The sequence below is a fragment of the Halomonas sp. NCCP-2165 genome (assembly GCF_023708045.1).
Lineage (GTDB): Bacteria > Pseudomonadota > Gammaproteobacteria > Pseudomonadales > Halomonadaceae > Bisbaumannia > Bisbaumannia pacifica.
The window spans coordinates 110,578-165,709 of sequence record NZ_BRCY01000004.1 but is presented as its reverse complement, the minus strand read 5'-3'; the positions used below and the strand labels follow the sequence as shown (position 1 = coordinate 165,709).

Here is a 55,132-nt window from a genome sequence, read left to right as displayed (position 1 = left end):
GCAGGAAGGTGCCGGAGCCGCCGAAGGCCGCGGTGGCATACTCGAGGTGGGGCAGCTCGGCGTTGATCAGAGTCTCGCGGGGAATGTAGAAGAGCGCGCCCAGGCAGTAGAGCAGGAAGACGGCAAAGATCAGGGTCAGGCCGATAAACATGGCACGCGGAATATTGCGCTCAGGGTTGCGGCTCTCCCCCACCAGCGGGCAGACGAACTCCACCCCCACATAGCCCCAGATGGCCAGGGCGATCAGGGTCAGGGCGCCGTCGCCCAGGTTGAACTCGCCGAAGACCTGCCCCGCGGGAATCTCGTGGGGCGCGAAGCCGCCGCTCAGGGCGCTGACGCCGAGCAGGGTCAGGGCCACCACCATCACGAAGGCCAGCACATTCTGCAGCCTGGCGAAGACGTCGATGCCCATCAGGTTGAGCAGCGTGAAGAGGCCGAGCAGCCCGAAGGCGATCCACAGGCCGCCGCCCAGGCCGGGATAGAGCACCCCCAGCAGGTAGTCGACCAGCAACAGCTCCGCGGAGAGGGCGAACATCGCCACCACCACATAGCCGGAGAAGACCGCGAGGATCGCCGGGAAGTGGCCGAGGGCCACCTCGGTGTAGGTGCTCAGGCTGCCGGCCCGGGGAATCATCAGCGACAGCTCCGAGAAGGAGGCGGCATAGCAGAGCGCCAGTACCCAGGCGATGGCCAGGGGCACGATATAGGCGGCGCCGGCGATGCCCACGCCCTGGAGCATGATCACCATCACGCCCTGGGACACCACCAGGCCCACCGCCACGGCGAGCAGCGCCTTCATGCCCAGGGCGGCGCGGGGTTTGTCGGTGGCCGCGCCGGGCGCGGCGGCAAGGGTTGTCTGTGTCTCTTGCATCGGGAATACCCTTATCTTGTAGTCGTTGTCATCGTGGGGCGCGCCGCCGGGGTAACGGCGCGCCCTTGCCTCGCTGCCTTACCGGGTCAGGCCATTAGAGGCGGATCCAGGTGGTCTTCAACTGCGTAAACTTGTCCAGCGCATGCAGGGAGAGGTCGCGACCGAAGCCGGACTGCTTGTAGCCGCCGAAGGGCGTGCTGAAATCGATGGCATCCACGGTATTGACCGAGATGGTGCCGGCGCGCAGGCGCCGCGAGACCCGGTGGGCCCGGGACAGGTTCTCGGTCCATACCGAGGCGGCCAGGCCGTAGATGGAGTCGTTGGCGATGGCCACCGCCTCGTCCTCGTCGGCGAACTCGATCAGCGCCGCCACCGGGCCGAAGATCTCCTCCCGGGCGATGGTCATCTGCGGCGTCACCCCCTCGAAGAGGGTCGGCGAGACGAAGGCCCCCTCGGCATCCGCCGCCGGCGCCTCGCCCAGGGCCAGGCGCGCGCCCTCCTCCACCCCCAGGCGGATAAAGCCGCGCACCCGCTGGGCGTGGTCGTTATCGATCAGCGAGCCGACGTTGGTCTGCGGGTCGAGGGGATCGCCCACCTTGAGCCTGGCGGCCGCCGCGACGAAGTGGGCGACGAAGGCCTCCTTGATCTCGCGCTGCACCAGGATCCGCGAGTTGGCGGAGCACACCTCGCCCTGGTTGAAGTAGATGCCCTGCACCGCGGCGGCAGCGGCGGCCTCCACATCGCAGTCGGCGAAGATCAGGTTAGGGCTCTTGCCGCCGCACTCCAGCCACACCTGCTTCATGTTCGAGCGGGCGGCATAGTCGAGGAAGCGCTTGCCGGTGGCGGTGGAGCCGGTGAAGGTCAGGCAGTCCACGTCCATGTGCAGGCCCAGCGCCTGGCCGGTGATATGGCCATGGCCGGGCAGCACGTTGAAGACGCCGTCGGGCAGGCCCGCCTGCTTGGCCAGCTCCGCCAGGCGCAGCCCGGTCAGCGGCGACTGCTCCGCCGGCTTGAGGATCACGCTGTTGCCGGCGGCCAGGGCCGGGGCCAGCTTCCAGGCGGTGATATCCAGCGGGAAGTTCCAGGGAATCACCGCCGCCACCACGCCGATCGCCTCGCGGGTGATGGTGGCCAGGTTGTCGCCGTCGGTGGGCGCCACCTCGCCATACAGCTTGTCGATGGCCTCGGCGTACCAGGCGAAGCAGCCGGCGGCGCCGGGGATATCGATGCCGTGGGCATCGCTGATCGGCTTGCCGGTGTCCAGGGTCTCGAGCAGCGCCAGCTCGTCCTGGTGCTCCATCATCAGCGCCGCCAGGCGCTGCAACACCGCCTTGCGATGGGCCGGGGCGGCCCGGGACCAGGTCCCCGCCTCGAAGCTCGCCCGGGCCGCGGCCACCGCCGCCTCGACCTCCGCCTCGCCACAGGCGGCGACCTCGGTGATCGCCTCGCCGCTGGCCGGGTTCCAGGTGGTCAGGGTGGCGCCATCCGCCGCGTCCCGGCGCCGGCCATCGATAAAGGCGCCGCCGGGCAGGCTCAGCCGAGTGCGCAGGTCACGCCAGTAGGAAAGATCGTGTGCCGCCATCGGAATCACTCCAGTTGTCGGGGGTTGTACTTGGGGCCTCGTAAGGCGCGAATCACGACTGGTGAGCTCACGATAGCCCCGGGCCCTGCTTTACTAAAATATTATTATGCTAAGCGCTGGCTCAGCTTTTCTTATGCAGAGGTGCCGCCGAGTGGCCGCCGATACCGTCCAGCGGTGAGAGACTCAAGGGGAGGAAGACAAGACACCGGAGCCGCGGCGATGCTTTTCGCCTGGCCGCGACTCGATGGGGTTCGGGATCGGCAAGGCCCCGGGGCCTTATTCGCGCTCGCTGGAGTCGATCAATCGCTCGGGAACCTGGGCAAAGGCGTGGGCGAGCCGCTCCAGAATCGGCGACAGGGAGTCGGCGTCGCAGGCCAGCCGATGCATCGCCTCGGCGGCGGGGCTCAGGCGCAGCCCGCGCAGGCAGGCGATGCCCATGCACAGCGGCGGCGCCTCGTCGCTCAGGGTCAGTGCCTTGAGGCGTCCGCCGTCGAAGGCATCCAGGGTGGTCAGGGGCGTATTGAACAGCGCGAAGCCGAAGCCCTTGGCCACCAGGCCGCGGATCATGTCCATCGACTTGGCGCGGTGGGCTACCGTCGGCGAGAGCCCCTGGTGGGAGAAGATCGACAGGAAGTAGTCGCGGCTCAAGGGCCAGTCGAGGATCACCATGGGGTACTCCACCAGCTCGGCGAGGCACACGCTGTCGCGGTCGGCCAGGGGGTGGTCGACGCTGACCACCGCATAGGGAGGAAAGCGGTAGAGGGGCGTGAAGTCGACGCTCTCCGGAACCTGGAGGTCGTAGGTAAAGGCCAGCTCGTAGTCCCCCTTGCCCAGGCCGGCGACGATATCCGCCTGATTCATCTCGTCGCACTGCAGGCTCACCGCCGGGTAGCGGTCGGCATAGCGGCGCAGCAGCTGGGGCAGGAAGACCGGCGCGAAGGTGGGAAAGGCCACCAGGCGCAGTTCGCCGCCGATCTCCTCGCCCAGGGAGACGGCGAAACGCTCCAGCCCCTCGGCGTCGCGCAACAGTTGCTTGGCGCGCACCAGCAGTTGCTTGCCGGAGGGGGTCAGGGAGAGCCCCTGGGCATGGTGGCGCACGAAGAGCTGCAGGCCGGTGGTCTCCTCGATCTGCTGAATGGCCGCGGAGATGGAGGGCTGGGAGACATGCAGGCGCTTGGCCGCCTGGGTGACGCTGGAGAGGTCGCCGGCGACGACGAAGTAGCGCAGCTGCTTGAGGGTAAAGTGACGCATCGACGGGGTTCCGGGCTCGGGGACTCGAGGCGGCGACGCCGCCTGCCCCGAGCATACCAAGGCTGGCCCGGGGGCGTTAGCGACCTCTCTGATCGCGAGCCACCGCAACGAGAATGGCTAAGGGGCGCTGGGGGCAGGGCGGAGCAAAGCGTCTTTTTCAGGGGTGAGGAAGACCCTTCCGAACGGGTAGGCCATGGAGGGCCTACCCCGGCCCTGAAAGCGAAGCAGGATAGCGTAGCGCCTCAGGAAAAAGTCGAGCGTCCAGGGAAGGATTCACAGCGTCTTTGCGAGGCCTGCCCCCAGGACAGCCCCGAGCCTCGACGTCAGGACAATCTAAACTGACGACACCTCGGCGCAGGCGCGATCCAGGCGGGCCACCGCCTCGGGGTCGGCCAGGGCCTCGGTGAGCCGCGCCAGGAAGGCCTCGCAGCGGCCCAGCTGCTCGCGGGTCACGTACTCGTCGGGCTGGTGGCCCTGGGCCATGCTGCCGGGGCCGCAGACCAGGGTGGGAATCCCCAGCTCGCGCTGGAAGAGTCCCGCCTCGGTGCCGAAGCCGATGCGCTCGCGGCCCGGCTCGGCCAGCAGCGACAGGATCAGTTCCACCAGCTCGCCCTCCTCCGCCATGGCCAGGCCCGGGTAGTCGCCGAGCCAGCGCAGGGAGACGCCGGCCTCCGGATGGCACGCCTTGAGCTCGGCATCCAGGCGATCGATCTGCGCCATCAGCGGCGCCAGCAGCGCCTGCGGGGCCTCGTCCGGCACGTTGCGCACCTCGAAGTCGAGGCGGCACCGGGCCGGGACGATATTCAGCGCCGTGCCGCCGTCGACGGTGCCCAGTTGCAGGGTGGTGTAGGGGATGGCGAAGCGGGTATCGAAGGGCCCGGTCTCGGCCTTGGCGGCGGCGGTGTCGGCGAACCACTGGATCAGCGGCGCCGCCGCCTGGATGGCATTGATGCCCTCCGGGGCCATGCCGGAGTGACAGGCCCTGCCCGTCACCTCGATGCGACCGGCCAGCTTGCCCTTGTGGGCGGTAGCCAGGCGCATGGAGGTGGGCTCGCCGACCACACAGGCGGCGGGACGCACCCGGAAGCGGCGCATCGCCTCGAGCAGGCTGCGCACTCCCAGGCAGCCCACCTCCTCGTCGTGGGAGAAGGCCAGGTGGATGGGCGCGACGAGCTCGGCTCGTGCCATGGCCGGCACCGCCGCCAACACCGCCGCCAGGAAGCCCTTCATGTCCGCGGTGCCACGGCCGTAGAGGCGCGGCCCCTTGGCGGTCAGCCGATAGGGGTCGCTGCGCCAGGCCTGGCCGGTCACCGGCACGGTATCGGTATGCCCGGAGAGCATCACCCCGGGGCGGTCCCCGGGGCCGATGGTGGCGTAGAGGTTGGCCTTCTCGCCGCAGGCCGAGGGGACCAGGGTCGCCTCGATGCCCTGCTCGGCGAGGCGATCCCGCACGAAGTGGATCAGCGCCAGGTTGCTGCGATCGCTGGTGGTATCGAAGGCGATCAGCCGCTCCAGCAGATCGACACAGGCCGTCGAGGCATCGCTCATCGGTCGTCTCCCGGCACCCCATAGCCCGGCGCCTGGTTGGGGTCGATGGCGCGGCAGAGGTAGGCGGCCCGCTCGGGGAGGTAGGCCTGCCACACCATGCGCAGCTCCTGGATGGGGGCGATATGCCAGTCCACCCGCAGGTCCACCGCCGGCCAGTTGGCCTGTTCATAGACCTTGAGCCCCGCCGAGTGCACCGGGCCCATCTCGCCGCCGGCGGCCTGGGCCGCCTCCAGCGCCGCCAGCAGCCGCTCGGCGAGCTCTCCCGGGTGGTCCTCGAAGGTCTCCACCAGGGCATCGATCACCGCGCCATCGGCGAGCATGTTGCCGCCGGCCACGCAGTCGCGACCGCGCCGGGTGGCATGGATCCCCAGGGTCTCGGCGCCGCTATGCACGGCGCTGCGGCCCGCGGCGTCCAGCACTTGAAGCTGCCGCCACTCGGGGAAGCGCTCCTCCTCGACCAGGCGCGCCAGCACCGTCTCGGCGGACAGGCCCTGGGCCAGCAGCTCGGTGCCGCGCTGGCCCAGCGCCGGGTTGGTGACGTTCTGGGTCAAGACCACCCCGCGCCCCGGGGCGATAAAGGGGCAGCGACTGGCCACGCAGATGCTCGACGAACTGATGGCGGTGCCGAACTGGCCGGTCTCGCGGCACAAGCCGGCGATGGAAAAGGTCATTGGGCGCCCTCCTCGTCGTCGGGAATCACGGCGATCACATCGATCTCCATCAGCCACTCCGGCTGGGCCAGCCCCGCCACCACCAGGCCGGTGGAGATGGGATAGACCCCCTTGAGCCACCGCCCCACCTCCCGGTAGACCGGCTCGCGGAAACGCGGGTCGGTGATATAGGTGGTGGTCTTGACGATATGATCGAGGTGGCTGCCGGCCTCCTCGAGTAGCTGCTTGACGTTCTTCATGGCCTGGTTGGCCTGGGCGGCGGGGTCCCCCAGGCCGACCAGGCGACCCTCGAAGTCGGTCCCCACCTGGCCGCGCACATAGACGGTGTTGCCGGCCCGTACCGCCTGACAGAGGTCGTTGTCCAGGCTCTGGTTGGGATAGGTGGCCTGGGTATTGAACATGCGAATTCGGGTATGCGTCGGCATCGACGACTCCTTGCTGCTGAGGCGATAACGGCGGGAGGCGCTTCGCCTCCCGCCACGGGCTTACTCGACGACCAGCGCTCGGCGTGGCGCGCTGCGCCCCGCGTCCCGGGCCTCGGCGTGGTAGGCCAGGTACTTGCGCTGGGTGGCGATGTGATCGGCGATATGCTTGGCGTCGTGCCATACCCCCCAGATAAAGCTGGAGCCGCGCCGCGACAGCCAGGGCAGGCCGACGAAATAGACGCCGGGCTCACGGGAGACGCCACGCTGATGCTGGGGCTTGCCGCTGGCATCGAAGGTATCCACCTTGAGCCAGCGGTAGTCCACCGTGAAGCCGGTGGCCCAGACGATGGTGGTGACCCCGGCCTCGGCCAGGTCGAGCTCGCGCAGCGGCTCGCGCACGCAGGCCGGATCGGCGGGAATATGGCGCGCCTCGGGCTCCTCGGGCAGGTCGAGGCCATTACGGCGGGCATAGTCGTCGGCGGCATCCAGCATCGACAGGTAGTTGGCGTCGCCGGCGGCCAGGTTGTCGGCCAGGTCGGATTCGAAGGTGACCCTGCCGTCGGCGAAGGCCCGGGTGCGCCCGACCAGGGTCATGCCCTGATGGGCCAGCTCGCGGAAGTCGATGGTCTTGCCGCCACCGGCGCCGCTCACGGCGATGGTGACGTGCTCGCTGCCGGGCTTCATCATCTCGGCATCCCACTCGCCGAGCACCCCCAGCCACCAGCAGAAGTCGCGTCCCCGGTAGGCCCGGGGCGGCCGATCATGGGGCCCCACCGAGAGGTAGACTCGCCGGCCGGAGCGGCGCAGCTCCTCGGCGATCTGCACCCCGGAGGAACCGGCCCCCACCACCAGCACCGCCCCTTCCGGCAGCTGCCCGGGGTTGCGATACTCGGCGGAGTGAAGCTGGGTGAGAGACGCGTCCTCGGGGGCGATGGGCGGAATCACCGGCGTCTGGAAGGGGCCGGTGGCGGCCACCACCCGGTTGGCCTCGATCACCCCCTCGGAGGTCTCGATGGTAAAGCCCGGCCGGCCGACGTTGCGCTCCACCGACCTGACCTCGACCCCGGTGCGGATGGGGGCCCGGATCTTCTCGGCATAGGCCTCGAAATAGGCCGCCACCCGTTCCTTGTCGGCGAAGGCATCCGGGTCCAGGCCATCGAACTCGAGCCCCGGGAAGCGGTCGTGCCAGGCCGGGCCATTGGCCACCAGGGAGTCCCAGCGGCGGGTGCGCCAGGCCTCGGCGATGCGGTGACGCTCCAGTACCAGGTGGGGCACCCCCTGGTTGCTCAGGTGTTCGCTCATGGCCACGCCGGCCTGACCGCCGCCCACCACCAGGGTATCGATCGTTTCTACTGTCATGCTGCGTCCTCCGGGTGAAGTCGTTATGACCCCACCTTAGGCGCGCCCCATGATTAGATAAAATATAGTTATTCTGGCTTCTGCATCAAAAAAATAGATGCTAAGGGCGGCGACGCCATCATCGAGAATGGCTATTGGCCATTATTCCCAAAATATATATAAAACAGGATTGTCATTACTTATGAGCTAGTTTAGCCTGCTATCCAACATCCTGAATTTCGTGCGGAGCCCATGACCATGTTCAAGCCCTCCTGGATTCGTCGCGGCATCCTGGCCGCCGCCCTCGGCAGCAGCGTCGTCGCCGCCACCCCGGCCCTGGCCCAGGAGCGCGAGTTGCTCAACTCCTCCTACGACATCGCCCGGGAGCTGTTCTCGGCCATCAACCCGGACTTTATCGCCCACTGGGAGGCCGAGCACGGCGAAGCCGTCGGCGTGCAGCAGTCCCACGGCGGCTCCTCCGCCCAGGCCCGCGCCATCATGCAGGGCCTGCGCGCCGACGTGGTGACCTATAACCAGGTCACCGACGTCCAGGTGCTGGCCGACGCCGGCCTGGTGGCCGAGGAGTGGCAGACTCAGTTGCCCAACAACGCCTCCCCCTACTACTCCACCACCGCCTTCCTGGTGCGCGCCGGCAACCCCAAGGGCATCGAGAGCTGGGACGACCTGGCGCGGGAGGACGTGAGCATCGTCTTCCCCAACCCCAAGACCTCCGGTAACGGCCGCTACACCTACCTGGCCGCCTGGGGCTTCGCCGAGCAGGCCTTCGACGGCGACGAAGCACAGATTCACGACTTTATGCGCACCTTCCTGCGCAACGTGGCGGTCTTCGACACCGGCGGCCGTGGCGCCACCACCAGCTTTATCGAGCGCGGCCTGGGCGATGTGCTGATCAGCTTCGAGTCCGAGGTCAACAATATCCGCGGCGAGTACGGCAGCGACGACTACGAGGTGATCGTGCCGCCGGTGAGCATCCTCGCCGAATTCCCGGTGGCCGTGGTGGAAGAGAACGCCGAGCGCAACGGCACCGAGGACCTGGCCCGGGGCTACCTGGACTACCTCTACAGCGAGGAAGGCCAGCGCACCCTGGCCGGCTTCAACTACCGGGTCCACCACGAGGCGGTGGTGGAAGAGTTCGCCGAACAGTTCCCCGCCACCGAGCTGCTGCGCGTCGAGGAGGTCTTCGGCGGCTGGGAGCAGGCCATGGAGGAGCACTTCGCCGGTGGTGCCCTGCTCGATCAACTGCAGCGTCGCTAAGCCATCATGAGCCTCGCCCTTCCCCGCCTCAGGGGCCGTCGCCGGGTGCTGCCCGGCTTCGGCCTGTCGCTGGGCATCAGCCTGATGTTCGTCTCGCTGGTGCTGTTGCTGCCCATGACCAGCCTGGTGGGCCAGCTCTCCGGCATCGGCCTGGCCGAGTACTGGGCCATCATCAGCGATGGCCGGGTGGTGGCCAGCTACACCGTGACCCTCGGCGCCGCCGCCCTGGCGGCGCTGGTCAACGCCGCCTTCGGCCTGCTGCTGGCCTGGGTGCTGGTGCGCTACGAGTTTCCCGGCAAGCGCCTGCTCGACGCCCTAATGGACCTGCCCTTCGCCCTGCCCACGGCGGTGGCCGGTATCACCCTGGCCACCCTCTATGCCGGCAGCGGCTGGATGGGACGGCTCCTCGAGCCGCTGGGGCTGGACGTGGCCTACACCTGGGTGGGCATCGCCCTGGCCATGGCCTTCACCAGCATCCCCTTCGTGGTGCGCACCGTGCAGCCGGTGCTGGAGGACCTGCCCCAGGAGGTGGACGAGGCGGCCCTGACCCTGGGCGCCAGTGACGCCACCGCCTTTCGCCGGGTAATCCTGCCGCACCTGTGGCCGGCGCTGGTCACCGGCACCGGGCTCGCCTTCGTGCGCTCGCTGGGCGAGTTCGGGGCGATCATCTTTATCGCCGGCAACATGCCCTATGAGACCGAGATCACCGCCCTGATGATCTTCGTCAAGCTCCAGGAGTACGACTACGTGGGCGCCTCGGCCATCGCCTCGGTGATATTGATGGTCTCGCTGGCGCTGCTGCTGGCGATCAACATCTGGCAGGGACACTTTATCAAGCGCCTGCATGGAGGACGCGGCTGATGCAACGGATCGGTGATGCCCCGGCGGTGCGCCGGGGCCTGATTGGCGCCGCCCTGGTCCTCTCGGCGCTCTTCTTGCTGCTGCCCCTGGTGGCGATCTTCGCCCAGGCCTTCGCCCAGGGCGTGGGCGTCTTCTGGGCCAATGTCAGCGACCACTACACCCTGGCCGCCATCGGCCTGACGCTCTTTATCACCGTGCTGACGATTCCCGTCTGCCTGGTGTTCGGGGTGGCCCTGGCTTGGCTGGTGACCCGCTTCAGCTTCCCGGGGCGGCGCCTGCTGCAGACCCTGATCGATATCCCCTTCGCCGTCTCGCCGGTGGTGGCGGGGCTGATCTATCTGCTGCTCTACGGCCGCAACGGCTGGATCGGCGGCTGGCTCGACGCCCAGGATATCCAGCTGATGTTCGCCTGGCCGGGCATCCTGATGGTGACCCTCTTCGTCACCTGCCCCTTCGTGGCCCGGGAGCTGATCCCGCTGATGCAGGCCCAGGGCTCCCGGGAAGAGGAGGCGGCGGTGACCCTGGGCGCCTCCGGCGGAACCATCTTCCGCCGGGTGACGCTGCCCAATATCCGCTGGGCGCTGCTCTACGGGGTGATCCTCACCAATGCCCGGGCGGTGGGCGAGTTCGGCGCCGTCTCGGTGGTCTCCGGGGCCATCCGCGGCCAGACCAACACCCTGCCGCTGCACCTGGAGCAGCTCTACCAGGACTACAACACCGTGGGCGCCTTCGCCAGTGCTGCGCTACTGGCCCTGATCGCCCTGTTCACGCTGGCCGCCAAGGCCGGCCTGGAATGGCGCGCCACGCGCCGGGAGGCTTGATCATGGGCATTCGCCTGAGCCAAATCGCCAAGACCTACGGCCGTCCGGGCACGCCCCGGGCCCTGGAGCCCATCGACCTGGAGATCGCCAGCGGCGAGCTGGTGGGCCTGCTGGGCCCCTCCGGCTCCGGCAAGACCACCCTGCTGCGGATCATCGCCGGCCTCGAGCAGGCCGACCGGGACCCGGCCGGGACCATCCACTTCGGCAGCCGCGAGGTCACCGACGTCCATGTGCGCGACCGGCGCATCGGCTTCGTCTTCCAGCACTATGCGCTGTTCAAGCATATGACGGTGTTCGACAACGTGGCCTTCGGCCTCACCGTCCAGCCGCGCGGCCAACGCCCCTCCAGCGGCGAGATCCGCGCCCGGGTGCATCAGTTGCTTGAGATGGTCCAGCTGGAGCGCTTCGCCCAGCGCTACCCGGCGGAGCTCTCCGGCGGCCAGCAGCAGCGGGTCTCCCTGGCCCGGGCCCTGGCCCTGCGCCCCGAGGTGCTGCTGCTCGACGAGCCCTTCGGCGCCCTGGATGCCAAGGTGCGCCAGGACCTGCGTCGCTGGCTGCGCCACCTGCACGATGAGCTGAACTTCACCAGCGTCTTCGTCACCCACGACCAGGAGGAGGCCCTGGAGCTCTCCGACCGGGTGGTGGTGATGAGCGATGGCCGCATCGAGCAGATCGATACGCCGGCACGGCTCTATCGCGCCCCGGCCAACCGCTTCGTCTTCGAGTTCCTGGGCGACGTCAATCGCCTGGAGGGCGAGGTGCGCGACGGCGTGCTGACCTGCGGCGAGGCCCGCCTGGCGGTCGACCTGCCCGAGGGGCCCCAGGAGCTGCTGCTGCGCCCCCACGAGCTGAGCCTGGCGGCCGCTCCCCAGGCCACGGCGCACCTGCCGATGACGGTCACCGCCGTGGTGCCGGTGGGCGCCGAGGTGCGTGTCGAGCTGGCCGCCGACTGGCTCGCCGAGCCGTGGCTCGCCACCATCGGCCATGGCGATTTCGAGCGCCTCGACATCAAGCGCGGCCAGCGCCTCTATGCCCTGCCCCAGCACTGGCACCGCTTCGGCGCCGAGGGCCGGCCGGCGACCCAGCCCAGCCTGGCCTGAGTCGATATCGTCCGGCCTGAAAGGGCTCGGGGCTCCCGGGAGCAGGCCCACGCGAAAACGCTGTGACCCCCTCCCTGGGCACTCGGCATTCTCGTCCCTGATAATGACGCTTCGCTTAGGGCTTCCCCCGGCGCCCCTTAGCCCAGGTCACCGCCGTGGAAGCTATTCAGCGTGAGGCTTATGCCCCTATACTCGCCTCGGCATCCCGCCGAGGCGTTGTTATTGGAGAGCCCCCCTATGCCAAGCCCTATGCCAAGCCCTATGCCAAGCCCTATGCCAAGCCCTATGCCAAGCCCTATGCCGAATCCCGTGCCCAGCCCCCTGCCCAGACTCCCGCTGCTTGCGCTGCTGCTTGTCGCCCTGCTGCTGGCGGGCTGCAGTAGCCCCCACTACCTGCAGGTGGATCCCCGCCTCAGCGCCGAGCTGCCGCGCAGCGGCCAGGGCCAGGCGGTGGCGGTGCATGTGGTGGACGGTCGCGACAGCGAGGTGCTGGGCACCCGCAGCGGCGCCGAGATGTCCACCGCCACCATTACCGTGCAGGCCCATGCGCTGGTGCCCAAGCTGCAGGCCCAGGCCGAGGAGGCGCTGCGCCGCATGGGCTTTCGCCCCACCCGGGAGGTCGACACCATCCCGCGGCTGACCCTGACCCTGAGGCGCCTGGACTATGCCCGCGGCGACGAGGTGCCGGTACTCGGCGAGGCGGTGCTGGAGGCGGTCTTCCAGGCCGAGGCGGTCAACGCCGGCACCACCTACACCGGTACCTACACCTCGCGGCGTAGCCAGAGCTATGCCCTGCGCCCCAGCCAAGCGGCCAATACCCGGATGGTCAACGAGCTGCTCAGCGACGGCCTCAACCGCAGCTTCCGGGACCCGGAGCTCGGCGCCCTGCTGGCCCGCTGAGCTCGGCCCCAACACCGCCAAACGCCAAGGGGCGCCTATACAGGCGCCCCTTGGCGTTTGGCGGTTCGCTATGCTCCGCCGGCGAGCCCGGTTCTTCAATAAGGCCCTCGGCGCTTCAACGACCAGACACTCTCCCGGAAGCCATTGGGCTCCGGCTCGGCGTCGTCCAGATGCACCAGCTCGAAGTTGGCGCCGAACAGCCGCTCCACCTCCTCGGCCTCGACGCTGAAAGGCGGCCCGGCGTTATCCGGCCGGGTCAGGCTGACTAACAACCCGCGGCTCCCCGGGGCCATCAGCTGGGCGAGGTGGAAGGCATAGCGCTGGCGGGTCGCCTCGGGCAGGGCGATCAGGGCGGCGCGATCATAGAAGGCCCCCACCTCGGCGGCCTGGGGCAGGTGAAAGTGGAAGAAGTCACCACACCACAGCTCCACGCTGCCCTGTCGGGTCACCTCGAAATCGCCCTGGCGATAGCGGGACGCCGGCGCCTCGCCCTCGGCCACGAACTGGGCGATCGCCTGGCTGGCCAGCTCGATCCCCAGCACCGGATGCCCCCGCTCGGCCAGCCAGCGCATATCCAGGCTCTTGCCGCACAGCGGCACCAGCACCTTGGTATCGCCGGGCACGCCGAGCCGCGGCCAGTAGCGCACCAGCGCCGGATGCGCCGCCTCGCGATGAAAGCCGATCCGACCTTCCCGCCAGCGCATCAGCCACTCGTTTTCATAAACGCTATCCATCCTCACCAGACTCCCTTGGACACCGGTAGCACTTAGAACCAGCGATCGCGCTTCTTGCGACGCCGCGGCAGATGGGGAACGATCAGCCCCACCAGCAGGCCGGCCCCGGCCACGCCCCCGCCATACAGGAAGTAGCGCAGCAACAGGTCCTCTTCCTGGGTATCCAGACGCGCCTGCAGCTCGCGCACCCGGCGCTGCGCCTCGGTGACCTGACCATCCAGCTCGTGATTGCGCGACTCCAGCTCGGCGATTCGCGCCTCGCGCACCGCCAGGGTCTCGGTCATGCCGGCCACGCGCTGCTCCCACTGGCCGTTGATGCCGTCGAGCTCCTCGCTCAGCGCCGCCACCCGACGCTCCAGCGCCGGCAGCTGGACCCGGTCGCTGGGCGACGCCTGCAACTCGCTGGTCAGCACCCAGACCCGGTCACCGTCCGCGTCCTCGACCCGGGTGTAATTGCCGCTGCTCTCCAGGGCGCGCACCGGCTCACCGGCGGTGAGGGTGCCGATGATGCGATAGCCGTCGGTGGGCCCGCTGCGCACGAAGGTGCTGAGATCATCGGTGACCCAGTGGGTCGGGTCCTGCACTTCCTGAGCCTGGACGGAGAGGCTCAGCCCTCCCAATACCAGGCCCATGATCAAGGGGTTGAATTGTTTCATAGCTCTGCCGTCTTGATGGGCTCGGGATGACACAACGGCCCCGCCCCAGGCGATCTTCGACGCGGCCGACGACTCCTTCGGCGGCCTCGCCCCACTCGGATTGCCATCCACAGCTTCTGTGGATAAGTCTTGGGAAAACCCTTCGCGAAGAGTTCGTATCCGGCATCGGCGCTGCGATCCCGACAAATCGATCACTTTTTGATCGACACCACGGACGCTACTCCTCGCCGCGGGGAGGCCAGCTCATGGGTCGCGGAAACTCCGCTACCTTGCCCTCGGCCTTGACCGCCTTGGCGGCGCCCTCGCGCTCCACTTCATCGATACGCACGATGGAATTCAAGGGGATATAGCTACGGTTGACCCCCTCGAAGGTACGCCGCAGCTTCTCCGAGGCGGGGTCCACCACCAGCTTGGAGGCATCCTCGAAGACGAACTCCTCCACCTCGAGAAAGCCCCACAGTTCGCTCTGGAAGATCTCCCGTGCATAGAGCTCCCAGACCTCGCCCTGATTATGAAATACCACGCGATAGATGGGCTTGGACGCCATAGTGCCTCTGTTTCGACCTCGGTTGACCGCCTCGCCGGTGGGCAAGCGCGCCCCCGGATCGTGACCGGCAAGAATATCATAGCCGCGCCCCTGCCGAACCCGGGCATCACGGTGGCCATGCCGAGGGGCGCTGGCTCCTGCCCGGGCGGGTGCGTATAATCCCCGCCCAGACAATCACGCTCGGCCGCAAGGCCCCTCCTGAATAGACCCCAAACCGGTGACGGAAACGTCGGGCCTCGTGCCGCGACCCTGATTCTTATGGCGAAGAAACTCTTCATCAAGACCCACGGCTGCCAGATGAACGAGTATGACTCCGCGCGCATGGCGGATCTGCTCGGCGAGTCCCACGACCTGGAACTGACCGACGACGAAGCCCAGGCAGACGTGATCCTGCTCAATACCTGCTCGATCCGCGAGAAGGCCCAGGAGAAGGTCTTCCATCAGCTGGGGCGCTGGAAGAAGCTCAAGGAGAGCAACCCGGAGCTGGTGATCGGCGTCGGCGGCTGCGTGGCAAGCCAGGAGGGCGAGGCGCTGCGCAAGCGCGCCCCCCACGTGGACATGGTCTTCGGCCCCCAGACCCTGCACCGGGTACCGGCGATGCTCGACTCCCGCAAGCAGAACCAGATCTCGGTGGTGGACGTGACCTTCCCGGAGATCGAGAAATTCGATCACCTGCCCAAGCCCAGCTCCGACGGCGCCACCGCCTTCGTCTCGGTGATGGAGGGCTGCTCCAAGTACTGCACCTTCTGCGTGGTGCCCTACACCCGCGGCGAGGAGGTCTCGCGCCCCTTCGAGGCGGTGATGGACGAGGTGATCCACCTGGCCGACCAGGGCGTGCGCGAGATCAACCTGCTGGGCCAGAACGTCAACGCCTATCGGGGCGAGAACCAGCTCGGCGACGAAATCGACCTGGCCGAGTTGATCGCCTGCGTGGCGGCGGTGGAAGGCATCGACCGCATCCGCTTCACCACCTCCCACCCGGTGGAGTTCTCCGACAGCCTGATCGAGGCCTACGGCGAGATCCCCGAGCTGGTCAGCCACCTGCACCTGCCGGTGCAGTCCGGTTCCGACCGCATCCTGGCGGCCATGAAGCGCGGCCACGGCGTAGAAGAGTATGTGGACAAGATGGAGCGGATCCGCGAGCTGCGCCCGGACATCAGCTTCTCCTCGGACTTTATCATCGGCTTCCCCGGCGAGAGCGACGAGGATTTCGAGGCCACCATGGACCTGATCCATCGCATCGGCTTCGACCACTCCTTCAGCTTCGTCTACTCGGCGCGCCCCGGCACCCCGGCGGCCGGCCTCGAGGACGACACCCCGGAGGCCGTCAAGAAGCAGCGCCTGGCGATCCTCCAGGAGCGCATCAACCAGCAGGCGATGCAGATCAGTCGCCGCATGGTGGGCAGCACCCAGCGCATCCTGGTCACCGGCTTCTCGCCCAAGGACCCGGGCCAGCTCTCCGGGCGCACCGAGAACAACCGGGTGGTCAACTTCCGCGCCGCCAACCCCATGGAGCTGATCGGCTTCTTCGTCGACGTGGAGATCACCGAGGCGCTGCCCAACTCCCTGCGCGGTGAACTGGCCTCCCCGGCGCGCTACTAAGCGCCCGCGACGGACCTCCTTAGAGCCCCACCCGCGGGCCGCACCCAGGCATTGCCCCGGCACCGTCCGGGGCTTTAAGCTCATCGCATTCCCCCTGCCAAGGACCCTCTGCTCTTGAGCCAACACAGTTCTCAGGCCAATCGCATCATCACCCTGAACCTCGAGCCCAACGATCCCCGACGCCTGGCCAATCTCTGCGGCCAGCGCGACGAGCACCTCAAGCTGGTGGAGTCCCGCCTCGGGGTCACCCTGCGTAACCGCGGCAACACCTTCCAGTTGGCCGGTCCCGGCGCCCGGGTCAAGGCCGCCGCCAATGTGCTCGAGCACCTCTATCGGGAGGCCGAGGTCGACGAGCTCTCCCCGGATACCGTGCACCTCTTCCTGCAGGAGTCGGGCCTCGAGGCCCTGGAGGAGGACGAGGGGACCCTGGACGATCACGAGGTGCTGCTGCGCACCCCCAAGGTGGTGATCAAGCCCCGCGGCCAGAACCAGCAGGGCTATGTTCAGAGCATCCGTAACCACGATATCAACTTCGGTATCGGCCCGGCGGGTACCGGCAAGACCTACCTGGCGGTGGCCGCGGCGGTGGAGGCCCTCAACCAGCAGCAGGTGCGTCGCATCCTGCTGGTGCGTCCGGCGGTGGAGGCCGGCGAGAAGCTCGGCTTTCTGCCCGGCGACCTGGCCCAGAAGATCGACCCCTACCTGCGTCCGCTCTATGACGCCCTCTACGAGATGCTCGGCTTCGAGCAGGTGGGCAAGCTGATCGAGCGCCAGATCATCGAGATCGCGCCGCTCGCCTATATGCGCGGTCGCACCCTCAACAACTCCTTTATCATCCTCGACGAGAGCCAGAACACCACCCGCGAGCAGATGAAGATGTTCCTGACTCGCATCGGTTTCGGCTCCACCGCGGTGATCACCGGCGACGTGACCCAGGTGGACCTGCCCCGGGGCCAGAGCTCGGGGCTGATCCAGGTCCTCGACGTGCTCAAGGACACCGCCGGCATCGGCGTCACCCACTTCGCCGCCAAGGACGTGGTGCGCCACCCCATGGTGCAGCGCATCATCGAGGCCTATGACCGCTTCGAGGCGGAGCAGGAGGCCGAGGAGCGCGCCCGCAAGGAGGCCCGCCGCGAGGCCCGGGAACGTCAGCAGGCCGGCCAGGCCAACGGCAACCCCGGGGATACCGAGCAATGAGCGAGATCGACCGCCAGGTGGCCCTTGCCGACGCCGCCGAGCGGGCCAGCCTGCCCGATGAGGCGCGACTGGCCGCCTGGGTCGGCGCCGTGCTGGCCCGCCACCCGGAGGCCGCCGCTCACGAGCTGACGGTGCGCTTCGTCGACGCCGAGGAGAGCCAGGCCCTCAATCGTGACTATCGCGACAGGGACCGGCCCACCAATGTGCTCTCCTTCCCCTTCGAGAACCCGCCGGGGCTTGACCTTCCGCTGCTCGGCGACCTGGTGATCTGCCATGCGGTGGTGGTTCGCGAGGCCGGCGAGCAGGACAAGCCGCTGACGGCTCACTACGCTCATATGGTGGTGCATGGCACCTTGCATCTGCTGGGCCATGACCATATAGAGGATGACGAGGCCGAGCGCATGGAAGCCCTGGAAGTGGCCATCCTCGCCGAGCTGGGCTTCCCCGACCCCTACACGGCATCCGACCCGGCGCCCGGCGCGCCTTCTATCGAGGACACGAGACCCGACGCATGAGCGAAGACCGATCGAGTAGCCAGGGCAACAAGTCCTGGCTCGATAAGTTTTTCAGCGCCTTTTCCCCCGATAACGACGAGCCCAACTCCCGGGGCGAGCTGCTGCTCTTCCTGCGCGAGGCCAGCTCCCGCCTGCGCCTGGAGCAGGATGCCCTGACCATCATCGAGGGCGCCCTGCAGATCAACGACCAGCAGGTCCGCGAGGTCCTGATCCCGCGCTCCCAGGTCACCGCCATCGCCGTCGACCAGCCCCTGGAGGAGTACCTGCCGGTGATCCTCGAGACCGGCCACTCCCGCTACCCGGTGGTGGGCGAGAACCTCGACGAGGTACTCGGCATCCTGCTGGTCAAGGACCTGCTTCCCCTGCTGTGCCGCTCCCCGGAGGAGCGTGACGGCCTCGACCTGCGCCAGGTGCTGCGCCCGGCGATGTTCGTGCCGGAGTCCAAGCGCCTCAACAGCCTGCTCAAGGAGTTCCGCGACACCCACAACCATATGGCGGTGGTGGTCGACGAGTACGGCGGCACCGCGGGGATCGTCACCATCGAGGATATCCTCGAGCAGATCGTCGGCGATATCGAGGACGAGCACGATATCGACGAGGAGGAGGATATCCGCGAGCTGGGCGAGGGACGCTTCGCCATCCGCGCCCTGACCCCCATCGAGGACTTCAACGAGCGCTTCGAGACCCGCTTCCCCGACGAGGAGTTCGACACCCTGGGGGGCCTGGTGATGCAGCGCTTCGGCCACCTGCCCCGGCGCGGCGAGTTCACCGACCTGGGCGGCTGGCGCTTCACCGTGCTCAACGCGGACAATCGCCGCATCCGCCTGCTCCAGGCGGAACCCTGCGAGGCCGAGGACGACTGACCCGCGCCCCCAAGGAATCCTCTTCGACAAGGAACGTACCGATGAGCGAGTTGCGCCTGCGCCCCTGGCATGCCTATCTGCTGGCCCTGCTGGCCGGGGGCCTGACCACCCTCAGCGCCGCCCCTTTCGCCCTCTGGTGGCTGGGCCCGGTGGCCGCCGGCCTGATGTACCTGGGCCTCCACGCCCTGACCCCGGGCCAGGCCGCCATGAAGGGCTGGTGCTATGGCCTCGGTCTGTTCGGCAGCGGCGCCTCCTGGGTCTATGTGTCGATCCACGACTACGGCTACACCGGGGTGCCGCTGGCGTTGTTGCTCACCGGCCTCTTCGTCGCCGGCCTGGCGCTCTTCCACGCCGTCACCTTCGGGCTCTACCGGCGCCTCACCGGGCCGCGGCTGGCCGCCTTCACCTTCGCCGGCGCCTGGGTGCTGGGCGAGGGGCTGCGCACCTTCGCCTTTACCGGCTTCCCCTGGCTGCTGCTGGGGACCTCCCAGGTGGACTCGCCCCTGGCCCCCTGGGCCCCCATCGGCGGGGTCTACCTGCTGTCGCTGATCACCGCCCTCACGGGTAGCCTGGGCGTCGAGCTGCTGCGCCGGCGCTGGGCCGCCGGGGCCATCGTCGCCGCGCTCTGGCTGGCCGTGCTGGTGCTGCCCCGCCAGTGGAGCGAGCCCAACGGCGAGACCCGCCGGGTCGCCCTGCTGCAGGGCAACCTGGATCAGCTGATCAAGTGGACCCCGGAGGGCCAGCGGGTGGCGGCCAACACCTACAGCCGCCTGACCCTGGAACAGGACGACGATATCGACCTGATCGTCTGGCCCGAGGCGGCCCTGCCGATGTTCGAGGATCAGGCGCGACCGATCTTCGAGCGGGTGCAGGCCAACCTGGCCCCGGGAACCGCCCTGCTCGGCGGCGTCCTGCAGCGCGATGCCGACGACCGCTTCTATAACGCCGTGGTGGGCCTGGGCGAGGTGCAGGGCGAATACCGCAAGGCGCACCTGGTGCCCTTCGGCGAATACCTGCCCCTGGAAAGCCTGCTGCGCGGCGCCATCGCCTTCTTCGACCTGCCCATGCCGGCGCTCTACCCGGGCCCCGACCAGCAGGCGCCGATGCATGCCGCCGACCTGACCCTGGGCAACGCCATCTGCTACGAGATCATCTATCCCGACCTGGTGGCCAGCCGCGCCCGGGACGCGGATATCCTGCTCACCGTCTCCAACGACACCTGGTTCGGCGCCTCCCTGGGGCCCCGGCAGCATCTGCAGATGGCCCGCCTGCGGGCCCTGGAGAATGGCCGCTATGTGATGCGCGCCACCAGCAACGGCCTGACCGCCTTTATCGACCCCCAGGGTCGGGTGCTGGCCCAGGCGCCCCAGTTCGAGGTCGCCAGCCTGGTCGGCGAGGTGCAGGGCATGCAGGGGCTGACGCCCTTTACCCGCACCGGCAGCTGGCCCGCCTGGCTGCTGGCCGCCCTGCTGGTACTGCCGGGGCTGCGCCTGGCCCGCCGCGGCTGACCGTGTAGGTCGGGTAAGCGAGCCAAGGCGAACGCACCCGACGCTCGCGTTGGATGCGCCTTCGGCTTATCCAACCTACCGAGAGATCACAGCTAGCGGCGCTGGGGAAGCGGCCGTATTAGGTCGGGTAAATCCGACGCCGGCCTGCTTACTGCGAAAGATAGGTACCGCCAGACTCCCGTATCATGTTAGCGTGACTCCCCCCTGTGATACGGGTTTGTCGGCGCCAACCCATTGGAATCGTTAACCCCTATACCAACTCCAATAAAGACCAGAATGTCATGATGTCAGCTACCGAGTGTGTCGCTTCCCTGATCGAGAGTTTCCAGAACCGGCGCCCGCTGCGCTCCGGTTCGCTGATCGTCACCCTCTACGGCGACGCCATCGTGCCCCGCGGCGGCACCGTCTGGCTGGGCAGCATCTCCCAACTGCTGGAGCCCATCGGCATCAACGAGCGTCTGGTGCGCACCTCGGTCTACCGCCTGACCCGGGAGACCTGGCTACAGGGCGAGAAGACCGGTCGACGCAGCTACTACAGCCTCAGCGGCCCGGGGCGGCGACGCTTCGAGCAGGCCTTCAAGCGGGTCTATTTCGGCAATGGAGAGGCCTGGGACGGCGGCTGGACCCTGGTCTTCCTCGGCCAGCTGGCCACCGCGGAACGTGCCCGCGCCAAGGAGGAGCTGGAGTGGCTGGGCTTCGGCGCCTTCGCCGGCGGCGTACTCGCCCACCCGCGCATGCACCGCAGCGAGGCCCTGGGCGTGCTCCAGGAGCTCGGCGTCGCGGAGGACACCATCGTCCTGCATAGCGAGGCCAGCGAACCCCTGGCCCCCAGGGCGCTGCGCCTGCAGGTGCGCGAGAGCTGGAACCTGGACCAGCTGGCCGACAGCTATGGCCGCTTCCTGGCCCAGTTCCGCCCGCTCTGGAAGGCGCTCAGCGAGGGCCATGGCCTCGGCGATCAGGACGCCTTTATCGCCCGCACCCTGCTGATCCACGAGTATCGCAAGGTGCAGCTGCGCGACCCCCAGCTCCCCGAGGAGCTGCTGCCCACCGCCTGGGAGGGCCGCAACGCCCGCCAGCTATGCCGCAATATCTACCGGGAGATCTACCAGGGCGCCGAGCGCTGGCTGGACCGCCACCTGGAGACCGCCGAAGGCCCCCTGCCCGCCCCCGCCGCCAGCTTCTACCAACGCTTCGGCGGCCTGGATTGACCCTCAAGCAGGGTCGAGCCAGCATGAAAAACGCCCGCCGGCTTCATCGCCGGCGGGCGTTTTTCTCGAGGGGCAGCGATTACTGGTGCCGGAAGCTCGGCTTGCGCTTCTCGGCGAAGGCGCTCATGCCCTCCCGGCGATCGACAAAGGCGAAGGTGCTCTGGAAGGCGCGGCGCTCGAAGGTCAGCCCCGCCTGCAGCGGGCTCTCGAAGGCCTGGTTCACCGACTCGCGAATCAGCCGCACCACCGGCGCCGAGTGACCGGCGATGGTGGTGGCCAGGGCCAGGGCCTCGGTCTCCAGCTCGGCGGCGGGCACCACCCGGCACACCAGGCCGGCGCGCTCGGCCTCCTCGGCACCCATCATGCGCCCGGTCAGGCACAATTCCATGGCCTTGGCCTTGCCGATGGCGCGCACCAGCCGCTGGGTGCCGCCGGCGCCGGGCATGGTGCCGATCTTCACCTCGGGCTGGCCGAACCTGGCGCTATCGGCGGCCAGGATCAGGTCGCAGGCCATGGCCATCTCGCAGCCGCCACCCAGGGCGTAACCGGCCACCGCCGCCACCACCGGGGTGCGGCAGCGTTCCAGGGCCGCCCAGCCGCCATCGGCGGCGAAGGGGAAGTCCTCGGCCTGCAGGCCGGCCATGTCGCGATCGAGCATCTCGCCGATATCGGCGCCGGCGGCGAACACCTTGTCGCCCCCGGTCAGCACGATGGCGCCGATCTCGGCATCACCATCGAAGGCATCCAGGGCCCGGCCCAGCTCGGCCACCAGGCCGTTGCACAGGGCGTTATGGGCCTGGGGACGATCCAGGCGGATCACCCCGACCCGCCCCTCGCGGGTCACCCGGAGATAGTCGTAACTCATGCACTTTCCTCGCTGTTCTGACGCTGCCCCTTGGGCGCGTGGGCCGCGCCCTTGGGTGCGGTACTGCCGGCATCGAGACGGGGGCGGTCGGCGTCGAGCTCGCTAAGCGGCTCGCAGGCCTCCATCTGCTCCCGGCAGCGCCCCACCAGGCGCTGATACTCCCGGGTGCCCTGCTGCTTCCAGGCCACTTCCTGGTCGCTGAGCTCGCGCTTGACCTGGGCCGGGGAGCCCAGCACCAGGGACTGGGGCGGGCATTCGAAGCCGGCCTTGACGAAGGCCGCGGCGGCGACGATGGAGCGCTCGCCGATCACCGCACCGTCCATCACCACGGCATTCATGCCGACCATGGCATCGCGCTTGATCACGCAGCCATGCAGCACGGCGCCATGGCCGATATGGCCATCCTGCTCCACCTTGGTGACGCAGCCGGGAAAGCCGTGCATCACGCAGGTGTCCTGCAGGTTGGCGCCCTCCTCCAGCACCAGCTGGCCGAAGTCACCGCGCATCACCGCGCCGGGCCCCACATAGCAGCCGGGGCCGACGATGACGTCGCCGATCAGCACCGCGGTGGGGTGCACATAGGCGCTGGGATGCACCACCGGGGTTACCCCCTCGAGGCGATAGCAGGGCATGGCGAACCTCCTCTAGATAGCGTTGATGGATCGGAGCTGTTCCGGGACAAGCCTCGCGAAGACGCTATGACCCCCTCCCTGGGCGCTCGACTTTTTCCTGCGAAGCTACGCAATCCTGCTTCGCTTGCAGGGCCGGTGCTGGCCATCCATGGCCAGGCCGTTCGGAGCAGTGCTCCTCACCCCTCGAAAAAGACGCTTCGCGCTGGCTTGCCCCGGCGCCCCTTGCCAAAAAGTGGCTTGGCGAGCTTACGCCTCGGCCGGGGCGTGGCGACGGCTCTGCACCACCACGAAACGGCGAGTGACGAAGGCCTGGTCGCACAGGGAGGCGTTGGCCGCCGGGTTGCCGCCGGTGGCGTGGAAGTCGCTGAAGGCCGCGGACTGGTTGACGAAGACGCCGCCGTCCAGGTTGAGCGACAGGGGCGCGGCCACGTCCATGGCCAACTGCTCGAACTGCTCCGCCACGGTCTCGTCGGTGGTATAGGCACCCAGGGTGATGGCGCCCTTCTCGCCGATCACCTCGCGGGCCAGTTCGATGCTGTGCGCGGTGCTGTCGGTGGCGATCACGAAGCTGATCGGGCCGAAGCGCTCCTCGCTGAAGGCATCTCGCTGGTCGGCGTCGACCTTGAGCAGCAGCGGCGTGTGGATGCGTGCCTTGGGGAACTGCGGATGCTCGCGGGACTCGCTGTCCAGCAGTACCTCGCCCAGCTCGCGGCAGGCCGCGATGCGCTCGGCGGTGGCCGGTGCCTGGATGGCCCCCAGCACGGCGCAGGCGCGATCGTTGTCGGCGAGGAACTTCTCCACCGCCTTGGCCAGGGCGCCGGCCACCTGATCGAAGCTCATCGGCCCCTCGGCGGTCTCGATGCCGCCCTTGGGCACATAAATCGCCTGGGTGGTGGTGCACATCTGGCCGGAGTAGAGGCTCAGGGTGAAGGCCAGGTTACGGGTCACCGCCTTGAGGTCGGCGACGCTGTCGATGATCACGCTGTTGATGCCGGCCTTCTCGGTGAACACCTGGGCCTGGGTGGCGTTCTGCTCGAGCCACTCGCCGAAGGCGTTGGAGCCGGTGAAGTCGATCAGCTTGACCGCCGGGTGGAGCGCCAGCTCCTTGGTCACCGGTGCCTCGAGGCTGTCTGGGGCCAGGGTCACCAGGGCCGGGTCGAAGCCCGCCTCGGCGAGCACCTCCTGGGCGACCTTGACGGTCATCGCCACCGGCAGGATGGCGCCCGGGTGCGGCTTGACGATCACCGGGTTACCGGTGGCCAGGCTGGCGAACAGGCCCGGGTAGGTGTTCCAGGTGGGGAAGGTGGAGCAGGCCACCACCAGGGAGATGCCCCGGGGCACGATATGGAAGCGCTTGTTCATCACCAGGGGGTCGTGCTTGCCCTGGGGCTTGACCCACTGGGCGGTCTCCGGCACCTGGGCCATGGCCTGCCAGGCATAGGTGACGGCTTCCAGGCCCCGGTCCTGGGCGTGGGGGGCGCCGGCCTGGAAGGCCATCATCGGCGCCTGGCCGCTGGTGTGCATCACCGCCTGGCCGATCAGCGGGCTCTGGGCATTGAGGCGCGCCAGGATCTCCAGGCAGACGCCGACCCGCGCCCGGGCACCGGCATCGCGCCAGGCGGGCAGGGCCGCCTGCATGGCATCGATCAGGGCCGCGGTCTCGGGCTGATCATAGGTGATGCCCAGCTCGAAGCCGTAGGGGGAGACCTCGGCGCCGACCCGCTCGGAGGCGCCGGGGCTGACCAGGGAGAAGTGCTGCTTGCACAGCGCCTCGAAGGCGGCCGGGGCCCCCTTGACGGCGTCCTCGTCGTACTTCTTGAGGCTCTCGGGATAGGGGGTCCAGAACTCGCGGGAATGGATGGCCTGGACGGCGCCCTCGAGGGTGTCGCGGTGGCGCTCGAAGAACTGCTGGGCTTGCTGGGTCATGGGGGACTCCTGACTCAGGGAGGATATTTTGATACGCGATATACCCAAAGACTATCCATAGCGTAACGAAACATCAATCGCCACGGGACCAGGCGGTCCCTCACCGCTCCCCGCTCACGAATTACATACGCCTGTTTTTCCAGGCTTTTACCGACATGACGCCCTACGCAAGCGCCCCCTTCGACCATGGTATAAGGGCCGAAAACCCAGCGACGAGGGCGATATCAAGGTGCTGTTTTTTCAGGGATTTTACCCCATGACACCGGAAATACGATACACAGATCACAGGATCTTATCATTGATGCGTATCAAAAAATTCCTATACTCGTGGCTATCACCTCTCATTATGTATCGCTTTCACGGCACCCGAGCCGAATCGAGGAACCATGCCGAACCTGCTGCAACTCGAAGGCCCCCACCGCGGCGTCCTGCGTATCACCCTGCACCGCCCCGAGGCGCTCAACGCCCTGAACACCGCCCTGCTGGGCGAGCTGGCCGAGGTCCTGGCCGACGCCGACCAAGATGACGCCATTCGCGCCCTGGTGCTGACCGGCAGCCGTCGTGCCTTCGCCGCCGGCGCCGATATCAACGAGATGGCCGAGCGCGATCTGGTGGGCATGCTCGACGACCCCCGTCAGCGTCACTGGGCCGCCATCGCGCGTTTCTCCAAGCCCATCGTCGCCGCCATCAACGGCTTCACCCTGGGCGGCGGCTGCGAACTGGCCATGCATGCGGATATCCGTATCGCCGGCGAGGACGCCAAGTTCGGCCAGCCGGAGATCAACCTGGGCATCATGCCCGGTGCCGGCGGCACCCAGCGCCTGGTGCGGGCGGTGGGCCAGGCCCTGGCCACCCAGATGGTATTGACCGGCGAGCCGATCTCCGCCCGCCGCGCCCTGGAGGCGGGGCTGATCAGCGAGATCACCCAGCCGGAGCTGACCGTGGAGCGTGCCACCGCCATCGCCGAGCGCATCGCCGAGAAGGCGCCCCTGGCGGTACGCCTGGCCAAGGAGGCCCTGCACAAGGCCCTGGACACCGACCTGGCCACCGGCCTGCGCTTCGAGCGTCACGCCTTTACCGTGCTGGCCGGCACCGCCGATCGCCAGGAGGGTATCCAGGCCTTCCAGGAAAAACGCCGCGCCCAATTCACCGGACGCTAACGCCCCCTTTGACGACAGAAGGACAGCGCCATGACCGATCAGCCCTTGCACTACTGCGTGGAAGCCGGCATCGCCCGCATTACCCTCAACCGCCCCGACAGCCTCAATAGCTTCAACGGCGAGATGCACGCCGCCATGCGCGAGGCCCTCAAGGCGGTGCGTCAGGACAAGAGCGTGCGGGTGCTGCTGCTGACCGGCAACGGTCGCGGCTTCTGCGCCGGCCAGGACCTCTCCGACCGCAACGTGGCTCCCGGCGCCGAGGCGCCGGACCTGGGCGAGTCCCTGGAGAAGCGCTACAACCCCATGCTGCGCACCCTGCGCGACCTGCCCTTCCCCACCGTCTGCGCGGTGAACGGCGTGGCCGCGGGTGCCGGCGCCAATATCGCCCTGGCCTGCGACATCGTGCTGGCGGCGCGCTCCGCGAGCTTTATCCAGGCCTTCTGCAAGATCGGCCTGATTCCCGACTCCGGCGGCACCTGGAGCCTGCCGCGCCTGGTGGGCATGGCCCGCGCCAAGGGCCTGGCCATGCTCGGTGACAAGCTCGGCGCCGAGCAGGCCGAGCAGTGGGGCCTGATCTGGCGCTGCGTGGACGACGAGGCGCTGGCCGACGAGGCCCTGAGCCTGGCCCGCCACCTGGCCACCCAGCCCACCCAGGGCCTGGCCTATATCAAGCGCGCCCTGCATGCCAGCGACGACAACGGCTTCGACGAGCAGCTCGACCTGGAGCGCGACCTGCAGCGCCTGGCCGGCCGCACCAACGACTACCGGGAAGGCGTCAGCGCCTTTATGGAAAAGCGCCAGCCCGAGTTCAAGGGGGAGTAAGCATGGCCAAGCAGCAGCCGACTCTTCATCACACCCAAGGGGAATAAGATGCCCGCACTCGACACTCATATCGTTGTCGGCGTGGTCGGCGCGGGCGCCATGGGCGCCGGCATCGCCCAGGTGGCGGCCCAGGCCGGTCACCCGGTGCGCCTCCATGACACCCGCGATGGCGCCGCCGAGGCCGGCATCGCCGGCATCCGTAAGCAGCTCGAGAAGCGCGTCGCCAAGGGCAAGCTGACCCAGGAGGCGGTGGAGGCGGTGATCGACCGCCTCAGCCCGGCATCCAGCCTGGACGACTTCGCCGGCTGCGGCCTGGTGGTGGAAGCCATCGTCGAGAAGCTGGAGGTCAAGCGGGAGCTGTTCGCCCGCCTCGAGGCGATCTGCGGCGAGACGGCGATCCTCGCCAGCAACACCTCCTCGCTCTCCATCACTTCGATTGCCGCGAACCTGGAGCGCCCGGAGCGCCTGGCCGGCCTGCACTTCTTCAATCCGGCACCGGTGATGAAGCTGGTGGAGATCGTCTCCGGGCTGGCCACCGAGCCGGCCCTCGCCGAGACCCTCTACGCCACCGCCGCGGCCTGGGGCAAGACCCCGGTGCACGCCAGCTCCACCCCGGGCTTTATCGTCAACCGGGTGGCGCGCCCCTTCTATGCCGAGGGCCTGCGCCTGCTGCAGGAAGGCGCCGCCGATGCCGCCACCCTGGACGCCCTGCTGCGCCAGGCCGGCGGCTTTCGCATGGGCCCCTTCGAGCTGATGGACCTGATCGGCCATGACGTCAACTACGCCGTCACCCGCTCGGTCTTCGACGCCTACTATGGCGACACCCGCTTCGAGCCCTCCCTGGTGCAGCTGGCCCTGGTCGAGGCCGGCCGCCTGGGTCGCAAGAGCGGCCAGGGCTTCTACGACTACCGCGACGGCGCCGACAAGCCGGCGCCGCGCTTCGCCGCCCCGGCGAACGCCGACCTGCCGCCGCTGGTGGTGGAGGGCGAGGCGGGCTTTTTGGCCCCGCTGATCGAGCGCGCCCGTGCCGCCGGGATCGAAGTGGTACAACGTCCGGCCCAGGGCGCCGCGGCCCTGCCGACCCTGCGCCTGGGTGAGCTGACCCTGGCGCTGAGCGACGGCCGCTGCGCCGCCGAGCGGGCCGCCGACGAGCGCCGCGAGGGCCTGGTGCTCTTCGACCTCTGCCTCGACTACGCCGAGGCCAGCGCCATCGCCCTGGCCGCCAGCGCCGCCACCGATGAGGCACAGCGCGCCGTCGCGGCGGCCTTCTTCCAGCGCCTGGGCCTGGCCGTGGCCTGGATCGACGACACCCCGGGCCTGGTGGTGCTGCGCACCGTGGCGATGCTCGCCAACGAGGCCGCCGACGCCGTTCACCAGGGCGTCTGCAGCGCCGCCGATGGCGACCTGGCCATGCGCGCCGGGGTCAACTACCCCCGCGGTCCCCTGGCCTGGGCGGAAGCCCTGGGCCTCGACTATGTGCACCGCACCCTGACCCACCTGCAGCAGAGCTACGGCCAGGATCGCTACCGCGCCGCCTTCCTGCTGCGCCGCAAGGCCATCGCCGAGGAGCGTTTCCATGAGTGAGTCCCTGACCCCGCAGCAGTTGGCCGAGGCCTGCGCCGAGGCGATGTTCGCCCGCGACACCGCAAGCCAAGCACTGGGCATGGAGATCGTCTCGGTGGCCCCGGGCCGGGCGGTGATGCGCATGAGGGTGCGCGACACCATGGTCCAGGGCCACGGCAACTGCCACGGTGGTTACCTCTTCACCCTGGCCGACTCGGCCTTCGCCTTCGCTTGCAATACTTACGACGAGGCCACCGTGGCCTCGGGCTGCAGCATCGACTACCTGGGGCCGGCCTGGGAGGGCGATGAGCTGACCGCCACCGCCGAGGAGCAGAGTCGCCGCGGGCGCACCGGCGTCTACGACATCACCATCCGTAACCAGCACGGTGACGCCATCGCCCTGTTCCGGGGCCGCTCCTACAAGATCCGCGGCAGCGTACGCCGCCTCGAGGAATCCACCGCCGCAGAGGGCCAAGCATGAACGACGCCTATATCATCGACGCCATTCGTACCCCCATCGGCCGTTACGGCGGCGCCCTCGCCCCGGTGCGCGCCGACGACCTGGGCGCCATCCCCATGCGCGAGCTGATGGCGCGCAACCCCTCGGTGGACTGGTCGCAACTGGATGACGTGCTCTACGGCTGCGCCAACCAGGCCGGCGAGGACAACCGCAACGTGGCGCGCATGTCGGCGCTGCTGGCGGGCCTGCCGGTGGACGTGCCCGGCACCACCCTGAACCGCCTGTGCGGCTCCGGCATGGATGCGGTGGGCTACGCCGCCCGCGCCATCAAGGCCGGCGAGACCGGCCTGATGCTGGCCGGCGGCGTGGAGTCCATGTCCCGGGCACCCTTCGTGATGGGCAAGGCGGAGCAGGCCTTCTCGCGCAGCGCCGACATCCATGACACCACCATCGGCTGGCGCTTCGTCAACCGCCAGATGAAGGCCCGGTTCGGCATCGACTCCATGCCGGAGACCGCCGAGAACGTCGCCGAGCAGTTCAAGATCTCCCGGGAAGACCAGGACGCCTTCGCCCTGCGCAGCCAGCAGCGCACCGCCGCCGCCATGGAGCGCGGCCGCCTGGCCCAGGAGATCGTCCCGGTGGAAGTGCCGCGGCGCAAGCAGGAGCCGCGGGTGGTCGATACCGACGAGCATCCCCGCGCCTCCACCACCCTGGATCAACTGGCGGGGCTCCCCACCCCCTTCCGCGAGGGCGGCAGCGTCACCGCCGGCAACGCCTCCGGGGTCAATGACGGCGCCTGCGCCCTGCTGCTGGCCTCCCGGGCCCAGGCGGAACGCTTCGGCCTCAAGGCCCGCGCGCGAGTGGTCGGCATGGCCACCGCCGGCGTCGAGCCGCGCATCATGGGCTTCGGCCCCGCCCCGGCCACCCGTAAGGTGCTGGCCCAGACCGGCCTGACCCTCGACCAGATGGACGTGATCGAGCTCAACGAGGCCTTCGCCGCCCAGGCCCTGGCGGTGACCCGCGACCTGGGCCTTGCCGACGACGCCGAACACGTCAACCCCAACGGCGGCGCCATCGCCCTCGGCCACCCGCTGGGCATGAGCGGCGCCCGCCTGATCACCACCGCGCTGCATGAACTCGAGGCCCGCCAGGGACGCTACGCGCTGTGCACCATGTGCATCGGCGTGGGCCAGGGCATCGCCATCATCATCGAGCGCCTGTGACCCATAACGATATCCCTGCCGCCTGGAGACACCCCATGACGATTCACACCAAGGTTCGCCCCATCGCCAACCTCGACCCGATGGAGACCGCCAGCCTCGACGAGCTGCGCGCCACTCAGCTCAAACGCCTGCAGTGGAGCCTGAAGCACGCCTACGACAACGTGCCCTTCTATCGCCAGGCCTTCGACAAGGCCGGCATCCACCCCGAGGACATCCGCTCCCTGGAGGACCTCGGCAAGCTGCCCTTCACCACCAAGGCGGACCTGCGCGACAACTACCCCTTCGGCATGTTCGCCACGCCGATGCGTGACGTGGTGCGCGTGCACGCCTCCAGCGGCACCACCGGCCAGCCCACCGTGGTGGGCTACACCCAGAACGACATCGACACCTGGGCCGAGGTGGTGGCCCGCTCGATTCGTGCCGCCGGCGGCCGCCCCGAGGACAAGGTGCACGTGGCCTACGGCTATGGCCTCTTCACCGGCGGCCTGGGCGCCCACTATGGCGCCGAGCGCCTGGGCTGCACCGTGATCCCCATGTCCGGCGGCCAGACCGAGAAGCAGGTGCAGCTGATCCGCGACTTCGATCCGGACATCATCATGGTCACCCCCTCCTACATGCTCAATATCGCCGACGAGATGGAGCGCCAGGGCCTCGACCCGCACAAGCTGGCCCTGCGCGCCGGCATCTTCGGCGCCGAGCCCTGGACCGGCAGCATGCGCACCGCCCTCGAGCGGCGCCTGGGCATCGACGCCCTGGATATCTATGGCCTCTCCGAGGTGATGGGGCCGGGGGTCGGCATGGAGTGCCTGGAGACCAAGGACGGCCCGACCATCTGGGAAGACCACTTCTATCCGGAGATCATCGATCCGGTCACCGGCGAGGTGCTGCCGGACGGCGAGTATGGCGAGCTGGTCTTCACCTCCCTGACCAAGGAGGCCCTGCCGATCATCCGCTACCGCACCCGGGATCTGACACGCCTTCTGCCGGGAACCGCCCGCCCGATGCGTCGCATCGACAAGATCACCGGGCGCAGCGATGACATGCTGATCATCCGCGGGGTCAATGTCTTCCCCACCCAGATCGAGGAGCAGATCCTCAAGGTGGAACGCCTCTCGCCCCACTACGAGATCGAGGTGAGCCGCCAGGGCAACATGGACATGGTGCGGGTGCGGGTCGAGGCCTGCAGCAACGAGGTGGCCAAGGACAGCGGTGCCTGCGAGGAACTGGCCAAGGCGCTGCAGCACGGCATCAAGACCTATATCGGCATCAGCACCAAGATCGAGGTGTGCGGCGTCGAGGAGGTGATGCGCTCCGTCGGCAAGGCCAAGCGCGTCAAGGATCTGCGCTAACCTCCCAGGGAGTTTTTTGGCGCCGTCCGGCCTCGCCGGGCGGCGCTTTTTTATGCCTGACCTTATGCCCGGCCATATGCCTTCCCCCTGCCACGGTTCATCCCGCTGAGCCACCCTAGCCGAAGGTCTAAAAGCGACACGATTTTTATTTATTGATTTATTTTTTCGTGTCACTAAACTCTAGGTTAGATCAACAAGGTCAGATTCCCCGACCCGTTACCGGAGGTCACCCATGTACGCACAGCTGGTCGATACCGGCGCCAAGCGCCTCAAGGAGCTGGAAGAGATGAGCGCCGAGGAGCGCGCCTTCCAGGAGCGCATCGACGCCGAGATCAAGATCGAGCCGAAGAACTGGATGCCGGACGGCTACCGCAAGACGCTGATCCGCCAGATTTCCCAGCACGCCCACTCGGAAGTGGTCGGCATGCTGCCGGAGGGCAACTGGCTGACCCGGGCCCCGACCCTCAAGCGCAAGCTGCAGCTGATGGCCAAGATCCAGGACGAGGCGGGCCACGGCCTCTACCTCTACAGCGCCATGGAGACCCTGGGCGCCGACCGCGACGAGGAGATCGACAAGCTCCACGCCGGCAAGGTGAAGTACTCCAGCATCTTCAACTACCCGACCCTGAGCTGGGCCGATATCGGCACCATCGGCTGGCTGGTGGATGGCGCCGCCATCGTCAACCAGGTGCCCCTGCAGCGCACCTCCTATGGCCCCTACTCCCGGGCCATGATCCGCGTCTGCAAGGAGGAGAGCTTCCACCAGCGCCAGGGCTACCAGATCCTGCTCGACCTGATGCAGGGCGGCACCGACGAGCAGAAGGCGATGGTGCAGGACTCCATCAACCGCTTCTGGTGGCCGGTGCTGATGATGTTCGGTCCCAGCGACGCCGACTCCCCCAACAGCGCCCAGTCCATGGCCTGGAAGATCAAGCGCCACAGCAACGACGAGCTGCGTCAGCGCTTTATCGATCAGACCGTGCCGCAGCTGGAACTCCTGGGCTGCACCGCCCCGGACCCGGACCTGAAGTGGAACGAGGCGCGCGGCCACTACGACTTCGGCGAGATCGACTGGAGCGAATTCTTCGACGTGCTCAAGGGCAACGGCCCCTGCAACCGCGAGCGCATCGAGACCCGCAAGAAGGCCATCGATGATGGCGCCTGGGTTCGCGAGGCCGCCAAGGCCTATGCCGCCAAGCAGCGCGCCCGCCAGGCCGCCTGATAGCCACCCCCGAATTCAAGAGGAGATGACCATGGCAGATTGGCCCCTTTACGAAGTCTTCGTGCGCAGCAAGCACGGCCTGAGCCACAAGCACGTGGGTAGCGTGCATGCCGCGGATCGCCGCATGGCCCTGGAGAACGCCCGGGAGCTCTACACCCGCCGCAACGAAGGCGTCAGCATCTGGGTAATCCCCGCCAAGGAGATCACCGCCTCCGCCCCGGACGAGAAGGAGCCGCTGTTCGACCCGTCCCAGGACAAGGTCTACCGCCACGCCTCCTTCTACGAGCTGCCCGACGAAGTCGGCCACATGTAAGGGGTGGGAATCATGGATAACGTGTCTCAGACGTCCCAGCCAGCGCTGGTGGAGTACCTGCTGCGCCTCGGCGACAACGCCCTGATCCTCGGCCAGCGCCACGCCGAATGGTGTGGCCATGCGCCGGCCCTCGAGGAGGAGATGGGGCTGCTCAACGTGGGCCTCGACCTCTTCGGCCAGGCCCGCCACTGGCTCGACTATGCCGCCGAGCTGATCAGCGCCGAGGGCGGCCAGGGCCAGGTCGATGCCGACCATCTGGCCTTCCGCCGCGACGCCCAGGACTTCCGCAACCTGCTTATCGTCGAGCAGCCCAACGACGACTTCGCCGTGACCCTGGGTCGCCAGTTCCTGTTCGATGCCTGGCACTACCACCTGCTCGCCGGCCTGGTGGACGCCGAGGATCCGCGGGTCGCCGAGATCGCCGCCAAGTCCCTCAAGGAGGTGACCTATCACCTGCGTCGCTCCGCCGAGTGGGTGCGCCGCCTGGGCGACGGCACCGAAGAGAGTCATGCGCGGATGCAGCGGGCCATCGAGATCCTGTGGCGCTTCACCGGCGAGCTGACCGAGTTCGATGCGGTGGACGAGGCCATGCGCGAGGCGGGCATCGCCCCCGACCCCGAGGCCCTCACCGCCAACTGGCGCGCCACCGTCGAGCAGGTGCTGGACGAGGCCACCCTGGCCCGCCCGCCCTTCGATGCCTGGGCCTACCGTGGCGGCAAGCAGGGCCACCACACCGAGCACCTGGGCTTTCTGCTGGCGGAGATGCAGGCGCTGCCGCGGGCCTACCCGGACGCCACCGTCTGGTAAGTCATAGGAGACCCACGATGTCCGATGCCATGCAACTGATCGATAGCGACCGTGGCGGCCTGCCCAAGGCCGGCGCCGAGGGCGATGTGGCCGCCGTGATGGCGGTGCTGCAGGAGGTGCTCGACCCGGAAGTGCCCGCGGTCAGCGTGGTGGAACTGGGCATCGTGCGCGAGGTGAGCTGGGTGGAGGGGCGCCCGAGCGTGGCCGTCACCCCCACCTACTCCGGCTGTCCCGCCACCGAGGTGATCGAGGAGGCCATCCATCGCGCCCTGGTCACCGCCGGCTACGCGGATCCGCGGATCGAGCGACGCCTGTCGCCGGCCTGGACCACCGACTGGATCACCGCCGAGGGGCGCGACAAGCTGCGCGCCTACGGCATCGCCCCGCCGGTGGGCAGCGCCAGCAAGCGCAGCCTGCTGGGCCCGGAGCCCCAGGTGCCCTGCCCCCAGTGCGGCAGCCTGGAGACCGAGCGGGTCAGCGAGTTCGGCTCCACCGCCTGCAAGGCGCTCTACAAGTGCCGGAGCTGCCTCGAGCCCTTCGACTACTTCAAGTGCCTATGAGCCCGGCCTGAGGGCGATACCTGCCCGGGCCCCGGCGACAACTTCATGTGCCTCAAGCGGGCACGCGATCGACGAGAGATTACTATGAGCCGATTCCACCCCCTGGTCGTCAAGGAAGTCCGCCGCGAGACCCGTGACGCCGTCTCCATCGCCTTCGAGGTTCCCGAGGCCCTCCAGGAGGCCTTCCAGTTCACCCAGGGCCAGTACCTGACCCTGCGTCACGAGCTCGCCGGCGAGGAGGTGCGTCGCTCCTACTCCATCTGCACCGGCATCCATGAGGGCGAGATTCGCGTGGCGGTCAAGCTGGTCCCCGGCGGGGCCTTCTCCACCTTCGCCAACGAGTCCCTCGAGGTGGGCGACACCCTGGAGGTGATGCCCCCCCAGGGCAAGTTCTTCGTGCCCCTGGACCCGAGCCGCAAGGGTCACTACCTGGCGGTGGCCGCCGGCAGCGGCATCACGCCGATCCTGTCGATCATCAGCACCACCCTGGAGACCGAGCCGGAGAGCCGCTTCACCCTGCTCTATGGCAACTTCTCCACCGCCACTACCATGTTCCGCGAGAAGCTCCTGGACCTGAAGAACCGCCATATGGAGCGCCTCAACCTGATCCACGTGTTCAACCGCGAGGAGCAGGACATCGACCTCTACAACGGCATCATCGATGCCGAGAAGTGCCACGCCATCTTCGGCCGCTGGCTGGACGTGACCGAACTGGACGCGGCCTTCCTGTGCGGCCCCCAGGCCATGTCCGAGACCGTGCGGGACGTGCTCAAGGAGCACAAGATGCCCGCCGAGCGCATCCACCTGGAGCTCTTCGGCACCCGCCCCAACGCCAGCGCCCGTCGCCCCCAGGCCAGCGGCGTCGGCCAGGTGTCCCCCGAGAGCTCGCATATCAAGGTGATGATCGACGGCCGCACCCTGGAATTCGACCTGGCGAAGAATACCCAGAGCATCCTCGATGCCGGCAACGAGCATGGCGCCGACCTGCCCTACTCCTGCAAGGCCGGGGTCTGCTCCACCTGCCTGGCCAAGGTGGAGGAAGGCGAGGTGGAGATGGACGCCAACTACGCCCTCGAGGACTACGAGATCGAGGCCGGCATGGTGCTGAGCTGCCAGTGCTTCCCGGTCAGCGACAAGGTGGTCCTCAACTTCGACCACTAAGCACTCGCCGCTGCCCGCCCCGCGACTACCCCGAGGCCGCATCACGCCTGCTTCCCTATACGACGAGGCCGCCCCGAAGGGCGGCCTCGTCGTGCCACGTCAGGGAGCGCTCAGGCGCCGCCCTGCTCCTCCAGCACCTGAGGAATGGTCTGGCGCACATAGCGCCCCGGCGCCGGCTCGAGGATAGCCAGCTCGCCCTCGCCGGGCCGACGGGCGGGCACCCGCTTGTCGCCATCCACATAGCCGTTGTCGGTCATCCAGGCCTGCCAGTGGGGCCACCAGGAGCCCTCGTTGAAGGCCGCCCCCTCCAGCCAGGCCTCCGGCGAGGCGGGCAGCTCCGCATTGGTCCAGTAGCCGTACTTGTTCTTGTGGGGCGGATTGACGATCCCGGCGATATGTCCGGAGCCGCCCAGCACGAAGGTGACCGGCCCCTTGGGCAGTTGGGTGCCGCCATAGGTGCTCTGCCACTTGGCGATATGGTCTTCCCGGGTGGAGACGAAGTAGCTGGGGGTGGAGATCTTGCGCAGGTCGATCTTGACCCCGTCCAGCTCGATGCCGCCGGGCTCGATCAGCCGGTTCTCCCTGTACATATGGCGCAGGTACCAGCCATGGGTGGCCGCCGGCAGGTTGGTGCCGTCGGTGTTCCAGTAGAGCAGGTCGAAGGCCGCCGGCTGCTCCCCCTTCAGGTAGTTGCTGACATAGAAGGACCAGAAGAGGTCGTTCTCCCGCAGCAGGTTGAAGGAGAAGGCCATCACCCGGCCATCCAGGTAGCCGTCCGCCTCCAGCTGACGCTCGATGCCGGAGAGCACGGTGTCGTTGAGGAAGACGCCGATCTCGCCGGGGTCGCCGAAGTCCTGGAGGGTGGCCATATAGGTCACCGACTTGACCTTGCGCCCGCGGCGGGTGCTGGTCAGGTAGGCCACGGTGGAGGCGGTCAGGGTGCCGCCGATGCAGTAGCTGAGCAGGTTCACCGACTTCTCGCCGCAGGCCGACTCGATGGCCTCCATGCTGGCGATGGGGCCGAGCTGCATATAGTCGGCCCAGGTCAGGTCGCGCTGGGCCGGGCCCGGGTTGCGCCAGGAGATCAGGAACACCGTATGACCCTGATCCACCAGCCACCTGACCAGGGAGTTGTCCTCGCGCAGGTCGAGGATGTAGTACTTGTTGATCCAGGGCGGCACCACCAATAGGGGCGTCTTGAACACCGTCTCGGTGGTCGGCGTGTACTGAATCAACTGAATCAGTTCGTTCTCGTAGATCACCGAGCCCGGGGTCACCGCCACGTTCTCGCCGATGCGGAAGGCCTCCCGGTCGGTCATGGCCACGTTGACGCCTTCCGCCGAGTTGGCCAGGTCCTCGCGCAGCCGCGCCAGCCCCTCCACCAGGTTCTCGCCCTGGGTCTCCAGGGTCAGGCGCATCACCTCGGGGTTGGTGGTGACGAAGTTGCTCGGCGCCACGGCGCTGACGTACTGGCGGGCATAGAATTCCAGGTTGCGCTTCTGCTGGGGCGGCAGGCCGTCGAGGCCCTGCACCAGCCGCTCCACCTGGCGGGAAAACAGCAGGTACTGCTCCATCAGCGCCCGATAGAAGGGCTGCGTCTGCCAGGCCTCGTCCTTGAAGCGGCGGTCATGCTTGGCCGGGGCGACCAGCGGCTCGACGTCCTCACCGGCCAGCAGGCGCAGGTTATGCTGCCAGAGCTGCCACTGATCCTGCATCAGTTGCCACTGGGCGCCGTAGAGGGCCTGGGGGTCGCGCATCAGCGCCTCCAGGCCGGCGCGGAAGGTCTCGCGCATGTCTTCCTGGACCTGCCTGGCGGCCTCGCTGGGGGCCGCCCGGGCCATCAGGTCCTGAAGCACCGCCTGATACTCCTGGCCGATACGCTCGAGCTGGTCGCTCCAGCCGTCCCACGCTTGGGCATTCTGGTCTGTCTGCATCCCCGACTCCTTGGTTTGTGTCTCGACGGAACTTATCGGCCGGCTCGGGCGGCACGGCTGGTGGCCCGGGCGGGCCCTTCATCCACCGGCCGCGGCGCCGGGGTCCGGGAGGCGACAGCGTCCTCGGCGAGCGAGCCCAGCCAGGCCCGCTGCCACTGGCTCCCCCATTCTCCCAGGGCCTGGGCGTCCTCGACCCACTGGTGTTGCAGGCGCTGAGCGAGCCGCCAGGGCCCGCTCGCCAGGGCCTCGCTGGCGTCGGCCTCGGTCAGGGCCTGGAACGACTCCTGGGCCAACTGGCCATAACGGGTCAGGGACTGCCGTTGCAGGACACTCAGGGAGGTGAGGGACTCGGCCAGGGGGGCCGGGAGGGGGGACAGCGGATCCTGCATAACGAGACTCCTTTCGTCACCGTGAAGGACGCAATCATGGCGCTTGCTGCACTGCACAACAAGCCCACCGACAGAGTAGTCCCAGGCGAGGCGCCTTGCAACCGTGGTGCCCGCCTACCCTTGGCGGCGGCGGGCACTGGCGGCGCTGGCGCTGCCCTTGGGCGCCGGGTCGTCACCGCCTCCGGGGCCAGCGTCGCTGCCTGCCGGCGGCTCGGACGGCGCGGCCGGGTTGCCGGCCTGGGCGGCGGCCTTGCGCAGCATCTCCATCAGCATCTGCTGATAGTGACCGAAGCCGGCCATCCCCTGCTCCCAGCCGCTCCCCTGGCCGGTCGCGCCCTTCTGGCCCTGGAAGGCGTGCTTGAAGGCCTCGGGCATCAGCGGGTTATCGAGGAAGGGTTGCAGCAAACTGAGGGGGTCATAGCCCTCGACGCCGGCCTCCATCTGCTGCTGGATGCGCTCCAGCACGGCCTGGTGATAGGCCTCCACATCGGGCAGGCCCAGAGCCTGGCGAAACTCGGCGGGGGTCAGGTCGAATTCGAGATGGATCTTCATGGCGTGCCTCGCTGGGAGTGATCGTCCCAGTCTAGCGCCGCCATCACGCAAAAGGCGACCGTCTAGCGGTCGCCTTCGGGAACACAAGAGGCATCATCACGCCTGGAGGGTCGGGGCTACCCTGGGGGCAGGCCTTCGCGGAGACGCTGTGAACCCCTCCCTGGGCGCTCGACTTTTTCGTCCATGAAAAAGACGCTCCGCTCCATCCTGCCCCCAGCGCCCCTTGCCCATTCGCACCTCTCCCCTTGATGAGAAAGGTGGGAGTTAACGCAGCACCGGGGTCTCGACGCGGACCTCGGCATTCTGGGCGCGATGGCGCAGCAGGTGATCCATCAGGGTCAGCGCCATCATCGCCTCGGCGATGGGGGTGGCGCGAATGCCCACGCAGGGGTCGTGGCGGCCCTTGGTGACCACCTCCACCGGGGTGCCGTGGACGTCGATGGAGCGCCCCGGGGTGGTGATGCTGGAGGTCGGCTTCAGCGCCAGATGGGCGATCAGCGGCTGCCCCGAGGAGATGCCGCCCAGCACGCCGCCGGCATGGTTGGAGAGGAAGCCCTCCGGGGTCATCTCGTCGCGGTGCTCGCTGCCCCGCTGACTGACCGCGGCGAAGCCGTCGCCGATCTCCACCCCCTTGACCGCATTGATGCTCATCAGGCCGTGGGCCAGCTCGGCGTCCAGGCGATCGAAGACCGGCTCGCCGAGCCCCGGCGGCAGCCCCTCGGCCACCACGCTGATCTTCGCCCCCACCGAGTCCTGGTCGCGGCGCAGCTGATCCATATAGGCCTCGAGCTCGGGCACCCGCTCCGGGTCGGGGCAGAAGAAGGCGTTCTCCGCCACCGCCTCCCAGCTCTTGAAGTCGATGGCGATGGGGCCGAGCTGACTCATGTAGCCGCGCACGCTGATGCCCTGGGCAGCCAGGTACTGCTTGGCGATGGCCCCGGCGGCCACCCGCATGGCGGTCTCCCGGGCGCTGGAGCGCCCGCCGCCGCGGTAGTCGCGGCGACCGTACTTGTGGTGGTAGCTGTAGTCGGCGTGGGCCGGGCGGAACTGATCCTTGATATTGGAGTAGTCCTTGGAGCGCTGGTCGGTGTTCTCGATCAGCAGGCCGATCGAGGTGCCGGTGGTGACGCCCTCGAAGACCCCGGAGAGGATCCTCACCCGGTCGGGCTCGCGGCGCTGGGTGGTGTGCCGCGAGGTACCCGGGCGGCGGCGGTCCAGGTCGCGCTGCAGGTCCGCCTCGCTCAGTGGCAGCCCCGGCGGGCAGCCGTCGACGATGGCCCCCAGCGCCGGGCCATGGCTCTCGCCGAAGGTGGTCACGGTGAACAGCTTACCGAAGGTATTGCCGGACATGGGCTCTCCTCGCGATGACGGTCAGGCGAAGGACGCCGCATGGGCGTCGAGTTGTTGGGCGGTAAGGGCGAAGACCCCGTGGCCTCCGCGCTCGAAGTCGAGCCACAGGAAGGGCACCTCGGGGAAGGCCGCCTCCAGGTGCCGGTCGGAGTTGCCGACCTCGACGATCAGCACCCCTTCGTCGCTGAGATGCGCGCGGGCCTCGCGCAGGATGCGCCGCACGATATCCAGGCCATCCGCGCCGGCCCCCAGGGCCAGGGCCGGCTCGTGGCGGAACTCGGCGGGCATGCCGGCCAGGTCCCGGGCATCCACATAGGGCGGATTGGAGACGATCAGGTCATAGCGGCGGCCGACCAGGTGGGCGAAGAGGTCGGACTCCACCGCGCGTACCCGGTCCCCCACGTCGTGGCGGCTGATGTTCTGGCGGGCCACCGCCAGGGCCTCGGCGCTGATATCCGCCAGGTCCACCTCGCTGGTGGGCAAGTGCAGGGCGGTGGCGATGCCGATGCAGCCGGAGCCGGTGCACAGATCGAGCACCCGGGCCGGAGGCAGGTCTCCGAACCAGGCGGCGAAGCCATCCTCGATCAGCTCGGCGATGGGCGAACGGGGAATCAGCACCCGCTCGTCCACGTCGAAGGGGTAACCGGCGAAGAAGGCCTCGCCGAGCAGATAGGGCAAGGGACGCCGATCGCCGATGCGCGAGCGCACCAGGGCCACGATGCGCGCCCGCTCCATGGGCAGCAGGCGGGCATCGAGCACCGCCGGATCCACGTCCCAGGGCAGGTGCAGGGCGCCCAGGGTCAGCGCCACCGCCTCGTCCCAGGGCGAGGCGGTGCCGTGGCCGAAATGCAGGCCATGGGCATGAAACTCGCTGGCGGCCCAGCGCAGGCAGTCGCGCAGGCTGATCAGCCCCTCGGTGAGGGCCTCGTCGGAGAGGCTCAGGGTGGAATGGGCGGCGGGGCGTTGAGCGGCCACACGGACTCCTGTCTCGGCGAAATCGGTTGGGCGGAAGATTGTACCCGCAGCGCCGTCCGGTTCACAGTCACCGCCGAGTCGCTATACTGGGCGCCTGGTCAGCCATCCCCAACGAGAGTCCCCATGAGTCGACGCCAGGGTGAACCGCCCGAGGAGGAGATCTCCCTATTCCGCCAGGCCCTGGAAGAGGCCGGCGTGCGCCGCCTGCAGGCCAACCGTGCCGACCCGGGCCGCCCCCGGCGCCAGGCCGAGAGCCTCGCCGAGCGCCGCGCCGCGGCCACCGCCGCCGATCCCAGCCAGGCCACCAGCCGCACCTCCGACGGTCGGGTGGAGCCGGTGCGCCCCTCGGAGTACCTCGATTTCGCCCTCCCCGACCTGCCCTACCGCACCCAGGCCCAGCTCAAGCGCGGGCGCATCAGTTGGGAGGCGGGGCTCGACCTGCACGGCTATACCCTGGAGGAGGCGCGCCGCGAGCTGGAGAACTTCCTCCACGACGCCCTGGCCCGGCGCAGCCGCTGCGTGCTGGTGGTCCACGGCAAGGCACGCAGCCAGAACGCCCTGGCGGACTATCCGGTGATCAAGAGTCATGTAAATGCCTGGCTGCGGGAGTGGCCCAGCGTGCTGGCCTTCTGCTCCGCCATCGAGGCGGACGGCGGCACCGGGGCGGTGTATATCCTGTTGCGGCGCCGCGGCGAGGCACTCTGACCCTCAGGTCCACGACCTAGGAAGAGGCCATCCCCCGATTCTCTCCCGAAGGGTCCTCTCGCGAGGCGTCCTCCCCCGCCTTGGCGTCGGCCGCCTCGGGCCCCGCGTCCTCCTGGCCGCTCGCCGGGACCGCGTCGGCCATCGACGCTTCGCCCGCCTCTTCTCCCGCCACCACGGGCGCCGACTCGCCGGTCGGGGCCATGGTGGCCACCCTGGGCCCCACATGCACCGCCATCTGTATGCCCTCCGGGGTGGTCTCGTAGCTGTCCAGGGCCTGGTCGGCCAGGTGACGGCCCAGGCGAATCAGCGCCTCGGCACGATGAAACTCGTGGGCGCCGCAGACGGTCTTGGGAATCTCGATCAGCACATCCGGCGGGTACCCCGCCACCTTGTACTTGGCCAGCGTCGCCTGGGTGATATCGAAGGAGGCCAGGACCATCTCCAGGCGCCCCCAGGCGCGCTGTCGGGCGGCCTTGGGCCCGCCGTTATCACTCTCGTCCTCGGTGGAGGAGAACCAGCGCTGGGTGCGTCGGCGCACCTCCTCGAACCAGCCGGCGATCCTTCCCTCGTCGTCGCGGGCGGCCTCCTCGGCGGCCTCCTCCGGGGGCAACAGGGCCTCCAGGCTCACCGGATGGGGGCTGTGGGCGGTGACGTTGACCGCCATCACCAGATCCGCCTGGGCGGAAATGGTGGGCATGATCGGCAGCGGGTTGAGCAGGCCGCCATCCACCAGCACCTGCTCGCCGAGATGCACCGGGGTGATCACCCCGGGCACGGCGATGGAGGCGCGAATCGCCTGCAGCAAGGGGCCGGACTGGAACCACACCTCCCGCTGGCGCACCAGGTCGGTGGCCACCGTGGTGACCGGAATCGCCAGGTCCTCGATCAGGGTCTCGCCGATCAGGCTCTCCAGCTTGGCCATCACCTTGTTGGCACGCATCGCCCCCATGGGGCTCCAGCTCACGTCCACCAGACGCAGCACATCCATGTAGTCGAGCCTGCCCACCCAGTCGCGGTAGGCATCCAACTGGCCGGCGGCATAGACCCCGGCGACCAGGGCCCCCATGGAGCAGCCCGACAGGGCCACGACCTCGTAGCCGCGGGCCTCCAGGGCCTCGATCACGCCGATATGCGCATAGCCCCGCGCCCCGCCGCTGCCCAGCACCAGGGCCACGCGTTTTCCCGAACCTAGCGCCTCGCTCATGGTGCCTCCTGAACTCGCTGTGATGCGCCTCGTGTTGCCCACCAGGCCAGGATCGCCTCGGCCACCGCGGCCACCGCATCCGGCTCCAGGTGCAGGTGGTGCCCGCCGGGCAGCACCCGCCGCTCGAGGCCTCGCAGTGCCCGGCGGGCCTGCTCGGCAGGGGCACGCCGGCCGAGGATCCCCGCCTCGCCCTCCACCAGCAGGGTCGGTGCCTCGATACTGCTAAGCATGGCGCGGCTCTGCTCCGGAGACAATCGCACCAGGGAGGGACGCAGCAGCCGCCCATCGGTGCGCAGCCGTACCCGGCCGTCCGCGGTGGGCTCCAGGTTGCGCGCCACCAGGGGCTCGGCGGTCGCGGCATCGATGGGGGTCACGCCCCCCGCCACCCGGGCCGCCAGGGCGGTGGCCGCATCCGGGTAGCGGGGCGACGGCGAGGAGGCACGGCGATGGCCGAGCAGGCCCTTGCGGAGCTGCTGGGCGACCTCCTCCGCCGGGGTGGTGAGGCTGCCGATGCCATCGATCAGCATCAAGCGCTCGACCCGCTCCGGTACCGCCGCGGCCACCAGGCAGGCCACCCCGGCGCCCATGGAGTGGCCCAGCAGCGGCGCCGCCGCCAGGCCCAGCTCATCCAGGGCATCGAGCACCGCATGGCAGTTGTCCCAGAGCGCATAGTCGGTGCCTTCGGGCCGCGGTGCCGATAGCCCATGGCCGGGCAGGTCCAGGGCCACCAGGCGGATATGACGCGCCGCCACCAACCGAGGCGCCAGCCGCGAGAAGCTGGCGGCGTTATCCAGCCAGCCGTGCAGGGCCAGCCAGGTGGGCGCCTCGGGATCGCCCCAGGCCAGGGCCGCCAGGCGGCCGCCGGCCAGGGTCAGGGATTGGGGCTCGTCGCGCATGACGGCGTCTCCTCTAGCAGTGCCGGCAGGGTGGACAGCAGCGCCCGGCGGGTCTCGTCCGGATGCTCCATGGGGAACATATGGGTACCGGGCACGGCGGTCACATCGATGCCGTGTCGACGCAGGCGCCGACGCCGCCGCGGGGTGATCAGGTCGGAGTCGCGGCCATAGAGCATGGCCAGGGGCACCCCGAGGCGGCGCGGCAGCTGGCTCAGGTGATCCGGCAAGTGACGGAAGATCTCCGTCTCGATGTCGGGGTCGAAGGCGAGCCGCGCCCGGCCGTCGTCGAGCAGATGGGTGGCACCTTCCACATAGTCGCGCAGGGCATCGTCGGTGAAACGCGCGAACAGCGAACGCCGTCGCAGGGCCCGGTGCATGGCCTCGCGCCCGGGCCACTCGGCACGACGCCCCCGGGTGCGCCCGGCCGGGGTCACCCGATCCATCATGCCCAACCGCTTGGCGGCCTTCATCATCCAGGCATCGACGCCGAGCATCAGCGGCGAATCGAGTACCACCACGCAGCGAAAGCGCTCCGGGGCCGCCTCCGCGGCCATGGCCATCAGCACCCCGCCCATGGAGTGCCCCACGCCGATCACCGGCGACGCCTGGGCGGCCAGCCGCTCCAGCAGCTCGTCACGCAGTGCCAGCCAGTTGCGCCCCACCGGGTAGTCCGGGTGGTGGCCCAGGCGATCGAGGGCCTCGACGCGAAAATGCGCCTCCAGCGGCGCCAGCAGGCTGCGATAGCTGGCTCCGGTGAAGCCGTTGGCATGGGCGAAGAGCAGGGTATCGCGGGAAAGAAGCGGCATAACATGGGTGTCCCAACGTGGCGATAGCAGACTAACGGGTTTACCATCGGGTGGATAGGTCGACGCGCCCGGTTCAGGTCACGCCGACCACCTGATCAAACACTTGTTCTACCCCATTTGACGCCAATCCGCCAGGGAGCCCCCGTGACTCGACCCCGCGATACCCGCCTGCGCAACCGCCTGTTCTTCGCCACCGTGCTCGCCGCCGTCGTCATCGGCCTGTGGCTGGCGCGCTGATGGAGCTCGCTGCCCTCTTCTTCCAGACCCTCGAGATCACCCTGCCGGTCTTCGCCATGGTCTTTATCGGCATCGCCCTGAAGCGGCTGGGGTGGATCGACCAGGGGTTTATCAATACCGCCTCGACGCTGGTGTTCAAGGCGACCCTGCCGACCCTGGTCTTCCTGAGCATCATTCGTGCCGACCTGGATGCCACTTTCAATCCCGCCCTGCTCGGCTATTTCGCCCTGGCGACCCTAGTCAGCTTCGTCCTGATCTGGGGCTGGGCGACCCTGCGGGTGCCTCGGGCCGAGCGCGGCAGCTATATCCAGGGCGCCTTTCGTGGCAACTGCGGTATCGTCGGCCTGGCGCTGGCCGCCGGCATGTACGGCGACTACGGCCTCTCGGCGGGGGGACTACTGCTGGGGGTGGTGATTCTCAGCTACAACAGCCTCTCGGTGGTGGCGTTGGCCACTTACCAGAGCGGGCCGCGCACCGACTGGCGGAGTATCTTCGCCAGCATCATCAAGAATCCGCTGATCCTCGGGGTGGTGGCGGCGCTGCCCGTCGCCCTGCTCGAGCTGCGTCTGCCCGGGTGGCTGATGACCTCGGGGGACTACTTCGCCTCGCTCTCGCTGCCCCTGGCGCTGATCTGCGTGGGGGCCACCCTGTCACTCGGTGCCCTCCTCGACTCCGGACGCCTGGCCACCGGTGCCAGCCTGATCAAGATGGTGAGCCTGCCGGCACTGGCCACCGGCGGCGCCTGGCTGGCGGGCTTTCAGGGGCGCGAGCTGGGGGTCCTCTTCCTGTTCTTCGCCAGCCCCACGGCGGCGGCGGCCTTCGTGATGGCCAAGGCGATGGGCGGCAATGCGGTGCTCACCGCCAATATCATTGCCCTGACCACCCTGATGGCCAGCATCACCGTCACCCTGGGCGCCTTCGGCCTCAAGGCCGCGGGCCTTATCTAACCCCGCTTCTCGTCGCGGGAGGCACCGATCACCACCTCGAACTGCTCCAGGCCGCCGCCCTCGGCGGTGGCCTCCGCCGGCAGCGGGTTGGCGTGGGCGCGCTTGAAGTCGTCGCTGCCCACCCAGGCGCGGAAGGCCGCCTGGCTCTCCCACTCGGTCTCCACCACATAGGGGGCCTGGTTGCCCAGGGGGCGCAGCACCCGCATGGCGATAAAGCCGGGCTGCTTGTCGATCTCGCCGGCGCGGCGGCGGAAGCGTTCCTCGAACTCCGCCTCGAAGCCGGGATTCACGAAGATGCGGTTATTGACGATAAAGCTCATGGGTTCTCCTTGGGGGTCGCGGCCGGTGCGGCGCTTCTCCGGCCGGCCTGTGCGGCGATCAAACGGCCAGATCGGCGGGAGTCACGAAGCCGCGTAGCCGGGCGCAGCCCGCCGCCCAGGCCTCGGCCTCCAGCTCCGCCAGGCCGGCGGTGGGGAACCCCGGGCCCGCGCCGCCTCGGCCCTCCACCAGCAGGCCGGTGAGGGCGCCGACCAACGGCATATGACTGACCAGTACCAGGGGCCGCCCCTCGGCCTGGAACAGCAGCCAGTCGGCCACCGCCCGGGGGGCGTCGTCCGGGGTGATGCCGTCATGGGTCTCGAGGGCGACGCCCAGCGCCGCGGCGATGGGCTCGGCGCTCTGCCGGGCGCGGCGATAGGGGCTGGCCACCAGTCGGCAGGGGCCGATCCCGCGGGCCTTGAGCCACTCCGCCATGGCGGCCACCTCGCGCCGGCCCCGGGGGGTCAGCTCGCGGGCGCTGTCCGGGCTACCGGGCCCCGCCTCGCCGTGGCGCATGATCCATAGCCGCTCACTCATGACCCGGCTCCAGGCGACGGGCCTGTTGGACGTCCTCCCGGGAGAGGATGAATTCCACGTCGCTGCTCTGCTCGCCCTGCATCAGCATCCTGGCCATCTGCCGCGCCGGCACGCCCTCGAAGAGCACCTGGTAAAGCCCCTCGGCCAGCGGCATGTAGACGCCGTCCTCGCGGGCCTTGTCGCGCACCAGGCGCACGGTGTTGACCCCCTCGGCCACCTGGCCGAGGGCCGCCACCGCCTCGTCGAGCCCCTTGCCCTGGCCCAGGGCCTGGCCGACCCGATAGTTGCGCGACAGGGTCGAGGAGCAGGTGACGATCAAATCGCCCACCCCGGCCAGGCCCAGGAAGGTCATGGGGTTGGCGCCCTGATCCACGGCGAAGCGGCTCATCTCGGCCAGCGCCCGGGTCATCAGCATGCTGCGGGTGTTCTCGCCCATGCCCAGCGCCGCCGCCATGCCGGCGGCGATGGCGTAGATGTTCTTCAGCGCCCCGCCCAGTTCGACCCCATAGCGGTCGTTGCTGGCATAGACCCGGAAGTAGTCGCAGCCGAGGGCGGTCTGCACCCGGGCCCGGGTCAGGGGGTCGTCGCTGGCGATCACCGTGGCGGTCAGCTGCTTGTCGGCCACCTCGGAGGCCAGGTTGGGGCCGGAGAGCACGCCGATATGGGCGAAGCCGGTCTCCTCCTCGAGGATCTGGCTCATCAGCTTGAAGCCCTCCTCCTGGATGCCCTTGGTGGTGCTGACCAGGATCTGCTCGGCATGCAGGTGGGGGCGCGCCTGGCGCACCACCTCGCGGAAGGCCTTGGAGGGGATGGCCACCAGCACCAGCTCGGCACCCGCCAGCACCTCGGCCATGTCCCCCGAGGCGACCACCGCCGGATTGATGGCATAGTCGGGAAGGTAGCGTCCATTGCGATGCTCGGCATTGATCTGGGCGACCAGCGCCGGATCGCGCAACCACTGGCGCACCCGGGCGCCGTTATCCGCGGCGATACTGGCCAGGGCGGTGCCGAAGCTACCGCCGCCGAGTACCGCGACCGTCATCTGTTCCTCTGCCATAAGGGGCCCCGAAAGACTGTGTGAGGTCTCGATTGTAGCGAAAAAGACGCCCGAACCGGCAGCCGGTTCGGGCGTCTTCATGCTCTCGCCATCAGATGACGATCAGTCGATCAGCGACAGCAGGCTGTCGATGCTCTCCCGGGCATCACCGTAGAACATCCGGGTGTTGTCCTTGAAGAACAGCGGGTTCTCGATGCCGGAGTAGCCGGTGCCCTGGCCACGCTTGCTGACGAACACCTGCTTGGCCTTCCACACCTCCAGCACCGGCATGCCGGCGATGGGGCTGTTGGGATCCTCCTGGGCGGCCGGGTTGACGATGTCATTGGAGCCGATGACGATCACCGCGTCGGTGGAGGCGAAGTCGTCGTTGATCTCGTCCATCTCCATGACGATGTCGTAGGGCACCTTGGCCTCGGCCAGCAGCACGTTCATATGCCCCGGCAAACGCCCGGCCACCGGGTGGATGGCGAAGCGCACCTCCTTGCCGGCGGCGCGCAGCTTGCGCACCAGCTCGCTGACCGCGTTCTGGGCCTGAGCCACCGCCATGCCGTAGCCCGGCACGATGATCACGCTGTCGGCATCGTTGAGGGCGCTGGCCACCCCCGCGGCATCGGTGGCCACCTGCTCGCCCTCGATCTCCGCCGCCGGGCCCTGGGTACCGCCGAAGCCGCCCAGGATCACGCTGACGAAGTTGCGGTTCATCGCCTTGCACATGATGTAGGAGAGGATGGCACCACTGGAGCCCACCAGGGCGCCGGTGACGATCAGCAGGTCATTGGAGAGGGTGAAGCCGATGGCCGCCGCCGCCCAGCCGGAGTAGCTGTTGAGCATGGAGACCACCACCGGCATATCGGCCCCGCCGATGCCCATGATCAGGTGCCAGCCGATAAAGAACGACAGCGCCGCCAGCACCAGCAGGGTCCAGAAGCCGGCGCCGCTCAGGTAGGCCACCGCCAGCATCAGGCACAGCGCCACGGCGCCGGCATTCAGGGCATGTCCGCCGGGCAGCTTCTTGGGCTTGCCGTCGACCTTGCCGGCCAGCTTGCCGAAGGCGATCACCGAGCCGGTGAAGGTCACCGCGCCGATAAAGATGGCGAAGATCACCTCGACCTGCAGGAAGGTCAGCTCGGCGGGAGTCTTGGTGGCCACCAGGCCGGCGAAGGCCGAGAAGGCCTCGGTGGACTCCCCGGCGGCCTGGGCGGCCAGTACCCGGCGACGCTCCAGGTCGGCGCCCCAGGCGACGAAGACCGCCGCCAGGCCGACGAAGGAGTGCAGCGCCGCCACCAGTTGGGGCATCTCGGTCATGCCCACCCGCTTGGCCACCACCACGCCGATGGCGCCGCCGATAACGATCATCGGGATCATCAGCCAGTAGTGACCGATGCCCGGGCCGAAGGCGGTGAAGAACACCGCCAGGGCCATGCCGACGATGCCATACCACACCGCCCGCTTGGCCTTCTCCTGGTTGCTCAGCCCCCCCAGGGAGAGGATGAACAATACACTCGCCGCGATGGAGGCGGCAGATACGAAACCTTGACTCAACATCTCTTCTCTCCGCGCCTCAGGATTTCTGGAACATGGCCAGCATGCGACGGGTGACCTGGAAGCCACCGACGATATTGATGCTGGCGATCAGCACCGAGATGGCCGCCATAAAGACCACCAGGCCATTCCCCGAGCCGATCTGCAGCACGGCGCCGAGGATGATGATCCCCGAGATGGCATTGGTCACCGCCATCAGCGGCGTATGCAGCGAATGGCTGACGTTCCAGATCACCTGGAAGCCCACGAAGCAGGCCAGCACGAAGACGATAAAGTGCTGCATAAAGGAGGCCGGGGCGATCTGCGCCAGCAGCAGCATCAGCGCACCGCCGGCGGCCAGCAGGCCCACCTGACGCTTGGTCTGGGTCTTGAACTCGGCGTGCTCCGCGGCGCGTTTCTCCTCCGCGGTCGGCGCCTTCTCCTTGGGCTTGGGCTTGGCCGCGGCGATCGCCTTGACCTTGGGCGGCGGCGGCGGGAAGGTGATCTCGCCCTGGTAGGTGACGGTGGCGCCACGAATGACGTCGTCCTCCATATCATGAACGATCGCCCCGTCTTTCTCGGGGGTCAGATCGGTCAGCATATGGCGGATATTGGTGGCGTAGAGCAGCGAGGCCTGGGTGGCCATGCGCGACGGGAAGTCGGTATAGCCCACCACGATCACGCCGTTGTCGCTGACGATACGCTCGTCCGCCACGGTCAGGTCGCAGTTACCGCCCTTCTCGGCGGCCAGGTCGACGATCACCGAGCCCGGTTTCATGGCCTTGACCATGTCCTCGAGCCACAGCTTGGGGGCCGGACGGCCGGGGATCAGCGCCGTGGTGATGACGATATCCACCTCGGGGGCCTGCTCGCGGAACAGCGCCAGCTGCTTCTCGCGGAACTCGGGGCTGGAGGGCTTGGCGTAGCCGCCGCTCTCGGCGCCGTCGGCACTCTCGTCGAAATCCAGGAACAGGAACTCGGCGCCCATGGACTCGATCTGCTCGGCCACCTCCGGGCGCACGTCGAAGGCGCGCACCACGGCGCCCAGGCTGGTGGCGGTGCCGATGGCGGCGAGGCCGGCGACGCCGGCGCCGATCACCAGCACCTTGGCCGGCGGCACCTTGCCGGCGGCGGTCACCTGGCCGGTGAAGAAGCGCCCGAACTGGTTGCCCGCCTCGATCACCGCGCGGTAGCCGGCGATATTGGCGGTGGATGACAGGGCGTCCATCTTCTGGGCGCGGGAGATCCGCGGCACCATGTCCATGGCGAGCACGTTGGCGCCCTTGGCCTTGCAGGCCTCCAGCAACGCCTCGTTCTGGGCCGGCCAGAAGAAGCTGATCAGGGTCTGGCCCGCGCGCAGATACTCGGTCTCGGCCTCGCTGGGCTCGCGCACCTTGATCACCACCTCGGCCTCGCGCCACAGCGCCGCGGCGCTGTCCACCACCTCGACACCAACCGCGCGGTAGGCGGCGTCGTCGAAGCCGGCGGCGGCGCCGGCGGTGGTCTCGATCAGGCACTCATGGCCCAGCTTCTGCAGCTGCTGGGCGCTCTCCGGGGTCAGGGCGACCCGCGCCTCACCGCGGGCGATCTCCTTGGGGGCACCGATCTTCATGCCTGTCCTCCTTGTGCCTGATTGCAGCGACTCTCGTCTCGCCGGTCGGGTCGGGCGGCGCCTCGCCCGATCTCCATCAACGGATACATGGGCAGTTGCTCCTCGTGTCCAGTGGCATCGCCCGCAGGCGGTGCGTAATGAGGGTTATAAGGGGAATCCCCTCTAGTCTCCTTAGTCCAAAAAGGCAAAAGCAAGTCTTTTGTGAAAACTTTGATTTATATAAAACGCTTATCCCGACCATAACCCCGGGCTTATCGTTAAAATAACGACAAGCCATTGTTTCATTGGAGTTTCACGCCGGTCATCAAGCCATGGATCGGCTTATGGGCGCCATAATGAAAGGGTTATTCCTGGGCGTTAAAAATATTGAACTACCTCATGGGTCGAGGCGATGGTGGCGTAGCGCCCGGACAACAGGGCCAGGCTCGCCTGGTGCAGTGCCTCGCCGGACCAGGCACGACCGGCGGCATCTTCCAGGGAAAAACAGGCGCAGGCATCCGCTACCACGCTCAGCGAAAAACCCAGGCAGGCGCCATGACGCACCGTGGTACTCACCGCGTGGCCGGTGGTGACGCCGGCCACCACCAGGTGCCCCACCCCATGACGGCGCAACCAGGCCTCCAGGTCGGTATCGACGAAGGCGCTGTCCCTATGCTTGGTAAGCACCCGCTCGCCCTGGGCGGGGGTAACACAGTCCTTGAATTCGGCGCCGGGTTGCCCGGCGCGACGTCGGGACCCCGGCGAGCGCGAGAAGTGCCGCACATGGACGATATGGCCGTTGCCGCCCCGCCAGCAGGCCAGCAGTTCGGCGAGATTGGTTTCCAGGTCGGGGTTGCTGGGTTCCCCCCAGCCATCGATGGCCCGCTGCATATCGATGATCACCAGGGCCGCGCTCTCGTCGCGGGCATCACAGAGACGCAGGCTGGTCGTTCCATAGCGCGGAGTCATGGCATCCCTCTCGGCAGGGCCGCGGCGGCGGCATGCCCTCAGGATAGGTGCCGAGTGGAGAGTCTGCCGAGCGTGCCCTAAACGCGACACCCCGCCACCGAGGTAACAGGAGGGTGTCGTGCGAACCCCGCCTCACGCTTAATACGGTGCAGTGTGGAGCCCTGAACGAAAATACCCCGCCACTGGGATAACAGGGGGTGTCGTGCGAACCCCGCCTCACGCCTAGTCTGGAGCCCTGAACGCAAACACCCCGCCACTGGGATAACAGTGGGTGTCGTGCGAACCCCGCCTCACGCCTAGTCTGGAGCCCTAAACGAAAACACCCCGCCGAAGCGGGGTGTCGTCGAGCCGATCAGCCTTGGTGGAGCGGCTTAGGCGGTGAGCAGCGTATTGAGGCGCTTGACGTAGGCGGCGGGATCCTCGAGCTGACCGCCCTCGGCGATGATCGCCTGGTCGAAGAGGATATGCGCCAGGTCACCGAAGGCCTCGCCCTCGGCACCTTCCAGGCGGGCCACCAGCGGGTGCTCGGGATTGAGCTCGAGGATCGGCTTGACCTCGGGCAGCGTCTGGCCGGCGGCCTCCATGATGCGGCGCATCTGGAAGCCCATCTCGTGCTCCGGCAGCACCACGCAGGCCGGCGAGTCGGTCAGGCGGTGGGTCACCTTGACCTCCTGGACGGCCTCGCCCAGGGCCTCCTGGACCCGCTTGACCAGGGCCTCCTTGGCCTTGGCGGTCTCCTCCTGGGCCTGCTTCTCCTCCTCGTTCTCCACCTCGCCCAGGTCGAGCTCGCCCTTGGCCACGTCGACGAAGTTCTTGCCCTCGAACTCGCTGAGGTGGCTCATCAGCCACTCGTCGATGCGGTCGGAGAGCAGCAGCACCTCGATGCCCTTCTTGCGGAAGATCTCCAGGTGCGGGCTGGACTTGGCCGCCTTGAAGCTGTCGGCGACGATGTAGTAGATCTTCTCCTGGCCGTCCTTCATGCGTGACACATAGTCGGCCAGGGACTGGTCCTGGGTGGCGCTGTCGGTGTGGGTGGTGGCGAAGCGCAGCAGGCCGGCGATCTTCTCGCGGTTGGCGAAGTCCTCCGCGGGGCCCTCCTTGAGCACCGTGCCGAAGGTGTTCCAGAAGCCCTGGTAGGCCTCGGCGTCCTTGGCCAGCTTCTTGAGCATGTCCAGGCCGCGCTTGGTCAGGGCGGACTTGATCTTGTCGACCTGGGGATCCTGCTGCAGCAGCTCCCGGGAGACGTTCAGGGAGAGGTCCTTGGTGTCCACCACGCCCTTGATGAAGCGCAGGTAGAGGGGCAGGAACTGCTCGGCGTCGTCCATGATAAAGACGCGCTGCACGTAGAGCTTGACGCCCCGGGCGCCGTCCCGCTCGTAGAGGTCGAAGGGCGCGCGGCCCGGCACGTAGAGCAGGCTGGTGTACTCCAGCTTGCCTTCGACCTTGTTGTGGCTCCAGGTCAGCGGATCCGAGAAGTCGTGAGCCACGTGCTTGTAGAAGGCCTGGTACTCGTCGTCGCTGATCTCGCCCTTGGGGCGCGCCCAGAGGGCGGTGGCCTCGTTGACGGTCTCCCAGGTGGTGACCTCGCTGCCCTCGATCTCGTTACCGTCGTCGTCCTTGGCGGTCTCCACCTTGGGCAGGCGCACCGGCACCTCGATATGGTCGGAGTACTTGCGCACCAGGCTCCTCAGGCGGAAGTCGTCGGCGAACTCCTGGGCATCGCCCTTGAGGTGCAGGACGATCTCGGTGCCATGGGCCTCGCGTTCGATGTCGGCGACGCTGAACTCGCCCTCGCCCCGGGAGCGCCACTCGACGCCTTCGGCCTGGTCGCTGCCCGCCTTGCGGGTACGCACCGTCACCTCGTCGGCGACGATGAAACCGGAGTAGAAGCCGACCCCGAACTGACCGATCAGCTTGGCATCCTTCTGCTGCTCGCCGGAGAGCTGCTGGAGGAACTCGGCGGTACCGGAACGGGCGATGGTACCCAGGTTCTGGATCACCTCGTCGCGGCTCATGCCGATGCCGTTGTCGCGCACGGTGACGGTGCCGGCCTCGGCGTCGTGCTCGATCTCGATGCGCAGCTCGCTGTCGCCCTCATAGAGGGCGTCGTTGTCCAGGGCCGCATAGCGCAGCTTGTCGCAGGCATCGGCGCCGTTGGAGATCAGCTCACGCAGGAAGATCTCCCGGTTGGAGTAGAGGGAGTGGATCATCAGCTTGAGCAGCTGCTTGACCTCGGTCTGGAAGCCCAGGGTTTCTTCGTGGGTGGCAGTGGACATCGACAGGGTCCTCGTTACATCACGGAATGAGTGGCGCGGCGCGCCGAAGAATCACGGTGCAGGTTCATATGGGGCCCGCCGCGCACTTTTCAAGTCTCCGCGCTTATCCCTCGGGTGGGACCCGCGGGGCACGCCACCTTGCCCGGACCACCGGCCGGCGCTCAGGGGGAGGCTCGGCGCTCCCGCCAGTGCCGATAGGCGGTGAGCTCCGGCTCGATCCGCGCCATCAGCCAGGCGACGATGACCAGGTCATCGATCAGGCCCAGGGCCAACAGGAGGTCGGGGATCAGGTCGAAGGGCAGCAGCAGATAGCCCAGGGCCAGGCCACCCAGCGCCAGCGCCCGCCAGGGGACCGGCCGGTAGCGGCCACGCAGCACGTCCCAGCACAGCCGGCCCCAGTGCAGGGGCGCCATGCCCAGGCGCTTGAGCCGGGCCAGGCGCGAGAGGCGCCGAATCGATCGGGTCATGGAGGACTCCTCAAAGGACATTCCGGGGATTGGAGCCATCGGTGACCGAGGAGTTTCCTCCCCCGGCGACCTGTCGCCCCGAGACAACACTACTCAGCGGCCGGCGAATCGGCCAGGATAAGGGCATCGCGACGCCCAGGAACCCGTCTCAGGAAACTCACCATGGCTACTCGACCCGCCCTCGCCCCGCGACTCGGCCGCCTCAGGCGCCGCTTCGCCACCCTGGCCACCGCCACCGCCCTCGGCCTGCTGCTGTCCCCCGCCCAGGCCGACGACCGGGCCCTGCGCGAGGCCCTCGACGCGGCCCGCCAGCAGCAGTGGAGTCGCATCGACACGGCCGCCATCGACGGCCATGTGCTGGAAGGCTATGTGGCATATCACCGTTTGAAGGCACGGCTTCCGGCGGCCGAGCCCGCCGAGGTGCTGGCCTTTATCGAGCGCCATCAGGACTCCCCCCTCGCCGGCTGGATGCGTAACCAGGCGATCGGCCAGTACGGGGAGGCCGGGTTGCCGGCGCGCCTGCTGGCGGTCAGCGCCGGGGCGCCGGAGGGGACCGCGCGGCAGTGCTACTACTACGCCGCCCTGCTCGACCGCGCCCCCGAGGAGGCGGCCCGGGGCGGCCTGACCCTGTGGCATGCGGGGCGCTCCCAACCCGATGCCTGCGACCCGCTCTTCTCGGCGCTGCGCGCCCGGGGCGTGATCGGCGACGTCGAGATCTGGGAGCGCCTGATGCTGGCCTGGAAGGCCGGCGAGAGTGGCCTGGCGGGGTATCTCGGCCGCCAGTTGGGCGGCGACTGGCAGCCAGCCCTGAACGCCTATGAACGGGTACGTGGCGACTATGCCGCCATCGCCGACGTCGCGCCGC

The 55,132-nt window shown here is 68.4% G+C and carries 54 protein-coding genes (2 of these 54 running past the window's edge); 25 read left to right on the top strand and 29 right to left on the bottom strand.

All coding sequences use genetic code 11. The features are described from left to right. From NFU04_RS03690 to NFU04_RS03660, 7 genes are all read right to left on the bottom strand, one after another. Positions 1–871, bottom strand: partial view of an APC family permease gene (locus NFU04_RS03690; RefSeq protein ID WP_251308150.1) — the 5' portion only. It extends 566 nt beyond the left edge of the window; 871 of the gene's 1,437 nt are visible here — the first part of the coding sequence; its start codon is at positions 869–871; its stop codon lies off the left edge, out of view. A gap of 94 nt (positions 872–965) precedes the next feature. Further along, a complete protein-coding gene (locus tag NFU04_RS03685; RefSeq protein WP_251308149.1) occupies positions 966–2,453 on the bottom strand; it encodes an aldehyde dehydrogenase in 1,488 nt (495 codons plus the stop codon). A 276-nt stretch (positions 2,454–2,729) separates the two neighbouring features. Further along, entirely contained in the window at positions 2,730–3,704 is a 975-nt protein-coding gene (locus NFU04_RS03680) for a LysR family transcriptional regulator (RefSeq protein WP_251308148.1), read from the bottom strand. Between the two features lie 333 nt (positions 3,705–4,037). Next, entirely contained in the window at positions 4,038–5,252 is a 1,215-nt protein-coding gene (gene argE / locus NFU04_RS03675) for an acetylornithine deacetylase (protein WP_251308147.1), read from the bottom strand. Then, a complete protein-coding gene (locus tag NFU04_RS03670; protein WP_251308146.1) occupies positions 5,249–5,923 on the bottom strand; it encodes a DUF1028 domain-containing protein in 675 nt (224 codons plus the stop codon). The genes argE and NFU04_RS03670 overlap by 4 nt, the downstream gene beginning before the upstream one ends. After that, positions 5,920–6,348: a RidA family protein gene (locus NFU04_RS03665; protein ID WP_251308145.1), complete on the bottom strand. Its 429-nt coding sequence runs from the start codon at positions 6,346–6,348 to the stop codon at positions 5,920–5,922. Before NFU04_RS03665 ends, NFU04_RS03670 begins: the two co-directional genes overlap by 4 nt. Positions 6,349–6,408: 60 nt before the next feature. Then, entirely contained in the window at positions 6,409–7,707 is a 1,299-nt protein-coding gene (locus tag NFU04_RS03660; protein ID WP_251308144.1) for a flavin-containing monooxygenase, read from the bottom strand. A gap of 237 nt (positions 7,708–7,944) precedes the next feature. On the opposite strand from NFU04_RS03660, the gene cysP reads away from it, so the two are divergent. From cysP to NFU04_RS03635, 5 genes are all read left to right on the top strand, one after another. Beyond that, positions 7,945–8,961: a thiosulfate ABC transporter substrate-binding protein CysP gene (gene cysP, locus NFU04_RS03655; protein WP_251308143.1), complete on the top strand. Its 1,017-nt coding sequence runs from the start codon at positions 7,945–7,947 to the stop codon at positions 8,959–8,961. 6 nt (positions 8,962–8,967) lie between these two features. Continuing rightward, complete coding sequence (gene cysT, locus NFU04_RS03650) at positions 8,968–9,822, top strand: sulfate ABC transporter permease subunit CysT (protein WP_251308142.1); 855 nt, start codon at positions 8,968–8,970, stop codon at positions 9,820–9,822. Then, on the top strand, positions 9,822–10,643 hold the full coding sequence (gene cysW / locus NFU04_RS03645; RefSeq protein ID WP_251308141.1) for a sulfate ABC transporter permease subunit CysW: 822 nt from the start codon (positions 9,822–9,824) through the stop codon (positions 10,641–10,643). Before cysT ends, cysW begins: the two co-directional genes overlap by 1 nt. A 2-nt stretch (positions 10,644–10,645) precedes the next feature. Then, positions 10,646–11,743: a sulfate/molybdate ABC transporter ATP-binding protein gene (locus tag NFU04_RS03640; protein WP_251308140.1), complete on the top strand. Its 1,098-nt coding sequence runs from the start codon at positions 10,646–10,648 to the stop codon at positions 11,741–11,743. 309 nt (positions 11,744–12,052) lie between these two features. After that, positions 12,053–12,643: a YajG family lipoprotein gene (locus NFU04_RS03635; protein WP_251308139.1), complete on the top strand. Its 591-nt coding sequence runs from the start codon at positions 12,053–12,055 to the stop codon at positions 12,641–12,643. 95 nt (positions 12,644–12,738) lie between these two features. Here the strand turns inward: NFU04_RS03635 and NFU04_RS03630 are convergent, their stop codons facing one another. The 3 genes from NFU04_RS03630 to NFU04_RS03620 all read right to left on the bottom strand — a co-directional run bounded on the left by NFU04_RS03630 (position 12,739) and on the right by NFU04_RS03620 (position 14,580). Continuing rightward, entirely contained in the window at positions 12,739–13,377 is a 639-nt protein-coding gene (locus NFU04_RS03630; protein ID WP_251308138.1) for a thiopurine S-methyltransferase, read from the bottom strand. Positions 13,378–13,409: 32 nt separating this feature from the next. Continuing rightward, entirely contained in the window at positions 13,410–14,033 is a 624-nt protein-coding gene (locus NFU04_RS03625; protein WP_146804022.1) for a TIGR04211 family SH3 domain-containing protein, read from the bottom strand. A 217-nt stretch (positions 14,034–14,250) separates the two neighbouring features. Further along, on the bottom strand, positions 14,251–14,580 hold the full coding sequence (locus NFU04_RS03620) for a DUF1820 family protein (protein ID WP_251308137.1): 330 nt from the start codon (positions 14,578–14,580) through the stop codon (positions 14,251–14,253). A 258-nt stretch (positions 14,581–14,838) separates the two neighbouring features. Here NFU04_RS03620 and miaB point away from each other — a divergent pair, with 258 nt between their 5' ends. The 6 genes from miaB (at position 14,839) to paaX (ending at position 21,473) form a co-directional block, all read left to right on the top strand. Further along, positions 14,839–16,182, top strand: a complete 1,344-nt coding sequence (miaB, locus tag NFU04_RS03615) for a tRNA (N6-isopentenyl adenosine(37)-C2)-methylthiotransferase MiaB (RefSeq protein WP_251308136.1) — start codon at positions 14,839–14,841, stop codon at positions 16,180–16,182. A 114-nt stretch (positions 16,183–16,296) separates the two neighbouring features. Further along, positions 16,297–17,379, top strand: coding sequence for a PhoH family protein (locus tag NFU04_RS03610; RefSeq protein WP_251308135.1), 1,083 nt, complete (start codon positions 16,297–16,299; stop codon positions 17,377–17,379). Then, positions 17,376–17,894: an rRNA maturation RNase YbeY gene (gene ybeY / locus NFU04_RS03605; RefSeq protein WP_251308134.1), complete on the top strand. Its 519-nt coding sequence runs from the start codon at positions 17,376–17,378 to the stop codon at positions 17,892–17,894. The genes NFU04_RS03610 and ybeY overlap by 4 nt, the downstream gene beginning before the upstream one ends. Further along, on the top strand, positions 17,891–18,757 hold the full coding sequence (locus NFU04_RS03600; RefSeq protein ID WP_146804027.1) for an HlyC/CorC family transporter: 867 nt from the start codon (positions 17,891–17,893) through the stop codon (positions 18,755–18,757). The genes ybeY and NFU04_RS03600 overlap by 4 nt, the downstream gene beginning before the upstream one ends. Before the next feature lie 41 nt (positions 18,758–18,798). After that, entirely contained in the window at positions 18,799–20,265 is a 1,467-nt protein-coding gene (lnt, locus tag NFU04_RS03595) for an apolipoprotein N-acyltransferase (RefSeq protein WP_251308133.1), read from the top strand. A 281-nt stretch (positions 20,266–20,546) separates the two neighbouring features. Further along, positions 20,547–21,473 (top strand): phenylacetic acid degradation operon negative regulatory protein PaaX, encoded by a 927-nt coding sequence (paaX, locus tag NFU04_RS03590; RefSeq protein ID WP_251308132.1) that lies wholly within the window; start codon positions 20,547–20,549, stop codon positions 21,471–21,473. A gap of 79 nt (positions 21,474–21,552) precedes the next feature. Here the strand turns inward: paaX and NFU04_RS03585 are convergent, their stop codons facing one another. The 3 genes from NFU04_RS03585 to paaN form a co-directional block, all read right to left on the bottom strand. Then, positions 21,553–22,338 (bottom strand): enoyl-CoA hydratase-related protein, encoded by a 786-nt coding sequence (locus NFU04_RS03585; protein ID WP_251308131.1) that lies wholly within the window; start codon positions 22,336–22,338, stop codon positions 21,553–21,555. After that, positions 22,335–22,970, bottom strand: a complete 636-nt coding sequence (gene paaY, locus NFU04_RS03580) for a phenylacetic acid degradation protein PaaY (RefSeq protein ID WP_251308130.1) — start codon at positions 22,968–22,970, stop codon at positions 22,335–22,337. The genes NFU04_RS03585 and paaY overlap by 4 nt, the downstream gene beginning before the upstream one ends. A 246-nt stretch (positions 22,971–23,216) precedes the next feature. After that, on the bottom strand, positions 23,217–24,896 hold the full coding sequence (gene paaN / locus NFU04_RS03575; RefSeq protein WP_251308129.1) for a phenylacetic acid degradation protein PaaN: 1,680 nt from the start codon (positions 24,894–24,896) through the stop codon (positions 23,217–23,219). A gap of 386 nt (positions 24,897–25,282) precedes the next feature. On the opposite strand from paaN, the gene paaF reads away from it, so the two are divergent. The 11 genes from paaF to paaE all read left to right on the top strand — a co-directional run bounded on the left by paaF (position 25,283) and on the right by paaE (position 35,536). After that, positions 25,283–26,056: a 2,3-dehydroadipyl-CoA hydratase PaaF gene (gene paaF, locus NFU04_RS03570; RefSeq protein ID WP_251308128.1), complete on the top strand. Its 774-nt coding sequence runs from the start codon at positions 25,283–25,285 to the stop codon at positions 26,054–26,056. A gap of 30 nt (positions 26,057–26,086) precedes the next feature. Beyond that, positions 26,087–26,878, top strand: a complete 792-nt coding sequence (gene paaG / locus NFU04_RS03565) for a 2-(1,2-epoxy-1,2-dihydrophenyl)acetyl-CoA isomerase PaaG (protein ID WP_251308127.1) — start codon at positions 26,087–26,089, stop codon at positions 26,876–26,878. A gap of 48 nt (positions 26,879–26,926) precedes the next feature. Next, complete coding sequence (paaH, locus tag NFU04_RS03560) at positions 26,927–28,462, top strand: 3-hydroxyacyl-CoA dehydrogenase PaaH (RefSeq protein WP_251308126.1); 1,536 nt, start codon at positions 26,927–26,929, stop codon at positions 28,460–28,462. Continuing rightward, positions 28,455–28,922 (top strand): hydroxyphenylacetyl-CoA thioesterase PaaI, encoded by a 468-nt coding sequence (gene paaI, locus NFU04_RS03555; protein ID WP_251308125.1) that lies wholly within the window; start codon positions 28,455–28,457, stop codon positions 28,920–28,922. Before paaH ends, paaI begins: the two co-directional genes overlap by 8 nt. Beyond that, positions 28,919–30,124: a 3-oxoadipyl-CoA thiolase gene (gene pcaF, locus NFU04_RS03550; RefSeq protein ID WP_251308124.1), complete on the top strand. Its 1,206-nt coding sequence runs from the start codon at positions 28,919–28,921 to the stop codon at positions 30,122–30,124. Before paaI ends, pcaF begins: the two co-directional genes overlap by 4 nt. Before the next feature lie 35 nt (positions 30,125–30,159). Beyond that, positions 30,160–31,473: a phenylacetate--CoA ligase PaaK gene (paaK, locus tag NFU04_RS03545; RefSeq protein WP_251308123.1), complete on the top strand. Its 1,314-nt coding sequence runs from the start codon at positions 30,160–30,162 to the stop codon at positions 31,471–31,473. Positions 31,474–31,705: 232 nt separating this feature from the next. Then, complete coding sequence (gene paaA, locus NFU04_RS03540) at positions 31,706–32,695, top strand: 1,2-phenylacetyl-CoA epoxidase subunit PaaA (RefSeq protein WP_251308122.1); 990 nt, start codon at positions 31,706–31,708, stop codon at positions 32,693–32,695. A gap of 31 nt (positions 32,696–32,726) precedes the next feature. Further along, positions 32,727–33,008 (top strand): 1,2-phenylacetyl-CoA epoxidase subunit PaaB, encoded by a 282-nt coding sequence (paaB, locus tag NFU04_RS03535; protein WP_459382063.1) that lies wholly within the window; start codon positions 32,727–32,729, stop codon positions 33,006–33,008. A gap of 12 nt (positions 33,009–33,020) precedes the next feature. Beyond that, positions 33,021–33,815, top strand: coding sequence for a 1,2-phenylacetyl-CoA epoxidase subunit PaaC (gene paaC / locus NFU04_RS03530; RefSeq protein WP_251308120.1), 795 nt, complete (start codon positions 33,021–33,023; stop codon positions 33,813–33,815). 17 nt (positions 33,816–33,832) lie between these two features. Beyond that, positions 33,833–34,375 (top strand): 1,2-phenylacetyl-CoA epoxidase subunit PaaD, encoded by a 543-nt coding sequence (gene paaD, locus NFU04_RS03525; protein WP_285835110.1) that lies wholly within the window; start codon positions 33,833–33,835, stop codon positions 34,373–34,375. Between the two features lie 84 nt (positions 34,376–34,459). Beyond that, entirely contained in the window at positions 34,460–35,536 is a 1,077-nt protein-coding gene (paaE, locus tag NFU04_RS03520; protein WP_251308119.1) for a 1,2-phenylacetyl-CoA epoxidase subunit PaaE, read from the top strand. 110 nt (positions 35,537–35,646) lie between these two features. Here paaE and phaC read toward each other — a convergent pair whose 3' ends face one another. The 5 genes from phaC to prmB form a co-directional block, all read right to left on the bottom strand. Then, positions 35,647–37,470, bottom strand: coding sequence for a class I poly(R)-hydroxyalkanoic acid synthase (gene phaC / locus NFU04_RS03515; protein WP_251308118.1), 1,824 nt, complete (start codon positions 37,468–37,470; stop codon positions 35,647–35,649). A gap of 32 nt (positions 37,471–37,502) precedes the next feature. Beyond that, a complete protein-coding gene (locus NFU04_RS03510) occupies positions 37,503–37,859 on the bottom strand; it encodes a hypothetical protein (protein ID WP_251308117.1) in 357 nt (118 codons plus the stop codon). A gap of 114 nt (positions 37,860–37,973) precedes the next feature. After that, positions 37,974–38,411 (bottom strand): hypothetical protein, encoded by a 438-nt coding sequence (locus NFU04_RS03505; protein WP_251308116.1) that lies wholly within the window; start codon positions 38,409–38,411, stop codon positions 37,974–37,976. Positions 38,412–38,675: 264 nt separating this feature from the next. Next, positions 38,676–39,761, bottom strand: a complete 1,086-nt coding sequence (gene aroC / locus NFU04_RS03500) for a chorismate synthase (protein WP_251308115.1) — start codon at positions 39,759–39,761, stop codon at positions 38,676–38,678. 21 nt (positions 39,762–39,782) lie between these two features. Then, positions 39,783–40,736 carry a 50S ribosomal protein L3 N(5)-glutamine methyltransferase gene (gene prmB, locus NFU04_RS03495; RefSeq protein ID WP_251308114.1) on the bottom strand — a complete coding sequence of 318 codons (954 nt, stop codon included), beginning with the start codon at positions 40,734–40,736 and terminating at the stop codon, positions 39,783–39,785. Between the two features lie 123 nt (positions 40,737–40,859). On the opposite strand from prmB, the gene NFU04_RS03490 reads away from it, so the two are divergent. Beyond that, entirely contained in the window at positions 40,860–41,441 is a 582-nt protein-coding gene (locus NFU04_RS03490; protein WP_251308113.1) for a Smr/MutS family protein, read from the top strand. A gap of 16 nt (positions 41,442–41,457) precedes the next feature. Here the strand turns inward: NFU04_RS03490 and NFU04_RS03485 are convergent, their stop codons facing one another. The 3 genes from NFU04_RS03485 to NFU04_RS03475 are packed head-to-tail and all read right to left on the bottom strand — an operon-like array spanning position 41,458 to position 44,347. Then, positions 41,458–42,645 (bottom strand): patatin-like phospholipase family protein, encoded by a 1,188-nt coding sequence (locus tag NFU04_RS03485; protein WP_459382062.1) that lies wholly within the window; start codon positions 42,643–42,645, stop codon positions 41,458–41,460. After that, positions 42,642–43,541: an alpha/beta fold hydrolase gene (locus NFU04_RS03480; protein ID WP_251308112.1), complete on the bottom strand. Its 900-nt coding sequence runs from the start codon at positions 43,539–43,541 to the stop codon at positions 42,642–42,644. The genes NFU04_RS03485 and NFU04_RS03480 overlap by 4 nt, the downstream gene beginning before the upstream one ends. Beyond that, the gene (locus NFU04_RS03475) at positions 43,517–44,347 is read right to left on the bottom strand and encodes an alpha/beta fold hydrolase (RefSeq protein ID WP_251308111.1); all 831 of its coding nucleotides are present in this window, start codon (positions 44,345–44,347) and stop codon (positions 43,517–43,519) included. The genes NFU04_RS03480 and NFU04_RS03475 overlap by 25 nt, the downstream gene beginning before the upstream one ends. Before the next feature lie 236 nt (positions 44,348–44,583). Between NFU04_RS03475 and NFU04_RS03470 the strand changes: the two genes are divergently transcribed. After that, positions 44,584–45,531, top strand: a complete 948-nt coding sequence (locus NFU04_RS03470; protein ID WP_251308110.1) for an AEC family transporter — start codon at positions 44,584–44,586, stop codon at positions 45,529–45,531. Here the strand turns inward: NFU04_RS03470 and NFU04_RS03465 are convergent. The 8 genes from NFU04_RS03465 to NFU04_RS03430 form a co-directional block, all read right to left on the bottom strand. Next, positions 45,528–45,851, bottom strand: a complete 324-nt coding sequence (locus NFU04_RS03465) for an antibiotic biosynthesis monooxygenase family protein (RefSeq protein WP_251308109.1) — start codon at positions 45,849–45,851, stop codon at positions 45,528–45,530. The genes NFU04_RS03470 and NFU04_RS03465 overlap by 4 nt on opposite strands. A 58-nt stretch (positions 45,852–45,909) precedes the next feature. After that, positions 45,910–46,386 (bottom strand): phosphohistidine phosphatase SixA, encoded by a 477-nt coding sequence (gene sixA / locus NFU04_RS03460; protein WP_251308108.1) that lies wholly within the window; start codon positions 46,384–46,386, stop codon positions 45,910–45,912. Then, the gene (locus NFU04_RS03455) at positions 46,379–47,443 is read right to left on the bottom strand and encodes an NAD(P)H-dependent glycerol-3-phosphate dehydrogenase (protein ID WP_146802259.1); all 1,065 of its coding nucleotides are present in this window, start codon (positions 47,441–47,443) and stop codon (positions 46,379–46,381) included. The genes sixA and NFU04_RS03455 overlap by 8 nt, the downstream gene beginning before the upstream one ends. A gap of 102 nt (positions 47,444–47,545) precedes the next feature. Further along, positions 47,546–48,988, bottom strand: coding sequence for an NAD(P)(+) transhydrogenase (Re/Si-specific) subunit beta (locus tag NFU04_RS03450; protein ID WP_251308107.1), 1,443 nt, complete (start codon positions 48,986–48,988; stop codon positions 47,546–47,548). 16 nt (positions 48,989–49,004) lie between these two features. Beyond that, entirely contained in the window at positions 49,005–50,576 is a 1,572-nt protein-coding gene (locus tag NFU04_RS03445; protein ID WP_251308106.1) for a Re/Si-specific NAD(P)(+) transhydrogenase subunit alpha, read from the bottom strand. Between the two features lie 357 nt (positions 50,577–50,933). Then, a complete protein-coding gene (locus NFU04_RS03440) occupies positions 50,934–51,524 on the bottom strand; it encodes a cysteine hydrolase family protein (protein ID WP_251308105.1) in 591 nt (196 codons plus the stop codon). 371 nt (positions 51,525–51,895) lie between these two features. Then, positions 51,896–53,800 carry a molecular chaperone HtpG gene (gene htpG / locus NFU04_RS03435; RefSeq protein ID WP_251308104.1) on the bottom strand — a complete coding sequence of 635 codons (1,905 nt, stop codon included), beginning with the start codon at positions 53,798–53,800 and terminating at the stop codon, positions 51,896–51,898. Positions 53,801–53,961: 161 nt separating this feature from the next. Then, complete coding sequence (locus NFU04_RS03430; protein ID WP_251308103.1) at positions 53,962–54,267, bottom strand: YkvA family protein; 306 nt, start codon at positions 54,265–54,267, stop codon at positions 53,962–53,964. Positions 54,268–54,429: 162 nt separating this feature from the next. On the opposite strand from NFU04_RS03430, the gene NFU04_RS03425 reads away from it, so the two are divergent. Beyond that, positions 54,430–55,132, top strand: partial view of a transglycosylase SLT domain-containing protein gene (locus tag NFU04_RS03425; protein ID WP_251308102.1) — the 5' end (the start) only. 1,268 nt of this gene lie beyond the right edge of the window; only the first 703 of its 1,971 coding nucleotides appear in the window; it begins with the start codon at positions 54,430–54,432; its stop codon lies off the right edge, out of view.

What these genes read in the sequence shown, in the direction of transcription:
- paaX (WP_251308132.1), top strand. Translation starts at nt 20,547, where the DNA reads ATGATGTCAGCTACCGAGTGTGTCGCTTCCCTGATCGAGAGTTTCCAG.
- NFU04_RS03640 (WP_251308140.1), top strand. Translation starts at nt 10,646, where the DNA reads ATGGGCATTCGCCTGAGCCAAATCGCCAAGACCTACGGCCGTCCGGGC.
- sixA (WP_251308108.1), bottom strand. Translation starts at nt 46,386, where the DNA reads ATGAGTGAGCGGCTATGGATCATGCGCCACGGCGAGGCGGGGCCCGGT.
- NFU04_RS03445 (WP_251308106.1), bottom strand. Translation starts at nt 50,576, where the DNA reads ATGAAGATCGGTGCCCCCAAGGAGATCGCCCGCGGTGAGGCGCGGGTC.
- NFU04_RS03490 (WP_251308113.1), top strand. Translation starts at nt 40,860, where the DNA reads ATGAGTCGACGCCAGGGTGAACCGCCCGAGGAGGAGATCTCCCTATTC.
- NFU04_RS03465 (WP_251308109.1), bottom strand. Translation starts at nt 45,851, where the DNA reads ATGAGCTTTATCGTCAATAACCGCATCTTCGTGAATCCCGGCTTCGAG.
- NFU04_RS03455 (WP_146802259.1), bottom strand. Translation starts at nt 47,443, where the DNA reads ATGGCAGAGGAACAGATGACGGTCGCGGTACTCGGCGGCGGTAGCTTC.
- paaA (WP_251308122.1), top strand. Translation starts at nt 31,706, where the DNA reads ATGTACGCACAGCTGGTCGATACCGGCGCCAAGCGCCTCAAGGAGCTG.
- NFU04_RS03625 (WP_146804022.1), bottom strand. Translation starts at nt 14,033, where the DNA reads ATGAAACAATTCAACCCCTTGATCATGGGCCTGGTATTGGGAGGGCTG.
- NFU04_RS03620 (WP_251308137.1), bottom strand. Translation starts at nt 14,580, where the DNA reads ATGGCGTCCAAGCCCATCTATCGCGTGGTATTTCATAATCAGGGCGAG.
- NFU04_RS03510 (WP_251308117.1), bottom strand. Translation starts at nt 37,859, where the DNA reads ATGCAGGATCCGCTGTCCCCCCTCCCGGCCCCCCTGGCCGAGTCCCTC.
- NFU04_RS03670 (WP_251308146.1), bottom strand. Translation starts at nt 5,923, where the DNA reads ATGACCTTTTCCATCGCCGGCTTGTGCCGCGAGACCGGCCAGTTCGGC.
- pcaF (WP_251308124.1), top strand. Translation starts at nt 28,919, where the DNA reads ATGAACGACGCCTATATCATCGACGCCATTCGTACCCCCATCGGCCGT.
- NFU04_RS03480 (WP_251308112.1), bottom strand. Translation starts at nt 43,541, where the DNA reads ATGCGCGACGAGCCCCAATCCCTGACCCTGGCCGGCGGCCGCCTGGCG.
- miaB (WP_251308136.1), top strand. Translation starts at nt 14,839, where the DNA reads ATGGCGAAGAAACTCTTCATCAAGACCCACGGCTGCCAGATGAACGAG.
- paaF (WP_251308128.1), top strand. Translation starts at nt 25,283, where the DNA reads ATGCCGAACCTGCTGCAACTCGAAGGCCCCCACCGCGGCGTCCTGCGT.
- NFU04_RS03630 (WP_251308138.1), bottom strand. Translation starts at nt 13,377, where the DNA reads ATGGATAGCGTTTATGAAAACGAGTGGCTGATGCGCTGGCGGGAAGGT.
- paaD (WP_285835110.1), top strand. Translation starts at nt 33,833, where the DNA reads ATGTCCGATGCCATGCAACTGATCGATAGCGACCGTGGCGGCCTGCCC.
- NFU04_RS03600 (WP_146804027.1), top strand. Translation starts at nt 17,891, where the DNA reads ATGAGCGAAGACCGATCGAGTAGCCAGGGCAACAAGTCCTGGCTCGAT.
- paaG (WP_251308127.1), top strand. Translation starts at nt 26,087, where the DNA reads ATGACCGATCAGCCCTTGCACTACTGCGTGGAAGCCGGCATCGCCCGC.
- NFU04_RS03440 (WP_251308105.1), bottom strand. Translation starts at nt 51,524, where the DNA reads ATGACTCCGCGCTATGGAACGACCAGCCTGCGTCTCTGTGATGCCCGC.
- phaC (WP_251308118.1), bottom strand. Translation starts at nt 37,470, where the DNA reads ATGCAGACAGACCAGAATGCCCAAGCGTGGGACGGCTGGAGCGACCAG.
- paaE (WP_251308119.1), top strand. Translation starts at nt 34,460, where the DNA reads ATGAGCCGATTCCACCCCCTGGTCGTCAAGGAAGTCCGCCGCGAGACC.
- cysP (WP_251308143.1), top strand. Translation starts at nt 7,945, where the DNA reads ATGTTCAAGCCCTCCTGGATTCGTCGCGGCATCCTGGCCGCCGCCCTC.
- NFU04_RS03485 (WP_459382062.1), bottom strand. Translation starts at nt 42,645, where the DNA reads ATGAGCGAGGCGCTAGGTTCGGGAAAACGCGTGGCCCTGGTGCTGGGC.
- paaH (WP_251308126.1), top strand. Translation starts at nt 26,927, where the DNA reads ATGCCCGCACTCGACACTCATATCGTTGTCGGCGTGGTCGGCGCGGGC.
- NFU04_RS03450 (WP_251308107.1), bottom strand. Translation starts at nt 48,988, where the DNA reads ATGTTGAGTCAAGGTTTCGTATCTGCCGCCTCCATCGCGGCGAGTGTA.
- NFU04_RS03665 (WP_251308145.1), bottom strand. Translation starts at nt 6,348, where the DNA reads ATGCCGACGCATACCCGAATTCGCATGTTCAATACCCAGGCCACCTAT.
- NFU04_RS03430 (WP_251308103.1), bottom strand. Translation starts at nt 54,267, where the DNA reads ATGACCCGATCGATTCGGCGCCTCTCGCGCCTGGCCCGGCTCAAGCGC.
- NFU04_RS03470 (WP_251308110.1), top strand. Translation starts at nt 44,584, where the DNA reads ATGGAGCTCGCTGCCCTCTTCTTCCAGACCCTCGAGATCACCCTGCCG.
- NFU04_RS03685 (WP_251308149.1), bottom strand. Translation starts at nt 2,453, where the DNA reads ATGGCGGCACACGATCTTTCCTACTGGCGTGACCTGCGCACTCGGCTG.
- NFU04_RS03475 (WP_251308111.1), bottom strand. Translation starts at nt 44,347, where the DNA reads ATGCCGCTTCTTTCCCGCGATACCCTGCTCTTCGCCCATGCCAACGGC.
- paaB (WP_459382063.1), top strand. Translation starts at nt 32,727, where the DNA reads ATGGCAGATTGGCCCCTTTACGAAGTCTTCGTGCGCAGCAAGCACGGC.
- NFU04_RS03660 (WP_251308144.1), bottom strand. Translation starts at nt 7,707, where the DNA reads ATGACAGTAGAAACGATCGATACCCTGGTGGTGGGCGGCGGTCAGGCC.
- aroC (WP_251308115.1), bottom strand. Translation starts at nt 39,761, where the DNA reads ATGTCCGGCAATACCTTCGGTAAGCTGTTCACCGTGACCACCTTCGGC.
- cysW (WP_251308141.1), top strand. Translation starts at nt 9,822, where the DNA reads ATGCAACGGATCGGTGATGCCCCGGCGGTGCGCCGGGGCCTGATTGGC.
- lnt (WP_251308133.1), top strand. Translation starts at nt 18,799, where the DNA reads ATGAGCGAGTTGCGCCTGCGCCCCTGGCATGCCTATCTGCTGGCCCTG.
- htpG (WP_251308104.1), bottom strand. Translation starts at nt 53,800, where the DNA reads ATGTCCACTGCCACCCACGAAGAAACCCTGGGCTTCCAGACCGAGGTC.
- cysT (WP_251308142.1), top strand. Translation starts at nt 8,968, where the DNA reads ATGAGCCTCGCCCTTCCCCGCCTCAGGGGCCGTCGCCGGGTGCTGCCC.
- NFU04_RS03505 (WP_251308116.1), bottom strand. Translation starts at nt 38,411, where the DNA reads ATGAAGATCCATCTCGAATTCGACCTGACCCCCGCCGAGTTTCGCCAG.
- paaN (WP_251308129.1), bottom strand. Translation starts at nt 24,896, where the DNA reads ATGACCCAGCAAGCCCAGCAGTTCTTCGAGCGCCACCGCGACACCCTC.
- paaI (WP_251308125.1), top strand. Translation starts at nt 28,455, where the DNA reads ATGAGTGAGTCCCTGACCCCGCAGCAGTTGGCCGAGGCCTGCGCCGAG.
- NFU04_RS03585 (WP_251308131.1), bottom strand. Translation starts at nt 22,338, where the DNA reads ATGAGTTACGACTATCTCCGGGTGACCCGCGAGGGGCGGGTCGGGGTG.
- paaC (WP_251308120.1), top strand. Translation starts at nt 33,021, where the DNA reads ATGGATAACGTGTCTCAGACGTCCCAGCCAGCGCTGGTGGAGTACCTG.
- NFU04_RS03680 (WP_251308148.1), bottom strand. Translation starts at nt 3,704, where the DNA reads ATGCGTCACTTTACCCTCAAGCAGCTGCGCTACTTCGTCGTCGCCGGC.
- paaK (WP_251308123.1), top strand. Translation starts at nt 30,160, where the DNA reads ATGACGATTCACACCAAGGTTCGCCCCATCGCCAACCTCGACCCGATG.
- paaY (WP_251308130.1), bottom strand. Translation starts at nt 22,970, where the DNA reads ATGCCCTGCTATCGCCTCGAGGGGGTAACCCCGGTGGTGCATCCCAGC.
- ybeY (WP_251308134.1), top strand. Translation starts at nt 17,376, where the DNA reads ATGAGCGAGATCGACCGCCAGGTGGCCCTTGCCGACGCCGCCGAGCGG.
- argE (WP_251308147.1), bottom strand. Translation starts at nt 5,252, where the DNA reads ATGAGCGATGCCTCGACGGCCTGTGTCGATCTGCTGGAGCGGCTGATC.